This is a genomic window from Marispirochaeta aestuarii (assembly GCF_002087085.1).
Taxonomy (GTDB): domain Bacteria; phylum Spirochaetota; class Spirochaetia; order JC444; family Marispirochaetaceae; genus Marispirochaeta; species Marispirochaeta aestuarii.
In genome coordinates, this window is record NZ_MWQY01000009.1 from 1 (window position 1) to 57,671 (window position 57,671).

Here is a 57,671-nt window from a genome sequence, read left to right on the forward strand (position 1 = left end):
CCCTCCAGAGCTCATCACCCCGTCGCTTCAGCGTGATCGCAGTTATATCACTACAGCCTCTTTATGTCAAGCCGGTTTTTACCGGATTTCCTTGAAAAAGCTGTTGATGATTCCGCTGCAACAGCAGAACCGTATCAGTGTCAGGTTCGAAAAATCTTGAAGAAAATCGACTCTGTTGACTGGTTCTGAAGATGTTCCCTTTTGGCGGGAACGAAGGTAAATATAGTTAAAACCTGTATTATTGTCAAGCACTAATTCAGGCTCTTTTTGAAACTGACAGGATAATTCCGGCGGCTTCTGCAAATCCCTCTCCATGTGATTTGTTGGTAACAAAGGAGGGCGGGTTTTTCATCAGGGTCAGGAAAGGTTCAATATTCCTGACCCCGCAGGCCAGAGGAAAAAATGAGAACATTGGCTCATCATTGGGAGAATCTCCGCAAAAAAAGACACGTTCCTTCTGATCCTGCTCCGTCAATTTGTAATGAGTAGCCAGCAGCTCCCTGGCCATATCCAGCTTGCTGTAGTCGCCGAACCAGGTGTTCACGTGAATGGAGCTGATTTTTGCTGTCGCACCCTTCGATTCACACAACTCCTTTATCCTGACCGCCGTCTCCATGCCGAAGCGTGGAGGATCCTCCGCAAAATCCAGGGCCAGGTCGAACCAGCGAAAAGACTGGTCTCTTGCCACCTTAAGGCCGGGAATCTCTTCCAGAACAAAATCACGGATATCCTTCAGCCTTTTTTGTACATCATCCCCGGCTACCGACCTGTGCATGATCAAATCATATCCGAATTGAGTCCGAAGCATGACAAAGGCACCGTTCTCTCCAACCACCGCATCCACAGGCCATTGCCTGATGATCATATCACACCAGCCGGCGGGTCTTCCGGTAACCGGAACAATCCTTAACCCGGCACGGTACAGGGACCACAGGGCTTCGTAAGCCTGGGGCAGCAGAAAACCGTCCCGGGTTAGGGTGTCGTCAATATCGCAGAGTATAAAGTCTATCCGGGAGGCGCTGCTCTCCGGAAGGGCCTGTATCGACTGCACCCCTTACTCCTGAAAGGAATCCCGCAATACCGGCACAGCAGCCTTTAAATAGGTAATAAAGGAAGCTACCGATGCCACCGCAGCCATAATGAATACCGCCAGGGTAACCCTTTCAAACAGATGCAGGTAGGATGAGAACAGGTTCAGCCTGAAGGCGGAAACAGTCACCAGACCCAGAACTCCGGCAATCGCGTATGTAACGGCCTTGAGTTTTCCCCAGACACTGGCTGCCATGGCAACACCTTTTCGAATAAGCACCATTCGCAAAAAAGTAATGGAGAACTCCCTGTAGAGCAGTACAGCGAGGATTACCACCGGCATGATTCCCGCAGCGGTAAAACAGATAAAATAGGTTATGCGGCTCAGAACATCCGCAAAAGGGTCCAATACCTTTCCCAGGTCCGAAACCAGGTTGTACTTTCGCGCGATATAACCGTCCAGAACATCGGAGCTCTCAATCAGCAGGTAAAGCAGCCAGACAATAATAGTGCCGGGAAGCGTCATTGCACTGATCCAGTCGGGTGCAAGAAAAAAAAGCAGGAAAAGCGGTGTAATTACAATCCGCAAAACAGTCAGTTTATTCGGCAGGTTCATACCGAAACCCTATAGCGCGGAGATTGCCTTGTCAATAAGAGCGGCATGAGACTTCCGTTTAAATCAGAGGAAGAAAATGAAGGATCTTACACTGCATGAAAATCAAATTCCTGCAACAACGCAATGTATCGTTTATTTCTCGCAAATCGATAAAGGACCTTGTAGCCCTGGGAGACCTTCTTTCGCAGAATCGACCGCAATGCGCGGTCCATTTCACGGGCCGATTCATAGAGATAGACCTTCTCTCTTCCTGCGTTCGGCTCCCTGCCCCACACTACTGTGAGAGCATATTCGGTAAAAAGGTTTCCCTGGCGATCATGAACCGAGTAGTACCAGAAACTCCCTTTTGCATCTTCTTTAAAAAAGGTAATTATCATGCAGTCCAAGTATCGGACTATTTTGCAGGAAATAATAGGGGGCTTGTCCGCTTTTTTTCAGTATCCTTCTTCTGAATGGAAAAAGACGGAATCTATGGTATAGGATTGAAGTAGATGGATATTGAAAAAACCCTTTGAGAGGTTCGCTCTGTGCCAGATGCCCAGGTCTCCCATCAAGTGAGAGAGAACCTCTGACAGGTCTAAAACAGGCCTGTCTTCCTGAAACTCAGAAAGAGAGACCTCCTCGCCCGCTTCGGTTACAAGGCCTCTCGCATACAGATACTCCCGCCGGGGCCATGGTACATACGGAGTCAGGCTGATCGATTCTCCCTCAATGGAAAAACTTTCTCCTTCAATTTCGATCAGTTGCGCCTTACCCCGATGACTCAGTTCCAGCACGCTTCCGGTATCGGTAAACCTGAGAACCGAGATCCGCAGGGGATACTCATGCACAGGTATTCCCGGTTCATTCTGTATCTGAAGGTATACCAGCAGATAAAGAGCTCCGAAAACCAGCAGAACCGGAGGAAATGATGCAAAAGGAAAACGTCCGATGAGAAATCCGATTACAGCAGCACCGGTAAAGGGCAGCAGGAGAAGAACAGGAGCGGAAAGAAAATCCGGCGATACAACTATTCCTGAGCTGAAGGCCGTCAGTGCTACACTGAGAAAAAGAGCGAAACCGGTACCGCCGCTTTTGTCTTTAGAGAGTCTTTTAAAAAGGTACCCCAGGGAACAGCCCGCCGCCAGGCCTGAAAGATAGACCCAGAAAAAGGGGTTCCTCAGCAATTCCACCTCTGGTCCTCCAGATCTGAATCAGAATCCGTAAATCCCCCGATACTTGTTCTCCAGATAGTCCTGAAGAAAATCAGGCTTCAAGTCTTCTCCGCTTACTTCCCTGCACAGTTCCCCGGCAGTTTTTGATGCGCCATGACGATGTATTGAATCCCGGAGCCAGTTTCGAAGAACCGGGAAATCACCGTTCCTGATTAAAGTATCGGTATCATGTACCGTATTCTCAAAGGCGGCCCAGAACTGGGCACCGTACAGATTTCCCAGAGCATAGGTGGGAAAATATCCGATAGCTCCCATGGACCAGTGTATGTCCTGGAGTTCTCCCTCTGCACTTGTCTCCGGTTCTATCCCGAGAAGATCTCTGGAGGCCTCCCGCCAGGCGCCGGTAAGATCATCCACCTTCAAGTCTCCCCTTACCAGGGCCAGTTCGAGCCTGAAACGCAGGATAATATGGAGGCCGTAGGTTACCTCATCCGCATCTATTCGGATATGGGTGGGAGAAACCCTGTTGATTCCCCGATAAAACGTATCCAGCCCGACATCTTTAAACTGGGAGGGAAAATACTCCCTGGCGAGGGGCAGGTAGTGTTCCCAGAAGGCCCGGCTGCGCCCGACCACGTTCTCCCAGGTACGGGACTGGCTTTCATGAATCCCCAGGGACGTTCCGGTGGCCAGGATATTTCCCGTTATTTCTTCATCAAAACCCTGCTCATACAGAGCATGTCCCGTTTCGTGAATAAGACCGAACAGCCCGGTCCCGAAGTATTCCTCCCGAAAGCGGCCGGTTATGCGCACGTCCCGGGCACCCAGGGTTGTGGTAAAGGGATGAGCGGTTTCGTCGATTCGGCCCCCGGAAAAATCAAATCCCAGCTCTTTTACAATCTGACGGGCAAATTTCCGCTGTTTTTCCAGGCTGAAGGACTGATAGAGGAATGCGTCGTCAACCTGGGGTCTTTCTGATATCCGGGAAGCGAGACCCTTTAAAGAGGATTCCAGACCGGAAAAAACCCGGGAGATCTCCGATGTGGTCATCCATGGTTCGTACTCATCCAGGAGCGCATCATAGGGATGATCCTGGTACCCCACGGCCTGGGCCTTCTCCACTACCAGGGAGAGAACTTTTTCCAGATACGGCTTAAAGAGGGCAAAATCGTTTTTTCCCCTCGCCTCAGCCCAGGCAGCCTGCCCCGCACTGGTGGCCCGGGCAATGGCTTCTACAAGGGTCGAGGGAATCCGGATCTGCCGTGTATATGCACGATAGAGCTCCCGCAGATAGGCTCCGTCCCGGGTATCCGCCCCGGCTGAACCCCAGGGTGCGTCATCACTGCAACCGCAGGCTGCAAGAAGTTCTCCAACCCTTGGGGAGGTAAGTTTTTTATGTGCCAGGGATTGCAGCAGAGCCAGCTGTTCTCCCCTCTCCGGCAGGGCCGCCGGGGGAATATAGGTTTCCTGGTCCCAGGCAAGGATCGCCGAGGATTCGTTCAAAAGCTGATACTCCCGGGTCATGCCTTTCAGTTCGCCGATATAATCCCTCATGCCAGGCCCCTAGAGTTCCTTTTTGTCAGAAATAACCGAGTTTGTCCTGGCTATAAAGTCATTAAGGGGTATTCCGTTCTCCTGTTTTCCGCTTCTGAAGCGTACAGATACAGCCCCGGCTTCGGCCTCTTTTTCTCCCAGAATCAGCATGTAGGGAATCTTGTCCTGCTGGGCGTTTCGAATCTTGGCATTCAGCCTGTCATCACTGTCGTCAAGATCGACCCGGAATCCTGCCTCCTTGAGTTGCCTGTAGACAGTGTCGGCATACTCTTCAAAGGCGGCGGCCACGGGGATAACCATAATCTGGGTCGGGGCAAGCCAGACCGGAAAAGCCCCGCCGTAGTGTTCTATCAGTACGCCGAAAAATCGTTCAAGAGATCCCAGCAGGGCACGGTGCACCATGTAGGGACGTTTCTCGGCACCGGACTTGTCGGTGTAGGTCATGTTAAAACGTTCAGGTTCGTTGAAATCGAACTGAACCGTTGAAAGCTGCCAGGAGCGGCCCAGGGCATCCTTGATCTTAAGGTCGATCTTGGGTCCGTAGAAGGCTCCTCCCCCTTCATCCACCTCATACTCCAGCCCCTCTGCTTCAATGGCTTTTCTGAGGGATTCTTCCGCCAGCTTCCACTGATCGGGATCTCCCACGGCCTTCTCGGGCATGGTTGAAAGGTAGGCCTGAATATCCTTGAATCCGAAGGACCTGAGCATATGGAGAGAAAAGCGCAGTACTTCGAGGATTTCGTCCTCCACCTGCTCGGGGGTACAGAAAATATGCGCATCGTCCTGGGTAAATCCACGAACCCGCAAGAGCCCGTGGAGGGTTCCCGACTTTTCATAGCGATAGACCGTTCCCAGCTCCGCCCAGCGGAAGGGCAGCTCCCGGTAGGAGTGCTTGTTGGTCTTGTAGATCATTATATGAAAAGGGCAGTTCATGGGCTTGGCATAATAGTTGGCCTTATCCATGATCATCTCGGGGTACATGCCTTCGGCGTAGAAATCCAGGTGTCCGGAGGTTTCCCAGAGCCAGGATTTACCCACATGGGGGGTAAAGAGGAACTCATAGCCGTTTTTGCGATGCTCGTCCCGCCAGAAATCTTCGATGGCCACCCGGATGCGAGCCCCTTTGGGATGCCAGTACACGAGTCCGGGCCCCGCCTCTTCATGGGTGCTGAAGAGATCCAGTTCCCGTCCGACCTTCCGGTGGTCCCGCTTTTCCAGCTCCTCCAGCTGCTGAAGATAAAGCCTCAGGTCCTTGGGATTGGTCCAGGCGGTTCCATAGATACGCTGCAGCATGGGACGCTTTTCGTCTCCCCTCCAGTAGGCACCTGCAATGGAGAGGAGCTTGAAACTTTGAGGATTCAGCTTCGAGGTGCTCTCCACATGAGGCCCCCGGCACAGGTCGGTAAAATCCCCCTGGCTGTAGATCGAGATCTCCTCGCCCTCCGGCAGTTCGTTGATAAGCTCTACCTTGTAGGGCTGGTCGGCAAATCGCTCCAGGGCGTCCTCCCTGGTTATAACCCTTCTCTCAAAGGAAAGTCCCTTCCTGATGATCTCCTGCATGCGCAGGGTAATATCTTCCAGGTCCTCCTCTTTCAGGGAACGGGGAAGATCAAAATCGTAATAAAAACCGTTCTCTATGGCCGGCCCGATGGCGACCTTTCCGTCCGGAAACATCTGCAGCACCGCCTCGGCCATTACATGGGCCATGGAGTGGCGTATCCGGTGAAGTTTCTCCTCTTTGGCGTCTGCCTTGGATTCTGCCGCTTTGATATCCTCTTTGCTCATTGAAGCACCTCGCTTTATCCTGTTGGTTCTTTTGGGCATCTCTGAAAACTATTCTTTTTCCCACATTCTGCGTCGTCAAGATTTCCCGCGGTCCTCACCACTTGTTATCACAAGAGTTTGCGGGCGCTACAAAACCTTTCCTCCCTGACTATGAAAAAAATACCACGCTTTCAGAGGTTCCCAATATACAAAAAGCCTTCAGGGCTCATCCCACCCACGACCCCTGATACGGTCGTACAGGTAAGGACGAAGGCCTGAAGGCTCTCCGCGGTTCCACCTTACTTCGCCGTTGGCAGTCTATTTTCCTTTTACGGGTACGACTGACGGCGCCCTCAATTCTTCCCTTTTCCCGCTCTTCAGAGCGGAAGGCATCACCCTACGGCGGAAGTTTCTCCGGCACAGCTTAATGGGAGACAGTCTCCGTTCAGCCTGCAGCTCGGAAGGGGTTTTCTCCCCGGACGGAACAGGCGGCTTCCAGCCATCTACCAAACGGCCGCCCTCTCTGGTGATCCGCACCCGAAGATACTCGTCTTCGTCACAGCTTTATATTATTAGATACTAAAAAGAGCCCCCCCTGTCAACCATAAACCGGTGTCCTGCCCCTGTACCCCATGCGAAGACTGATGGATCTGGCAGTTTCCATGACAAGCCGGGCATTACGCTCGGTTACATCAGCCTCCGTATAGGACAGGTCCCAGGAGGTACTTACGGCGGCAATAACCATATTCCGGTAGTCCAGGATGGGGGCGGAGACGCATTTCATCCCCAGCTCCACCTCTTCATTATCGATGGAGTACCCCCTCTCCCGGGAGATATGAATCTCCCGTATCAGGGATTCCACGTCGGTGATGGTATTGTCTGTGAACCGGCTCATGGCAGCGGGGTCGACGATCTCCCGTATCTCGTCATCAGAGCAGCCGGTTAGCAGAGATTTTCCCAGAGCCGTACAATACAGGGGGCGTCGCTGTCCTATAAAACAGTAGTCCCGTATCTCGTTGTGCTTTTCCGTCTTGTCGATATAGACCACCTCACCGTCCTGCTGTATCGCCAGAAAAACCACCTGCCCGGTCTGCTGCATCAGTTTTCGAAGGTAAACCTGAGCCTCGGTCTTAAGCTCGAGACTGTTGAGCAGGCCGCTGCACAGCTCGATAAAGGCGAGCCCCAGACGGTAGACATTCGGAGATTCGCTCTTTTCAATGTAGTTACGGTCCCTGAGCACCTTCAGCAGACGATGCACCGTGCTCTTGGGCAGATCGATCTTTTCGCTGATCTCGGTAAGAGAGAGTCCGCTTTCAAAATGCGACAGCAACTCAAGGATATCAAAGGTACGGTCGATGGATTGTACGCTCATGTTAGGTGTTACTCCTTCCGGGTCTGACAATCAACCCATCAACCATACAACTTTTTGAAATCTTTTTCATCTATCGGGCCAGCCAACCACCGTCGACTGCAATGGTATAGCCCTGAATGTAATCCGAAGCCGGCGACGCCAGAAATACAACCGGTCCCTGCAGGTCTTCCGGAAGCCCCCAGCGTCCCGCGGGTATACGTCCCAGTATTTCCGCACTCCGCTCTTTGTCTGCGCGGAGAGGTGCCGTGTTGTTTGTGGCCATATAACCGGGGGCAAGGGCATTCACATTGATATTGTACTTTGCCCATTCGTTGGCCATCAGACGGGTTATTCCCATAACCCCGCTTTTACTCGCGGTATAGGAAGGAACCCTGATACCTCCCTGAAACGAAAGCATGGATGCAATGTTTATGATCTTGCCGCCCTGTTTCTGTTTGATGAACTGCCGGGCCGCGGCCTGGCTCATGAAAAAGACCGTTTTGACGTTGATGTTCATGACATCATCCCAGTCCTTCTCGCTGAAATTTATCGAGTCCTCCCGCCGTATAATGCCTGCATTGTTGACAAGAATATCGATTCTGCCGAATTCTTTGACCGCCTTCTCAATAATTCCATCTATCGGTTCAATACTCATCAGGTCGGCTTTGATTTCCAGGTATCTCCTTCCTGATTTATCAACAAGAGCGGCGGTCTCCTGGGATTCAACATAATCCACACCTACAATATCAGCCCCTGCGGCTGCCAGCCCCAGGGCCATTCCCTGACCAAGTCCGGTGGATGCACCGGTTACGATTGCAACTTTTCCACTGAGATCAAATGACAGGCTCACCTTTCTTCTCCTTGTTCCTTATTTGAGAGCTTCCATGGCTATATGGTCCATATCCGTGAATGTCTGGTTTTCGCCAACCATGCCCCAGATAAAAGCGTAGCGTCCGGTTCCGACGCCGGAATGGATCGACCAGCTGGGCATTATAAGCGCCTCCTTGTTTTTAACGATAATGTGCCTGGTTTCGGAGGGTTCCCCGATAAAATGGAATACCCGCGTGTTTTCCTCCATACCGAAGTAGAGATACACCTCCATTCGACGATCATGGGTATGGGCGGGCATGGTGTTCCAGATGGAGCCCTCTTTAAGCAGGGTCATCCCCATTACCAGCTGACAGCTCGCCACCACATCGGGATGCACATACTGGTGAATGGTCCGCTCATTCGATTCTTCCCGGGACCCGAGATTGACCTCTTTGGCATCCTTCAGGGTGATTATCCTGGAAGGACATGATTTGTGGGCCGGAGCGCTGTTGATATAAAAATTCGCAGGATTATCGGAGGATCCGCTTTCGAAGCGGACCTCTTTCGTTCCCGCCCCAAGATAGAGCCCGTCCCGGGGGCCGAGCTTATAGGTCGTCTCTTCCGTGACGATTCTGCCCGGTCCCCCGATGTTGATGATCCCCGCCTCCCTTCGCTGGAAAAAGAAATCAGCCCCGAGTTCACTTCCCGCTTCAAGAGAAAGTGCCTCGTTGAGGGGTACCGCACTTCCGGCTATTATTCTGTCCACATGACTGTAGGTAAGGCGGATCTCTCCGGGGGCAAACAGGTCATCGATCAGAAAATGCCTGCGCAGAGCCGATGTATCAAAGGTCTTCCCGTGTTCGGGATGTACTGCATAACGAACATCCATTGTGTTCTCCTTGTAGAGTTATTATTTCATCAATAATTCCGGCAGCCACAGAGTTAACTGGGGAACAAAGCTGATGAGCAAAAGGGTTATCAAATTGGCCGCCAGAAACGGCATTGCACCATAGAAGATTTTTCCGATACGCAGCCCCGATATGGCAGAAGCAACATTGAGACACATTCCCACAGGCGGTGTAACAAGACCGACTGCCAGTCCGGAGATCAGAAGGACCCCGAACTGCACGGGATTCATTCCGAAGCTCTGCACTATGGGCAGCAGTACCGGGGTCAGCAGAAGAATTGCGGGACTCACATCGATGAAGGTCCCTGAAACAAGGATTACCAGGTTTACAGCTATTATGATCCAGACCCCCGGCATATTCAGCTGGCTGATGAACATGGACAACTGCTGGGGTACATGCTCGATGGCAAGAATCCAGATATAGAGCTTTGACAGGGCAATTATTATCATGACATTGGCGCTTGTCATGATGGCATCCTTCATGAGTTTCGGGATTTTTTTGATCTTCAGGGTTCTGAATATTACGGTCCCCACGACAAAGGCATACAGAACACCTATTCCTGCGGATTCGGTGGCGGTGGCGATACCGAAAACCACGGAGCCGATCACAAAAAGGGGCATTATCAGGGCCAGGATCGCCCTGTTAAAGGTCTCGATCTTCTTTTTCTTATCAAGACTGAACTCCTCCCTGGGGAATTTCCTGAAGGAAGAAATTCCAACGGTTATAACCAGCATCAGAATGCCGATCATGAGCCCTGGAAACAGGCTTCCCAGGAAGAGCCGTCCAACGGACTCCTCGGCGGCCAGAGCATACACGACCATCGGCACACTGGGGGGAATAATCATTCCCATGGTGGAGGAGGCAACGGTTATGCCGCTTGCAAATTCAGGAGAGTATCCCTTGTTCTCCATCTCCGGAATAAGAACGGCTCCGATGGATGCGGTATCGGATACTGAAGATCCGGAAATACCGCCGAAAATCATACTGGCCAGAACATTAACCAGTCCCAGACCACCCCTGAGGCGTCCGACAAAGAGCAGGGAAAAATCGATAAGCCTGCGGGTAATACCTCCCTCGTTCATGAGAAAACCCATCAGACAGAAAAGGGGCAGGGCTATCATTGTATAGGAGTTCATCCCCGCGAACAGGCGCTGGGGCAGTATGGCAATCAGTTCCGGATGAATGAGAATAAAATAGAGGAAGGAAGAAATTCCCAGGGAATAGGCTATGGGAACACCGATAACAAGAAGAATCAGCAGGCTGATAAGGAGAACACTCATGCTTCCTCTCCCTTTGCGGAATCATGAAACCGCCATATTTTGTATATATCGTAAGCACAGTACAGTACTGCCAGGGAACAGCCGATGGGGACGCTGATCATCGCCACCCAGGACGGCAGCCTCAGTACCGGAGAAGCCGCGTCGCCGACCTTGGCAATCCAGGGAAAACTCAGGCGTAACAGGACGACATTGATTAACAGAACAAGAAGCAGAGAAAAGGTATCAACCACGGCCCGGGAAAACGGCGGCAGCTGATCGACAAAGTAGGTCACTTTGATATGGCTCCGCTTTCCCAGGGAGACCGCAGCGCCCAGCGCAGTAGTATAGATAAAGAGAAACTCCATGAGCTCATTACCTCCGACTATGGAGGTATTGAAAAGGTATCGCAGGATCACAAGCAGAATTGTCAAAAGCAGAATCAATCCGAAAAAGGCTGTGACAACAGCCTCCAGGAAAGAACTGATCTGTTTTTCAACGGCGGTTATTCCTTTCATAGATATTCAAACCTCGAAAACGAAATCGCTTTGATATGCCGCATCCCCGGACACAGGTCCGGAGATGCAGCGGTTTTGTGATTTACTTATTTGCTATTGCAAGAACTTCGTTGATCTCGTCCCAGGTAAAAAGCCCTTCATCCACATAGCCCTGCCATACCGGCTTGACAGCTTTTACGAAGCCTTCCCGGGCAGCGGAATCGATTTCGTTTACTTCCAGTTTTTCCTGCAGAACCAGGTAATAGTCCTTTTCGGAACTCAGCCACAGTTCGTTGGAATAGTCCATGGTGGCCTCTGCAACGGAATCGAATACTGCTTTCAGATCTTCGGGCAGGGACTTATACCAGTCCGGATTCACATAGAAGGGATCGGGATGCACCTGCCAGTTGACAACTGAGAGATAGCGCTGGGGTTCATAGAACTTCATGTCCACGGTGTTGGAAAAGGGGTTTTCCTGTCCGTCGACCACACCGGTTTTCAGGGCCATATAGGTTTCGGTGTAGGCAACCTGCTGAGGGTTTGCACCAATAGCTTTAAAGGTTTTGATGGTCATATCTATGGGAGGCGTCCTCATCTTGAGGCCGCGAACATCCTCTACAGTTCTGATGGGGCGTTTGCTGTTGGTAATGTTTCTGAATCCTCCGGCTACACCGGTTGCGGGTATATAGAGCCCGTTCTCCATGGCGCTTTCGTTGACTTTGGCTCCAAAATCACTGTTCATAACCTTGAGAACCTGATCGATATTTTCGAACATAAAGGGCAGGGTATAAATCAGATACATGCCGCTGGCCCTCTCAAAAAGTCCGCCCCGGCATCCCTGAATAGTGCCGATTTTTACCTGGTCAAGAACTTCAGCTTCAGTTCCGAGGACGCCGCCGGTATACAGCTCAACCTTTATACGTCCATTACTGGCTTTTTCCAGCTTGTCCTTGAAAAAGAACATGGACTGACTTCGGGGGTGGGAATCTGATTGTGAATTGGAATATTTAAAGACATAGGTTTTTTCAGCAGCAGCGCTTTCACTCTCCTTTTGACCTTCCGCCATCAGTACGACGGAAAACACCAGACTCAGCACACAGACGAACAGAACAATTTTTTTCATCTCTTCTCTCCTTTGGATTTATGTTCCATTATGTGATACATACATTCCACATCGTGGACTTCTCATTATACTATAATGAGACTTAGTGTCAAGAAAAAAAGAGAAAATAACTGAAGTCAGGATTATAAAGAGGAGGTTCCGGTAAGATCAGGAATTATCAGGCACCTGTCTGTAAAGCGATCCTGAGCCCGTCAACCGCGGAACTCATAATGCCTCCGGCAGAACCGCTGCCTTCACCGGCGATATAGAGCCCCGGAATGCCGAGAACTTCTCCTGAATCACTGCGCAGGATTTTCAGAGCGGCGGAACTTGTCGTTTCGAGGCCCAGAATAAGACCGGTATCAAAACCCCTGATCTGCCGGGCAAAGCGGGATATCCCGTCGGAAAGATCCTGCAGAAGCCATTCGGGGTAGAGCTGCCGATAGTCCAGAGGAACTACAGGAAAAGGAAAACTCGATTGCGGCAGAGAGCTGTAGAGCCGGCCCCCGGGGAGTCCCGGCGGAAGGGTCCCGGGAACCTGATATGCCCCAAGATGCTCAAAGGCCCGGGCTTCCAGAGCTTCAAGACTGTCCAGCACCGCCATGGGAGTATCGGCTTTCGGGAAGATTTCCTCAGGCTTAACAGCTGCCAGGACCGCTGCGTTGGACCAGGGGCTGCTGCGCTCATACATGGACACCCCGTTTACGATGTTGAGCCCTTCCCTCCAGGCCGCAGGAACCACAAAACCACCGGGGCACATACAGAAGGTGTAGATTCCCCGTCCCGACTCCGCTTTCGCCGCCAAACGATACTCGGCAGCCTTGAGGCCCGGGACCGACTCCCTCCCCCACTGGGCACGGTTGATCAGTTCCCGGGGATGTTCGATCCTGAAGCCCAGGGAAAAGCCCTTGCTCTGAAACCCGGCGCCCCGGGCATAGAGTCTGCGGAAGAGGGGAAACGCCGAATGCCCCGGGGCCAGAAGGGTGTAATCCGCGGGGAACTCATCAGTATCGGTTCTTACCCCCGAACAGCGGCCCCTGTGCATGAGCAGGTCGACAACACGCTGTCGGAAGCGCACATCCACGCCCCTCTCCAGCAGATCCTGTCGCCCCTGCTGTACCAGGGTAAAGAGATTGTTGCTTCCAATGTGCGGATGAGCCATCCAGAGGATCTCCTCCGGGGCACCGTACTGCACGTAGCGGAGGCGGATATACTCCCGCTCCATGGATATATGTTTGGTACGGCTTGTCAGTTTTCCGTCAGAGAAGGTCCCCGCCCCGCCCTCTCCGAAGGCGTAATTCGATCTGTCCAGAAGGGGTCCGCCCTTCTCAAAGGAGAGGATATCTCCGCGGCGCTCCCGGGCCGGGGGGCCCTGTTCCAGCAGGGTAACGGAGAAACCTGCACGATTCAGAATATCAGCAGCAAAGAACCCGGCGGGGCCGGAGCCCACCACCACGGCCCTTCCCCGCCCCTGACGGCGCGCCACAGGAAGAAGATGCTCCGGGGAGGGAGATACAGGAAGGACACCGGTTGAAATCCGGTATTTCCAGAAGAGCTTCGGCTTCCTGCGGGCGTCCAGGCTCTGCCTGAGGATGCGGTAGGGTCCGGTTCCGAACCTTTGTCGTATTGTACGGTCGAGGTCCTCCCTGGAGGAACCTGCCGGCAGGCTTATCTCTGTTTCCATCGGGCACCCCGCCTAGAGTAAACCGCGCACCAGTCCGGCGACATTTTCCGATTGCTCCGCGTGGACCCAGTGGCTGGCACCTTCAAGGGTCTCAATCCGGAAATCGGGAAAACAGCCCTGAAGGAGAGGCAAATCCTCGTCCAGGATATAATCCGATGCACCGCCCCGAATAAAAAGGACCCTGCCATGGTAGCTTCGGGAGGATTGGGGAAAATCCAGGAGTTTTTCAAGATTATTCTGAATCCCTTCAATGTTGAGCCGCAGGGAAAAGCCGTCATCTTTTTCGGATACCATATTCTTCAGCAGGAAACGGGCGACCGCCGGATTCCCCAGCCTTTTTATCATCCACTGTTCGGCTTCGGAACGCTGTGTAAACTCCCCGAGGGGCAGCTCGGCGAGGGCCCGGACCTCCCGTTCCAGCCGGGGAGGATACCTTTTGGGAGCTATATCCTCAACCACCAGGGCTCGAAGCAGCTCAGGCCGGGAAAGAGCAAGCTCCATGGCTGTCTTGCCGCCGACGGAATGGCCGAACACCATTGCCGGAGCGATTCCGGTCTCTTCGATAAAAGCAGCCAGGTCTGCCGCCATCACCTGGTAGCTCATGTCCGGATCATGAAAGGATTCCCCATGGTTCCGCAGATCCGGCGCGTAGACAGTAAAATCGTCGGAAAGTTTACGGGAAAGCCCGTGAAAGTTCTCCTTTGAGGCAAAAAGTCCGTGGAGAAGGACCAGCGGAACCTGCCCAGTACCAGACTTTTTATATGCAAGGTTCACAAAAAGGCACCCACATTGTCGAGAATAAAGTGGGGACTGTAGGCAAACTCGGCGATTTCATCCCGGGAGGTCACCCCGGACAGAACAAGCAGGGTATCGATTTCCGACTCAATCCCCGCAATGATATCAGTATCCATCCGGTCTCCGATGATTATGGACTCTTCCCTGCGGCATCCCAGCTTTTTCAGGGCGTGGCGCATCATAAGGGGATTGGGCTTACCCACAAAGTAGGCCTTGGAACCCGTGGCGAGCTCAATGGGAGCAATCAGCGAGCCCGTACCTGGTACAATCCCGACCTCCGCCGGTCCCGAAACATCCGGATTTGTACCGATCAGACGCGCCCCGTTAAGTACCAGGTTTATGGCTTTCTGCAGGGTATCAAAGGTATAGGAATGGGATTCACCCACCACTACATAATCCGGGTTGACGTTGTTCATCGAGAAGCCCGCATCATAAAGAGCATTGATAAGTCCCGCCTCACCGATTACAAAGGCACTGCCACCGGGAGACTGGCTTTTTAGAAAAGCGGCGGTAGAGAGGGCGCTGGTATAAAAATGTTCTTCCGAAACATCTATCCCCAGGCGCGCGAGCTTCTGATCGAGCTCCTTGGGTGAGCGTTCTGATGAGTTGGTAAGAAACAGAAACTGCTTTTTCTCCTGTCTCAGCCAGGCGACGAACTCCCTGGCCCCCGGAAGCAGACGGTTTCCGTGGTAAAGAACGCCGTCCATGTCGCATATAAAACCCTGCTTGTTCCGGATCGTCTCTATGTCTCTGGTTGTCACGTTCATTACTTTTCTCCCTGCAGTTCAAGGATACGGTCCGCTGTTTGATGTATGCTTTCATCCGGAGTGGAAGCTCCTGCGCTTATGCCGACGGTCTTCAGCTCTCCCACCTCTGGCGGCACGTCACCGGGCCCTTCAACATGCCATGCGGGAATTCCCGTGGACAGGGCAAGTTCGTAGAGTCTGCGTGTATTGGCGCTGTTTTTTCCGCCGATCACCACGATGCCGTCCACCTCCTGTGCAAGCTGCCGTACCGCTTCCTGCCGTGACCGGGTAGCGGGACAGATGGAAGTCTCAACCCGGCAGTCCTCCACCCTGGAACAGATTATTTCGGCGATCTTCCCGTAGATCTCCTCATCGAAGGTGGTTTGTGCAATCAGGGTTACCTTCGTGTTGAGACTCACACTGCGGGCACCCTGGAGGTCGGCAATAACCTTTGCAGACGCAGGATTGGCAAGAGACCCCGCCACGGCAAGCATTTCACCATGCCCGGCGTCCCCCACCAGAAGGACCTGTCTCCCCTCTGCCTCTGCCTGACGGGCTTTACGGATTGAAAGAGCAACCTTGGGACAGGTTGCATCCACGATCCAGGCTCCCCGTTCTTCCAGGGAACGTCTGACCCCGCCGGGAACCCCATGGGCCCGGATGACGACCCGGTCCCCCCGCTGTGCCTCCGCAGGATCCTTTATGCTGCGGACCCCCCTGGCCTCGTAGGATGCGACCACCTGGGGATTGTGAATAAGAGGGCCGTAAGTGGCCAGAGGCCCCGATTTATCCTTGTCCAGTTCCTTCTCTATCAGAGCGACCGCCCTGCGGACACCCATGCAAAAGCCCATCTCCCGGGCAAAAATTACAGACATATTTCTTCCTTCCGGCTGTACCGGCTATACCGGCTCCTCAGGGTACCTGAAGATCCTGCCGTCGATACTGCGAATATGATACTCACCGTCATGAAGCCCGGCAATAGCTTCAGCCCCAAGACGCACCTTGCCGCCGCCTCCCGGGAGATCCACAGCGTAAGCGGGAAGGGCCAGCCCGGAAACCATTGAACTCAGTTCCCGGAAAATACTGAGCCCCCGGGAAAGGGGAACCCGCAGATGCGAGGTTCCGGGAGCCAGATCTCCCTGAAAAAGATAGTAGGGTTTTACCCCCGCGGCAACAAGTCCACGGAAAAGCTTTGCCAGAATCTCCGGATCATCATTCACACCCTTGAGAAGCACACTCTGGCTCAGCATCGGAATCCCCCGCTTCGCCAGCAGATCGACTGCCGCAAGAAACTCCGGACTGATCTCCGCGGGATGGTTTATATGGATGACCTGCCATACCCTGGGACCGGAGGAGAGAATCCCGGCGAGAGCGGCGGTAATCCGCGACGGAAGAACCACCGGGATACGGCTGGAAAGCCGAAGAGAACGAACACTGCCGGCATTGCCCAGGATCCCGATAATGGAATCAAGCTTCCTGTCCGGCAGCATCAGCGGGTCGCCCCCGGACAGGATCACCTCCCTCACTTCGGGATGGCTTTCGAGATAGTCCTTTACAGCCCGGATCTCTTCGTCCCCCAGTACACCCCGGTTCTCCCCGGTAAAACGACGCCGGAAACAGTACCGGCAGTAAAGGGCGCAGGCATCGGTAAGGAGCACGAGCACCCGGTCCCGGTAACGGTGTATGCAGCGGTGGACGACCTCGTAGGGTTCTTCGTGCAGGGGATCTGGCGTTTCGTAATCCAGGACCGTCCATTCCTCGCCCCGGGGTATGGCCATACGGCGCAGGGCCCCGGAGAGATCCTTTTTCATGAGTTTGAGGTAATGGGGGGTGATACGCAGGGGGAGCCCCGGATTCTCCTTCCCCGACCTGAGCCAGGCCTCTTCTTCGGGGCGGAGGGGGACAGACTCTCTCAGGATCTCAATATTTTCAATAGCCTTAACCGGGGTGTTACCAGAATTTCCCATACCCCCCGGAAGGTACCATGGATTGACCATCCCTTCTACTCCCTGTAGCCTGTTTCCATGAAATGGGCACTGGTTCTTTCAGGGGGCGGCGGCACCGGCCTCTCCCATATAGGAGTACTCAAAGGGCTTGAGGCCCTCAGGCTGAAACCGGACCTGATTGCCGGAACCTCCATCGGGGCTATCATCGGCGGGGCCTATGCCTGCGGGATGGAGGTTGAAGACTTTGAAGAGCTTCTGAGGGATTTCAACATCTTCCATTATCTGGAAGGACGCAGTTTTCAGCTGAACATCGGGGCGGTAACCCGTTTCCTCCAGGCCCAGGAGGCGGTCAACCGCATGCTTATGAGCCGGGGAGCCGACGGGGGTTCAAAAATCCTGAAACTCCTCCACCGCATTACAAACAATGCGACTTTCTCGGATACCCGGATTCCGTTTTACTGTAATGCCGTCGATCTGAGAAGCGGCAGGGAGATCCTGATGCACCGTGGATCGGTGGCAGAGGCGATACGCGCGTCCATGGCTTTTCCCGGGGTATTTACCCCGGTGGAGCGGGACAAGCTGCTGCTCTGCGACGGTGCGGTGGCGGATAACCTGCCGGTCTGGATTCCCCGAAGTCTTGGAATAAAACGGGTCATCGCGGTAAACGTGACCCCCAGACGGACAGCGACAAAGGAGGATATCGCCAACGGCTTCTCCATATTCCTGCGGGCCTTTACCATTGCCTGTTACGGCCAGACCAGGACCCCCAAAGACACACCCTCCCTGGAACTTGTCCCGGGCAATACTGACCGCCCCTTTGATTTTTCATCTCCCGGGGAGTTAATCCGCATAGGTTACGAAACTGTGGTGGAACAGAAAAAGAAGATCCTTGGTATCACCACGCCCTGGTATCGGAGCCTGACCCGGGGATAAAAAAAGCTCCTGCTTCGGAACTGCCTTCCGCTGCAGGAGCTTGTACACAGATGAAACCGAAAACCTATAAGGTTTTCTCCACATACACCTCGAAAATCTGGCTTCCTTCGAAGCTGGAGATGTTCTTCACGTAGGAGAGGAACTTTTCCGCCTCGGCTTTATGTCTGTACGGCCCGATGCGGACCCGGAAATACTCTGTTCCGTTAATATTTCTGGTAAAGATTACCGAGTCAAATTCCTTTTCCTTCAGACTCTCCCTGGCCCGCTCCGCGCTGGACCGCTGGGTGAAGGAACCGGCCTGTATCCAGTATTCCGTTACCCGTACCGTTTTAGGGGGAGCGGGTTTTACAGGAGCCGGAGCTGGCCGGGGGGCCCGTACGACCTCCTGGGGTTCAGGGGCGGGCTTTGTCTCCGGAACCTGAGCCGAAGCTTCCACGCTTCCTGTTTCACCTTTCGTCGGTTCTGCCGACGCGGGTTCCGGCTCTGCGTCTTCCGTTACGCCGATAACAAAGCTCGTTTCCTCCTGTGCCGGTTCCTCAGGCTCGAGGGCGAGAGGCTTATCGCCGTTTTTCAGATGCTCGGTTACATCGAATATGTCTTCATCTACCGCTGCAATACCCTGATCGGCCACAGAACTCTCTGCCGGGGGAACAAATAAGATAAACGCCGCGGCGACAACAACCAGGAAACCCGTTGCCAGGGCGAATACTATCCATAAAAGTTTCTGCTGTTCCATTATCTGTATCTCCGTATCTGCTACAACAGGTCAAGAATACGGCGCTCAAACCTGCGCCGGTTGCCATTGTTAGCTACTCTAGATATATCGACATTTTCGCCGACTTTTTGAGGATACAATTTGCGCTGGGAACGAAGTCTTCGAATGAACCCGCAGGGAGTAAGGGAATCCCGGCGCCGGGCGCGCAGAAAACGCACAGGAAGGGACGCGGTAATCCACAGGACCTTGTCGCAGAAGCTGTGCAGTCCCATGGGAAAAAGCAGCGCCGCGTTTATGACTCCGTCTTTCCCTTCCCGCCTCAGGGAATCCACCCGGCGCCCGACCTCGTCTATCATCCAGGGATGAACAATCGCTTCCAGACGCCTGAGCTGCTCCGCATCGCTGAAAACGATTCTGCCCAGTTCCCTTCGGTCCGTTGTACCAAAGGCTTCTTCAACCTCCCGCGCCATACGCTCTCGAGCGTAATGCCCCAGGGAATCCACATCGATCTCTTCATATCCCCTGCTCCGGAGGATCTCCGCCGCCAGGCTTTTTCCGGCACAGTAAAGACCCGCGACCCCGACGATCCTGCTCAATGGACGGCACCCCAGCTGTCGCCGTCCTCGATGCTCACCTTAAGGGGTACCGAAAGCTCAACAGCCGTCTGCATGGTATGAACGACAAGCTCCGAGACCCTCACGACTTCGTCCTCCGGGGCCTCCAGAATCAGTTCGTCATGGACCTGGAGCAGCAGTTTTGTCCGGTACCCGCCCTCCATCAGGGCCATGTCGAGCTTGATCATGGCTGTCTTTACAATATCCGCCGCTGATCCCTGCACCGGCGTATTCACGGCAATCCGCTCTGCGCCGCTCTTTTCCGTCCTGTTGCGGCTGGTAATTCCCGGAACAAAACGCCGGTGTCCCATGAGGGTCCGCACATAACCGCTTTTCTCGGTCTCGCTGACGGTGGCGTCTATAAACTCCCTCACCTTCGGATACTGGGCAAAATAGGCTTCTATAAAATGTGCGGCATCCGAGCGGGAAATGCGGAGCTCATTGGAAAGCCGGAAAGGGCTCATTCCGTAGATAACCCCGAAGTTGATGGTTTTAGCCACCCGGCGCTGATCCGGACTGACCTCCGCTTCATCCACACCGAAAATCAGAGCCGCGGTCTGGCGGTGGATATCCGTCCCCTTTTCAAAGGCCCTGCTCAGAGTCTCATCCCCCGAAAGATGGGCAAAAACGGCAAGCTCGATCTGAGCATAGTCGGCGCTGATAAAGCGGCACCCCTTGCGAGGAATAAAGGCGCTCCGGATGGCCCTGCCTGCCTCATCCCTGACGGGGATATTCTGCAGGTTGGGGTTCTTGCTGGCCAGACGTCCCGTGGCGGTACCGGTCTGTTGAAAACTGGTATGGATGCGTCCGGTGTGGGGGTTAATCTCCTTTGGAAGGGTATCCACGTAGGTGGACTTGAGCTTTGCCAGCCCCCGGTGCTTCAGAATAAGCTCCGGGACAGGATCCTCCTCGGCGAGCTGTTCAAGAACGGAGGTGTCCGTGGAGTATCCGGTCTTCGTCTTTTTTACAGGATTCAGTTTCCGTTCCTCGAACAGGATCTCCTGCAGCTGCTTGGTGGAGTTGATATTGAACTCCCTGCCGCAGAGGTCCCAAATCTCTTTTTGAATCCCGTCCAGGGCTTTGGCAAGCTCCTTTCCATAGCGTTCCAGGGATTTTCCGTCCAGTCCGATTCCGGCATACTCCATCTCTGCGAGGACCCGGGTCAGCGGCATTTCAAGATCTCGAAAGGTCCGGGCAAGATCTTCCTCCTCGAGCCGGGGTTTCAGGTATTCGTAGAGCCGGAAGGTAATGTCCGCATCCTCCGCGGCATAGGCAGTCGCCTCCTTGAGGGGAACATCCTTGAACTCTTTTCCCTTGGGAACCACATCGTCAAAATGGATGGTCCTGTACTGCAGCAGCCGTTCAGCGAGGGCGTCCATCCCGAAGGTATTGGCGGTGGAATCGAGGAGCCATGCTGCAACCATGGTGTCGAACAGCTTGGCCTGTATATCTTCTATTCCCCAGCGTTTGAGGACCTTGTAATCGTACTTCAGGTTCTGACCGACCCAGGTACAGTCCGGGTTCTTGAGGATCTCCGCGATCATACGCCGAACTCCCTCTTCCTCGAGGGTTTCGGTCCCCTCGCAGATCAGGGGAATATACCAGGCCTGCCCGGCCTCCAGAGCAATGGAGACTCCCACGGGACGGGCCTTCATGGGATCCAGAGAGTCGGTTTCCACATCCAGGGCAAAGAGCTTCGCCTCGAGAAGAGCTTTTTTCAGCCGATCCAGTTCATCCGCAGCAAGCAGGGAAATATATTCTGCATTTTCTCCGGAATAGCTGTCCTCTTTCTTCTCCGCCCGAACCTCCTTTGCCGTCCCCAGCTGTTCGGCAAGACTGCTTGCCCCCTCTCTCAGGAAGAGCCGAATTACCTGCTCCTTATCGTAATCTCCCAGAACGAGCTCTTCTGGGGGAGGAAGCTCCTGAACATCGGTTTTGAGGGTGATCAGCTCCCGGCTTAAAAAAGCGTTCTCCCGCTCCTGCTGCAGTTTCTCCTGCTGCCCGGGACTCAGTTGATCGAGGTTCTCATAGATTCCTTCCAGGCTTCCGAACCTGCGGATCAGGTCCACCGCGCCCTTGGGGCCGATACCCTTTACCCCCGGAACATTGTCCGACTGGTCCCCCACGAGGGAGAGGTAGTCCAGGATCTGTTCCGGGGCAACACCGAATTTTTCGGAAACTTCCTCCGGACCGACTTCGGCATAGCCGCCGCTTTTATCCGGAATCATGGCACTCACGCTCTTTCCCACCAGCTGCATCAGATCCTTGTCTCCGGTAATGATGACGCAGGGCCAGCCTTCCGAAGCTGCCCGGGACGCATAGGTGGCGATGATATCATCAGCCTCCACCCCATCCTGTCTCAGCTGAGGGAATTTCATGGCCTTGAGAATCTCCTCGATTACAGGAACCTGGGCATGGAGATCCTCGGGAGCCTTTTCCCTGGTGGCCTTGTAGGCCGGATATTTTACATGGCGAAAGGTCGGCGTCATGGAATCGAACACCACCGCCAGGGATTCCGGGGAATACTGCTGCATAATGCTCAGGAGGGTACGGAAAAAGCCGAAAACCGCAGAACTGTTCCGCCCCTGGGGATTAAACAGGGGTTTGCGGATAAAGGCAAAATAGGAACGGTAAATAAGGGCGTATCCGTCTACAAGATAGAGTTTTTTTGACATAGAGAGCTCCTCCGTGCGGATCGTGCCGCAGGGCGGTCAGCACGATATATCTAAAAAAGTAGTGTTTTCATCGTACAGGCGCCTGGGACGTGGAGGGAGGGTACCCTTTTCGAGGCGCCCCTGCAAGAGGTTTTTCTTTTGGGAGATCCGGTCCTGAAGCGTCCGCTGCCGGCGTGTTACATCCCGGATCTCCTGTTCCAGTTGTCCATCGGGAAGATTCAGGCCTGTCCAGACCTTTAAAGAGGCTGCAAAGCGCCGGAACAACTCACGCTCCAGTTTCAGGTGTTCGGCGAAAACCGCAGGAAGATCTTTCTCGAGGTCGGCGGACAGAAACGTAAGAACCCGCCGGTATTCCGATGCTGTCTGCAGCACCCGTTCCTTGAGCTCCGCCGCGTACGGGTGATTCTTACCCTGCGATATTGACGCCGCGGTAGCTGCTGGCATTTTCATCCATGGAGGTATTGGCATTGGCGGATATCTGCTGCCAGGCATTGCGTAACTCAGCCATCAGTTTCCGTACCGGTTTAAGGATCTCCGGTTTTTTGCGGATGTTGGCATCCAGAAGCTGCTGGTTAAAGTAGAAGTAGATATTATTCAGGTTCCTGGCTATATCGCCGCCCTTCTCAAAATCCAGGGATACCGTCAGTTCTGTAACCATATCCTGGGCACGGATAATGGCGTTATTGACCCTGTCAAGACGTTTATCTCCCTGCTCCATCAGCTCTATGGCAGTATCTATCTGCCGCAGGGCTTCGTCATAGAGCATTATCACAAGCTTTACGGGACTTGCGGTCTTGATATTGGTCTCTTTGTATGCATTCAGTGGGTTTGCTGAACTCAAAGCACTCCCCCCTCCCTGGTAATTATCAGTTATAGTATCGACGGAGGCAACTGTAATCTTGAGCCGTCCGTCGACCATCCAGGAGGTATCTACCTGGCATGTTCCATCAATTCGCTGACCGGAACCAGTGTATACCCCAAGGATATCAGTTCGTCAATCAAGATATCAAGGGAATTAAAGAGATAATCCTCCCTCTCCGGATGAGTTTTGCCAATCCTCACCGGAATTATTGATCCCGGCTTCTTCTGCCGCAGGATTCTCTCCAGGATATCCGCCGCAGGAGCGTAGAGTTCTGCAAGGCGCCCGGAGCTGCAGGGGGTAATCCAGTCCAGAGGATCGACATCCCTGCCCACATAAGTATAGTTCATCTCCCTGGAGGCTTCAATTATATCGCTGTTTATAAAATAATATGGAGCATGCCACAAAAGGGAGAGCTCATCCCCGGTTATTTTAAAGTAATCGTCCTCATTGCGGGCGAGTCCTCGCTTGATGAACTCCTTGTCCACGTCAAAACGGCTGTCAGTCATATCGAAGTAGGCATAAAACAGAGACCCCACTTCGTGACCGGAGGCGGAAATTTCGCGTACCGCGTCGGGATGCCGGCGCATGAACTCCCCGTTAACAAAAAAGGTTCCCCGGATACCATAGTCCTTAAGGGTATGCAGAACCCGGGTAAGCCCTTCAATAGAGTCTATGGCATTGAAGACAAGAGAGACCTCACGGCGCCGGATCCGGGACCCATGGGTAAAGTTGGTGAAATCGACCGGGTCCTCCCTGTTCGGGAAGACATCGTAGCGCTTTTCAGGATACCGGAAGAGGGTTTCCGTAACCAGACCCCGCAGATCCCGCACCATTACAGTGTTACGATAAGCCCCGCCTGTTCTGTCTTCCACATAAACACGGTAGTTGTCCGTCGCCACATTGACCGGGACCAGTTCGTCATCACCGGCGCTTATCCAGGTATCGCCAACCCGGTCCAGGGAGCTGCCGTCATGGCTAAGAACGCGAATGGCGCCCTCGGGAGAAAAACCGGCGGCATCATGCTGGGAGAGGGAAATGAGAGAGGAACTTCTTTCCTCGAGATCGTACAGTCTGGTTTCATATGCACCGGCTATAATCAGCTGGGAGTCGCTGCGCCACAGAACATGGAGGGGGCGATTATAGCTTACCGACTGGATTATGTTGAAGGAGTAGTAGTTCCGGATTTCAACCCGGTCCGCAAGAATCAGGGAACACATCTCCCCTCTTGGAGAAAGAACCAGGTTCTCCACTCCATCGATATCGACCCGGCTGAAGCGGGTCTCACCCGCCGGGAGATTGAGCCGGAACAGCTGTGACTGATCACTGCCTTTTACCAGGCCATCGGTTAGCAGGGTGACGATATCGCCGGAGGACCAGAGAACCTTCCTGACCATGGAGTTCCGGGGCAGATAAAGATACGGCAGGGTAGTGGCATCCCCTGTACTGATATAGTCATCGGGGGAGAGGGGATACAGGAAGATATTCTGTCCCCCCTTGTTCAGAAGAATCCTGGAACCATCGGGAGATATCCAGAAAGCGTCGAAGACCGGGTCAAACTCAAAGGGAATTTTTCCGGCAATGTGGCCGACTTCAAAAAGACCGGTATAAATGGAACGGGTAAAGAATTCGGGGCTCAAAACCTGATATACAAGGTTTCCCGTAACATAGTACAGATCGCTCTGCCCGGCCCAGCGGATACTGGACAGGCCTCCCTTTCCCAGGGCCCGAAAGCTCTCATCTATAACCCGGTCTCCCATCAGCTGGTCCATGGAAAAATAATAGAGATATCCCCCCTTCTGATACACAAAAAAACGGGAATTCGGGGCCCAGGAGGCGTTGGGACTGTCCAGGACCATCTCCACCGCCGGAGAGATCAGGAACTCCTTTTCCTGGCCCACATGATACAGCATCAGATCCGCATACCCATGGCTTGTCGCAGAAAGATAGAGAAGATAACGGCCGTCCGGGGAAGCACTGAGGGTATTGATCTTGCCCGTCTGTATTTCCGTACCATTTACAAAGGCGTTGAAGGTACTGAGGGGACGCATAGTATTCAGGGAGTCGTCGCTGCGGAACACCCCGAAACGGTTTTGGATCTGCAGTTTCTCTCCTCCGTTTATCAGGGCTGTCTGTTCCGGAAAAAAGGTGAGTTGTCCCATGTTCCCGGAGGAAAGATCGGCCTGAAAAAGGGTGGAATAACTGCCGAAACTCGGAGAAGCGGCATTTGCCTTGAACAGCAGAATGTCATCTGAGGAGAGCCGGAGATCCGAGAAACGTACTTGTCCTGACAAGGGTGCCGTGAGGACCGACAGGATAAGCAGAATAAAGGAATACCTGTACTTCATATCCTTTTCATTGTCGGCATACGCATGCCAAATCGTTACAGCAGTTCCGCCGCCAGTTCCGCCAGGGCGCTGCGCTCCGATTTATCCAGGGTTACATGGCCAAAGAGTGCCTGCCCCTTCAGGGTCTCCACCAGGTAGGTCAGTCCGTTGGAGCTTGAATCCAGGTAGGGACTGTCAATCTGGTAAGGATCCCCCGTCAACACCACCTTGGTCCCCTCCCCGGCCCGGCTGACGATGGTCTTGATCTCATGGGGCGAGAGGTTCTGGGCCTCGTCGATGATGATATACTGATCCGGCAGAGACCTTCCGCGGATATAGGTAAGGGCCTCCAGTTCCAGCAGGTTGTTATTGAGAAGAGAATCCACGCTTTTGATGTTCTGTTTTTTATAAACCGAAAGAATATACTCCAGGTTATCGAAAAGCGGCTGCATCCAGTGGGACAGCTTCTCGTTTTTGGCCCCCGGCAGGTACCCGATGTCTTTTCCCATGGGTATCACCGGCCGGCTTACCAGGACCCGTTTATAGGCATTCTGCTCCAGCACCTGAGAAAGCCCGGCGGCGATGGCAAGCAGGGTTTTACCCGTTCCCGCCTTGCCGACCAGACTTACGAGACGGATTTCCGGGTCCTGCAGCAGTTCAAGGGCCATCCGCTGCTTCTCGTTCAGCGGAACTACACCGCTGACGGCTTCCATCTCACCAAGAATAGCCTGTACCATGCCGTCCCGATACCGGCCGAGAACCCGGGTCTCCGTTTTGGGATGCCCCGCCAGAACAAACTCGTTGGTAAAGAGTTTCTGTTCCAGGGAAACGGCTTCACCCCGCTGCAGCTGGTCGAGAATCTCCACGGAGGTCTCGAGCTCCCGCCATCCCGGGTAGAGTTCCATGATATTGACCTTCTGGCGCTCATAATCCACGGCCTTGAGCCCCAGGGCAGTAGCCTTTACCCTGGCGTTTATGTCCTTGGAAACGAAAAAGACCTTTTTCCCTTCACTCTTCAGGGACATTGCGGTGAGAAGGATTTTATTGTCCACCTTTTCCCGGCTCAGGTCGGCGGGGATTTTACTCGCCTGGGCAAAGGAGACCCTCAGCAGTATCCCGTCCCCGACTTTGGCTCCCTTGTTCAGATCTCCGTGCTTTCCCACCTCATCCAGAAAGCGGATGGCCTGACGGGCGTTGCGCCCTTTTTCATCACTGAAGGTTTTCAGCTTGTCCAGCTCTTCCAGGACCCAGAGGGGAACAACCACTTCGTTATCGCGAAACGAGAGAATGCAGTCCGGTTTATGGATGAACACGTTGGTATCAAGTACAAAGGTCTTCATTTCGTCCCTGGCCATGGGAACTCCTTCACTGTTGTCTTTACAGCCCCTGAGCTGCCGTACGCACCCACTCTTCAATCGCCGTATAATGCATATCGAAGGCCTCAAGTTTACCGGCGATTTCAACGAGACACAGATCCTTTCCGTCAGGAATGATCGCCAGAGCGTAGACATACTCCTCCTGCCCGTAGGGAAGCAGCCAGCGCAGCATAAAACCCCGCTTTCCGCTGTTCCCAAGCCGTATGCCGTCTCCCCGCTGCTCATAGCCCGATTCCACCAGATACTTTGTGACTGCCGACTGCCAGAAGCTGAGATCCATGGAGGGTTCGGGCCTCACCTCCCTTACCCGTATCCGGACCCCGTCGGGGGATACCGCACGAAAAAGCCGGGAATCCCGGTAGACGGAAAAACCTTCGGGTCCCTCATTAACCGGGGCAAAACGGGGCAGCCAGGTAAATCGCCGTTTCTGCGGCTCGTCCTCCATAAAGCTGTAAAAATCGAGGCTGTTTATCCAGGTAAAACTGGAAAACTTTCCGTTGTCAGGAAAATGCCCCTGACTCCGCAGATTCAGACGGACAGCGGCAAAGCGGATGTTGTTCTTCAGCTGGGAAATTCTTGCTCGCAGACTTTCGATTTCACTGATCAGATCGCGAATCTCCCGCTCTATGGCCAGGGTACCGGAAAAATCAGCTCCGCCAAGAAGCTCAAGATTCCGGGACAGAACCTCCTCCCGGGATGAAAGGGAAGCTTCAGTCCTCTGCAGTTCTTCGCTGAGGTCGGAGGCGATCAGCGTATATTCCTGAAGCTCTTCACCGAATCCTTTGAGCCTCTCCTGTATTCCCTCAAGCAGGCCGAAGGGCAGACGCCCCTCCACGTATTCTCCGTGACGGGCGGTAAAGTATCCGCCGGAGGACTCAAACCATTCCACGATACGGTCCCCCGCAGCATCAGAATCATAGACCACCAGACGTGCTTCCACATGGTATGAAACGGAAGCCGTGTCCTCACTCTCGGCGAAGGATACAGTGGACAGGATACCGCACAGAACGAAAAGGATGCCCCACAGTCGTGTTCTTACCGTCACGGCAGCACCTCCATAAGCGCGGCATGGAAGCTTTCCATCAGGGAAGGAGAGTCGCTTTCAGGAAAAACCCCTTCCGCAATATAGAGCTCACCTTTACGGGGAACCGCGTAAACCTCGTACCGGAACCCCGGACTGCCGGGGATACGGCAGCTTACGCCGTAGATCGGCTCATTTCCGGCCAGTTCCATGGGGACAAGCTCCGCAAACAGGGGTGTCAGGTAGTAGAGCATGCTCTTCTGCCAGAACATGGCATCCCCGTCGGGTTCATTCGGGATGCTCCCGAGTCGAACGATGGAGCCCCCGGCGCCCTCGGCATAGAAGGCCTCCCCCTGAGGCGGATCCTTAAAGACCGCGAAATCGGCCCCCAGATCGAGGGGAAGCCTTTTGGCCAGCCGCGGCAGGGTGACAGCAAAGGGATCCAGCTCCCTCATCCAGGAAAAAGGAATCCGTTCCCGGGCCTCCCCCTGAGAGGCGGTACGGGATTTCAGGGCAATACTGACCCTGGAGAAGGCAATTCTGGACCGGAGAGTCATCAGCTGTGCCTCCTGGGCTTCGATGGTTTCGGTCAGACGCCTGATTTCCCGGAGAATCTTAAGACGCTCCTCCGTATCTTCCGCCCTTTCCAGAAGCAGATACAGTCTCTCCCTGGCCTCTGTGGCCAGACGAAGCCGGGTCTCCGTATCAGCGAGGCGATCGGTTACGTCGAAGGCATCGATTCGTTTGTCCAGAACCTTGCCCACGGATTCCAGATCCCGGAGGAATCCGAGAAATCCCGCCGCCGGGACCCTGACGATGATACTGTCCGGGTAGATACCGTCGATCCGACCATCAAGCTCCTTTGCCATGGACTCAATTCTCTTTAAAGCCTCATCAGTTCTGGTAACCTCCAGCTCGACGGAAGCAGAGTATATTCTCTGACGTGAGGCTGGTGTGGGTTCAGGGGCTTGTGCGGCATTGGAAAAGGAGACCGCCATAGAGTCAGAGGCGGCTTCAGGCATCGGGGCGCTTCGGCCTGCGGCCTTTTCCATGAGGGGGGCTTCAAACTCCGCCTGGAACGTATCCTGAGGGGGTGAAGCCACGCAGGAAGCAAACAGCAGCACAGAAAGGATAAAACATGCGGACAGGAATATCCGCATGTTCAGGGGATTCGCTTTTATCATGTTTCAACTATATCTCATAATACCTGATATTTGAACAGTCTCCTCAGGCGTTCTTTTCGAGGCGGGACCTCTCCTTCATGGCTTCCTTGACCGCTTCGGCTGTAATAAATCCCTTACGCACCGCAATGCGTCCGAAGGCTTCATAATCGTCCTCGTCCAGGTTTTTCTGTTCTTCCGCCACAGCCCGCTCTTCTTCCACTGAGAGCAGTCCTCTGGCAACCAGAAACTTTCCTATGGGTACTCTTTTTTTCTTCATACTAACCGCTCCTTTACGCATTCCGCGTATTTTTTCAACCTTTATGGTTTGATTGTCGTCAGCTTGCCGGTTCCGGTTGATACCACCCCTTGAGGTGTGCCGGAGTTACCATCTATAGTACAGCAATGCAAATGCTTTCTGTCCGTGCAATCCCCCTGCCCCATTGCGAAGATCTCCTTTCTGCAGAGATCAGCCGGATGGGAATCACCGTTACCGCTTCCGGACCCCGGGGTGTGGAGTTCTCCGCGGCATTCGAACCAGTCTACCGACTCCTAATGGAGAATCGTAGCGCAACTCGCATTATAATTCCAGTTTCGTCCTTTACTATAGATACTGCCGATGAGCTCTACGGGCAAATTCGGAATATCCCCTGGGAGGATCATATCTCCCTGGATTCAAGCTTCCGCATTGACGGAAACGTAAAAAGCAGCCTTTTCCGGCATACAAATTTTCCGGTTCTGAAGATCAAGGACGCCATAGTCGACCGCCTGAGAGAAATCTTCGGGAGCCGCCCGGACGTGGATACCGACAAACCCGGCACCATCCTGGCTGTCCGTATCCATCATCAGGAGGTGGATATATCCGTTGACATCGGCGGCGGGAGCCTTCATCGACGGGGTTACCGCGGGAAAGGAATCCCCGCCCCCTTACGGGAGAACCTGGCAGCGGCCGTTCTCTACCGGGCGGGCTGGCCTGAAACAGCGGCATCGGGAGGCGGATTCTACGATCCCTTCTGCGGAAGCGGCACCCTCTGCATAGAAGCGGCCATGATGGCGGGGGGAATCGTTCCCGGTCCCCTGCGTCCCGATCAGGGAGGACTGGGCTGGCGTCAGCACGACCGGGAGCTTCTGGAAAGACTCCGAAAAGAATACCTTCTGTCAAACAGGGAGGCCTGCAACAGGCTGGCAAAGTCCCCTGTCTCCATTGAAGGCAGCGACATAGACCCGGCAGCCGTCAGCATCGCCCGAAAAAGCGTCCTGCGTGCCGGGCTCGAGGGAATCGTGCATATTCACGAATGTCCGGTTCACAAAGCCTCTCCCCGACGGGGAACCGTGCCGGGACTGATCGCGACCAATCCCCCCTACGGCGAACGACTGGAGACGAGTACCCAGGCGGAGATCATCTATACGGATCTGGGACTCAGCGCCCGCCGCGCTTTTCCGGGCTGGAGGATATCCTTCCTCTCTCCGGACAAGGAGCTGGGCCTCGCCACAGGCATACAGGCTGAAAAGGTGCACAAGCTTGCCAACGGACCGATCCCGGTACAGCTTGTCCACGCGAAAATTGAAGAGTACAGCCCCTCCCAGGGCACACAGATGTTCATGAACCGGCTCAGGAAGAACCGTAAGGCCCTGAAACGCTATATAGCTGATGGCCCGGTCAGCTGCTACCGCCTCTACGACAAGGACATGCCGGAATACGCCTTTGCCGTGGATATCTATGAAGAAAAGTGGTGCCATCTGCAGGAATACGCCGCCCCGGCCCAGATTGAAGACCGGGCAGTCCGACGCCGTCGCAGGGAGGCAGTTGAAGGGCTTATACAGTATCTGGACATCGGTTCGGAGGGGATATTCCTGAAGGAACGTCGGAAACTCGGCGTCAGCGATCGTTACGGACGGCAGAATCCCTCGGACACTGGGAGCGGACGCCTGATCTGCCGTGAAGGGGATCTTCGTTTCTTCGTCAATTTTTCCGAATACCTGGATACCGGTCTCTTTCTCGACAGCCGGGAGCTGCGACGGATTATCCGCGACCTTTCGAAGGGGAAACGTTTTTTGAACCTATTCGCCTACACCTGCAGCGCCACTGTAGCAGCCGCCGCGGGAGGGGCTGAATCCAGCCTGAGCGTGGATGCCTCTTCCCGTTACCTCCAATGGGGACAGGACAACCTTCGTCTCAACCGCATGGATACGGGAAAACACCGCATACGGCAGGCGGACAGCATCGATTTCCTCCGTTCCGCCGCCAGAGGGAAAGAACGCTTCGATCTGGCCTATATCGATCCTCCCACCTACTCGAATTCCAAGGACCGGCGGCGGGACTTTGATGTGCAGAGAGATCACAGGGAACTCATTGATCTGACGTCGAAAATCATGCGCCCCGGGGGAACGATTATCTTCTGTACCAACTTCAGCCGCTTTGAACCGGATGCGGAACTTTTTGACCGGTATAAGGTGGAAGAACTCAGCTCAAAAAGCATACCCCCGGATTTTTCCCGGCGCAGCAGGATTCATCGGTCCTTCCGAATCGACATTTCTGCATAAGACTGGCGTTCAGAATCCTTGCACAGATTCTGCATGGAGAGTAGGATAAGGAAAGTATGAAAGAGAACAACTTGGAAAAGCTCGCGGTGCTTATCGATGCCGACAATGCTCAGGCTTCGATTATCGACGGGCTCCTGGCGGAGATTGCCAAATACGGGACCGCCAGCGTAAAAAGGATATACGGCGACTGGACAAGCCAGAAACTGCGAAGCTGGAAGGAGACCCTTCTGGATTATTCCATTCAACCTATACAGCAGTTTAGCTACACCACCGGCAAAAACGCTACGGATTCGGCCATGATCATCGACGCCATGGATCTGCTGTACACCGGAGACATTGACGGTTTCTGTATAGTCTCCTCGGATTCGGACTATACCAAGCTCTGCGCCCGATTACGGGAAGCAGGTAAAACGGTATACGGCTTTGGAGAAAAGAAGACTCCCAAGCCTTTCGTTGCCGCGGTCGACAAATTTATCTACACAGAGATACTCCGGGAATACTCCGAGGAGGAAGAGGATGACGAGGAGACCAGCAACAAGCGGCGGATGACCATAAACGAACTGCGCCAGGACTCCAAACTTGTCCATATTCTGCGAACGGCAGTGGAAGCCTCGGCCGACGATTCCGGATGGGCCTACCTGGGGAACATCGGCCAGAACATAGCCAAGAAAACCCCGGACTTTGACCCCAGAAACTACGGTTTCAAGAAACTGAGTGATCTTATAACAGCCACCAATCTTTTTGAAATAGAAGAGAAGGTTCAGAACAACGCCCCGGGTAAACAGATTTACTTCAGAAGGGCTCCGCGGAAAAAGCGTAAATAGGATCTTGATGGTCTGAAAAAAATAAGCCGGTCGAACGACCGGCTCAGGCTCCTTCTTTCTGATCCTCCAGGGGATCTTTCTCTTCGCTGTTCCATCTGAAGAGTCCAAGGAAAATACATCCGAAAATACTTCCAAATAAAATCATGTATCCCACAGAAAACGCTGCATCGAGCATTAACATTTCTCCCTGGTCTTTTTCGCTGAATAGAGCATATCACACTTTATGGAAATTACAAAAGATGTTCATGTGGATATATTGTGAATAATGTGTTGATACCTGAACGGGCGTGTAGTTTTCGTTGTTTCCACTTGCCCATGAATAGAAGGAGGGGTAGACTGTTTCCTGACAAAGACTCTGCTGTAAAGTGAGGAATTTTCATGAAAATCGTCTTTGCTACCGACACCTATTGGCCACGATGCAACGGGGCGACCGTCTCCATAGACGCATTTAAACGGGAATTCGAAAAGATGGGCCATGAAGTTCACATCATCGCCCCGGAATATCCAAACATGAAAAACACCTCCGATCCAGGCATTCATCGGTTCAAATCCTTCCAGTTTATCTTCAGCCCGGAGGACCGTCTGGTCTGGAAAACTGAGCGATGGAAGATTTTCCGGCTCCTTAAAAGTATTCAGCCCGATATCATTCATTGCCAGACCGAGTTTGACCTTTCCATGATGGTCCTGAAATACGGACATAAACGGAATATTCCGGTGGTCTTTACCTGTCATACCTACTGGGAAGAGTATATCAACCTCTACCTCCCTTTCCCCGACAAGATCGGGCGCCAGGTGGCCCGGAGCATGCAGCGCACAGCCCTGAAGTCCGTGGACCGGGTTATAACCCCTACCGAACCGATGAAGCAGGTACTGCTCTCCTACGGGATAAAAAAGCAGATTGACGTGCTTCCCACGGGAGTTCCGGAAGAGGAGTTCGGGAATGTGGACCGGGAAGAGACCAGAAAAAACTCCTTTCTTTTTGCGGATTATCCCTTTTTGAAGGACCATCCGATTCTGCTGTACGTAGGGAGGGTCACCAGGGAAAAGAATATGGATTTTATTCTGGATCATTTCAGGATAATCCAGGAAACCCATCCCGAAACACGCCTCGTGATTACCGGAGGAGGCCCATATCTGGCGGATCTGAAGAAGCGGGCGGTCAGAGAAAACCTGAGCGACAGGATAGCCTTTACCGGCTATGTGCCAAGGGACCGGGTAAAAGAACTCTACGCTCTGGCAAATGTTTTCGTTTTTGCTTCGAAAACGGAGACCCAGGGTCTGGTAACAATAGAAGCCATGATGAGCGGAACACCTGTGGTGGCCATCGGAGAAATGGGAACCAGGATTGTGATGAACGGCGACAACGGCGGTTTTATGGTGCCCGAGGATCTCCAGCTCTTTTCCGCCAGGGTTCGGGAGCTGCTGGACGATCCGGATTTATGGAAGCGAAAATCCCTGGAAGCCAGGGAGTATTCCAGAAACTGGAGCAGCCGCAGCATGGCAGAAACCCTGAACGCAATTTATCTTGAGCTGATCGAAAAGAAACGTGAAGAGCAGGCTCGAACACCTTGACAGACCGGAGGTAAGGCCGGAGAGTAGGAGTATGGACAAGCTTCGTAAATGGCTGGATACCTCCCTGCCTGATGTTGTCAGCCAGATCGAGAAGAGTATCAACTCGGAATACCATCTGGAAGACGACGATTCCCTGTCGATTACCGCCCGGGACGAGATATACCGAATTCTGGATACCCTTCATTCCGTACTTTTTCCAGGTCGCTATGGGGTCCGCTGTCCCGCCACCGGCGAAGACCTCCACTTTTTCCTGCACACCTCCCTTCTGGAGGCAGCTGCCCTCCTGAAGCAGCATCTGAACAGGATTTTCTCCAGGGAGACCAAGGACGAGGACCAGCGGGAAGAGCGGGTAACCCGGGTTATATCCACCCTCTTTCAGGATCTTCCGTCGATTCGGGGACAGCTTATCGACGACATCCGCTCCGCCTACGACGGAGACCCGGCGGCGGCTTCCTTTGATGAGATTGTCCTGAGTTACCCCTTTATCGAGGCCATAGCGACACACCGCGTGGCACACTGTCTCTACCGACAGAAGGTCCCGATTATTCCGAGAATCATGAGCGAACGGGCTCATTCAAAAACCGGGATAGATATTCATCCCGGAGCCCGGATCGAACCCGGGTTTTTTATCGACCACGGCACGGGTGTTGTAATCGGAGAAACCTGTACCATCGGCCGGAATGTAAAAATCTACCAGGGGGTTACCCTGGGGGCCCTTTCTCCCTTCGACAAGGACGGCACGCCTAAAAGAGGTCTGAAGCGTCATCCGGATATTGAGGACGACGTCATTATCTACGCCAACGCTACCATTCTGGGCGGTAAAACCGTCATCGGCAAGGGCTCGGTTATTGGGGGAAACACATGGATTGTAAGCTCCGTAGCTCCAGGTTCAGTTATCTACAATAAGGAATGACACAATCTTTATACCTACATTTATGTATATATAAACATAATTACCTACATTTTTGTAGCTAAAGAAAATAACAGATACATTCCTGAGGGCCGGATAAGCTTAGTCTTCATAAACCGTCTCCTGTTAATTATTTGTGCAGCAAAGACTTATTTGTTGACACCCAATCCAGGCAAAACTTGGCATGTCTCCTGCATTAACAAAGATGAATTGAACACATCCTTTGTGGAGGAGTCTATGAAACGAATCTTCGTAATTGTTGTCCTGCTTGCCCTGGCTTCCATATCCGTGGTTGCCGATGAGCTAAGCGACACCCTCGCCCTGTACAGCGATGCCTTTGACATGATCTGGCTGATACTGTCCGCGGCTCTTGTATTTTTCATGCAGGCAGGTTTTGCCATGGTCGAAACAGGATTGACCCGGGCAAAAAACGCCTCGAACATTCTCATGAAAAACCTGATGGATTTTTCAGCCGGTGCTGTTGTCTTCTGGGCCCTCGGCTGGGGACTCATGTACGGCGCCGACGCCCTGGGCGGATTTCTGGGGAGTGACGGCTTCTTCCTCGCCTACACCGCCGAGTCAATGGAAGGCTACGGTGTATCCGACATGTCCGCCATATTCAGGGACTGGATGTTCCAGGTCGTCTTTGCCGCCACTGCCGCGACAATCGTCTCCGGGGCCATGGCGGAGCGGACCAAGTTTTCCGCTTACCTTGTCTATTCGGTATTTATCTCGGGCCTGCTCTATCCCATCTCCGGACACTGGATATGGGGCGGCGGCTGGCTCGCGGAGCTCGGGTTCCACGATTTTGCAGGGTCCACCGTAGTACACTCGGTAGGCGCCTGGGCCGCCCTCGCCGGGGCCATTGTTCTCGGTCCCCGGATCGGAAAATACGTCAAGGTCGGCGACAAGGTGAATGTCAGGGCCATTCCCGGGCACAATATGCCCCTGGCTGCCCTGGGTGTATTCATACTCTGGTTTGGATGGTACGGCTTTAACGCCGGTTCCACCCTCTCCGGGACGGACCTGTCCATAGCAGCGGTCGCAACAACCACGACCCTGGCGGCTTCTGCGGGAGCCATTCTGGCCATGACAACTTCCTGGATCTGGTTCGGTAAACCCGATCCCTCCATGTCACTGAACGGCGCCCTGGCGGGACTGGTTGGAATAACCGCTCCCACGGGGGTAACGACTCCCGGAGCAGCCATTCTGATCGGCGCGATTGCGGGTATACTGGTTGTCGCCAGCGTGGAGTTTATCGACAAGGTGCTGCATATTGATGATCCGGTGGGTGCCATTTCCGTCCACGGGGTCTGCGGAGCCTGGGGCACCATGGCGGTGGGGCTCTTCTCCAGTAACCCCGACGTTGGTCTGGGCCTGTTTTACGGCGGAGGGTTCTCCCTTCTCGGCGTACAGCTGCTTGGAATCGCGGCCGTTTTCGCCTGGGCCTTTCTGGGTGCCCTGCTGCTGTTCACGATAATCAGGGTGAGCATTGGCCTAAGGGTAAGCGAAAAGGAAGAGATGCAGGGCCTGGATATCGGCGAGCATGGAACTGAGTCCTATTCGGGCTTCCAGATTTTTCAGAACATGTAAGGAGGTTGGGGATGAAGTTAATTATTGCGTACATTCAGCCCGACAAACTGAACGAAGTAAAGCAGGAGCTCTATCGTGCGGAAGTCTACAAGATGTCCGTAACCAACGCCCTGGGATGCGGGCAGCAGATGGGTTTTACCGAAACATACCGCGGAGTGGCGATAGAGGTAAACCTGCTCAAGAAGGTCCGGATCGAGATTGCCGTCAATGATGATTTTGTGAAGAAAACCGTCGACGCCATCATCAAGGGGGCCAAAACAGGGAACATTGGAGACGGTAAGATCTTTATTGTACCCCTGGAAGAGACAATACGCATCAGAAGCGGAGAGACCGGTTCTGATGCCATAGGATAAAGAAAGAGTATTTAAAAAACCATGCCATGCCCGCCTCTTGCAGGCGGGCTTTTCTTACTGTGCCCTTCCGTAAGAACAGTATTTTCGGTAATGTGAAGAAATGAACTTCCTTGAACGAATAGAAAAGGGCCCTGTCATCTTCGACGGAGCTATGGGGACACAGATACAGAACCTGAACTTGAGTGATACAGACTGGGACAACAAACCCGGCTGCAGCGAAATCCTGAACCTGACGCTTCCTGATACCATAGAAGAGATACACCGCCGTTATCTCGAGGCCGGGGCGGATGTTATAGAAACCAATTCCTTCGGCGGGAACAGGATTGTCCTGGCGGAATACGGTCTCGAGGATCGGATTGTCGAGATAAACCGCGCCGCTGCCCGGATTGCACGAAGGGCGGCGGATGCATATTCAGACCAGGAGAAACCGCGCTACGTTGCAGGTTCCATGGGCCCGGGAACAAGGCTCCCCTCCCTGGGGCAGATCAGCTTTGATGAGCTCTATGATTCCTACCGGCTCCAGGTCCAGGGCCTCATAGAGGGGGGCGTGGACCTTCTCATAATCGAAACCTGCCAGGACCTGCTCCAGATCAAGGCCGCCCTCATCGCGGCCCTTGACCAGCGCACCGATATGGGGGTCTCCACCCCCGTGGGAGTCTCTGTTACCATCGAGACCACCGGCACACTGCTGATCGGCTCCAGTATCGGAGCGGTCATTACAGCCCTCTCCCCCTTCCCTCTGGCCTTTCTGGGACTCAACTGCGCCACCGGCCCTGACAGAATGCGAAGCTATATTCACGAAGCCTCGAGGCTCTTCCCGGGACCGGTATTCGTCATGCCCAACGCCGGCATGCCGGAAAACCGGGGCGGACAGACGGTCTATACCCTGGAACCTGCGGACTTTGCCCGTCCTCTGGCGGAAATGGTCGGTTCCGAGGGAGCAGCAATCATCGGCGGCTGCTGCGGGACGGATCCTTCCTACATTGCCCAGCTCTCCCGGCAGATCGCCTCCATTACACCTGCAGCCAGAACAATCCAGCCCATGGAAGCAGTCAGCTCCCTCTTTACAGAAAAGGAGCTTACCCAGGAACCGGCACCCTTCCTCATTGGAGAGCGCACCAACACAAACGGCTCGAGGCTGTTCCGGAACAAACTTCTAAAAGAAGACTGGGACGGGATTCTCGACGTCGCCCGGGAACAGGCCGCCTCGGGAGCCCATGCTCTGGACCTGTGTGTCGCCTACACCGGACGTGATGAGATCCGGGACATGAAAGAAGCCCTGTCAAGGATAGTAACCCAGGTCGATCTGCCCCTGGTCATAGACTCCACCTCTCCTCAGGTTATTGAAGAGGCCCTCAAGATGATCGGGGGCAAGTCCATCATCAACTCCATTAACCTGGAGGACGGCGAGGAGCGGGCCAGGAAGATTTGCCGCCTTGCCAAACGCTACGGTTCGGCCCTGATTGCCCTGACCATTGACGAAAAGGGAATGGCCAAAGAGGCTTCCAGAAAAGAGGAGATAGCGAAGCGCATCTACAGAATGGCTGTTGAAGAGGAGGGAATTCCCGCCAGGGATCTGCTCTTCGATACCCTCACCTTCACCCTCGGCAGCGGAGACGAGAGCCTGCGTACTGCCGGAACAGAGACCATGGAAGGAATCCGCAGGGTAAAGAAAAGCTGCCCCGGGTCGCGCACCGTACTGGGAGTCAGCAATATCTCCTTCGGACTCTCCCCCTACTCCCGGGAGGTTTTGAACTCGCTCTTCCTGGACGAGGCAATACAGGCGGGTCTGGATGCCGCCATTGTAAATGTGCGTAAGATCATGCCCTTGAGCTCCATTCCGGAGGATGAGAAAAGGCAGGCCCTGGACCTTATATATAACCGGGGCAAAGATCCGCTTTTCGGATTCATCCGTTTCTTTGAAGGCAAAGAGGGCAAGGTACGAGAGGAACTCGACGACTCCCAGGGAACCCCGGAGGAACGGCTCTCCCGAAGGCTTATCGGCGGAAGCAAATCCGGTATCGAAGAGCTTCTTCAGGAACTCATGAAGCAGATGTCCCCGACGGATATCATAAACACCCTTCTTATTCCCGCCATGAAGGAGGTCGGCCAGCTCTTCGGTTCCGGGAAAATGCAGCTCCCCTTCGTACTGCAGTCCGCTGAAGTCATGAAGAAGGCAGTATCATACCTGGAACCCTTTATGGAGAAGACCGAAGCCCAGGCCTCCCTGCAGATAGTACTTGCAACCGTCAGGGGAGATGTCCACGACATAGGCAAAAACCTGGTGGACATTATCCTCAGCAACAACGGCTACGTGGTCCATAACCTGGGGATAAAATGCGAAATCGAGACCATCATCCGGAAGGTGGAAGAAACCGGTGCCCAGGCCGTGGGCTTGAGCGGGCTTCTTGTCAAATCAACGGCCATTATGAAGGAGTATCTGGAAGAGATGGAACGCCGGGGAATCCACGTTCCCGTTCTGCTGGGAGGAGCGGCCCTTACCCGGGACTATGTAGCCAATGACTGCGTACCCGCTCTTTCTGCCCCGGTTGTCTACTGTCCGGATGCCTTCGCCGGTCTGGCAGCCATGAACAGTCTCAAGGAGGGCAGCCTGCTCTCCACAAAGGCAGCAAAAAGGGCCGCACCTCTGAAACGGACAGCTTCGCCGGAGGCAAAAGACGCCCCGCTCCAAAAGGTGGCCATACCGAAAGCCCCCTTTTACGGTTCCCGGACGGTTACGGAGATTCCCCTCGAGGAGATCTACCCACTCCTGACGGAACAGGTCCTTTTCCGGGGACGCTGGGGGTACCGAAGAGGTACTTTATCGGCGGAAGAATACGAGGAACTTCTTCGAGGGGAGGTACGCCCGCTGTTTGAACAGCTGAAGGAGAAGGGAATCAGGGAAGGCCTTTTCGAACCCAAAGTGGTGTACGGTTACTACCCTTGCTACAGCCACGGCAACGACGTCGTTATACTCAATCCGGAAACAGAAAAGGAGGTGGGACGCTTCAGCTTTCCGCGGCAGACCGAGCCTCCCCACCAGTGTGTGGCGGACTATTTCCGATCCCGTGAGGAGGGGCCGGACATCATAGCCCTGCAGGTGGTAACCATCGGGGAGAAGGCTCACCGGAAGTCGCAGGAACTGTACGACGCGGACGCATATAAAGAGTATCTGCTGTTTCACGGCTTGTCCGTGGAACTGGCGGAAGCCCTTGCGGAATACTGGCACCGCCAGGTCCGTCTTGAACTGGGTATCGCCGGGGAAGACGGATCCGGAATCGATGCCTTTGTCGTTCAGGAATACCGGGGATCCCGCTACTCCTTCGGATATCCGGCATGTCCGGACATGAAGGGCAACGAACTGATCTTTGATCTCCTTACTCCCGAAAAAATCGGCGTAAGCTTGAGCGGAGAGGGACAGATGGTTCCGGAACAGACGACCTCGGCGTTTATTGTCCATCATCCGCAGGCAAAGTATTTCAAGATATAAGGGAGGAAAAGATGACCAGGTACATCTGCACCAACTGCGGTTACATTTATGACCCGGAACTCGGCGACGACACCCAGGGAATCCCTCCGGGAACTCCCTTTGAGGATCTGCCGGAGGACTGGACCTGCCCCATCTGCTACGTGGGAAAAGAACTTTTTGATCCGGTATAGAGGGAAGATATAAAAATACCCCTGGGCCGACGGACCAGGGGCTGTCTGATACGATTCAGAGGAATCTACTCCTCGGGAGAAAAATCTTCCTTGCCTACTCCGCAAACAGGACAGGTCCAGTCATCGGGGAGGTCTTCGAAAGCCGTTCCGGGTTTGATTCCATTATCGGGGTCACCTTCTGCGGGATCGTAGATATAACCGCAGGCATCACATACATATCGCTTCACATCAGACTCCTTATTCTCAGGATTTCCATAATCCGTGAACATTGCAGTGCTCACGGGCACTTACATTATCGGCGCTAATGCAGAAATTTGCAACCGGTTCATCACCTGGTTTCAGGTACTGAATATAGGAAACACCGTCTGCAATGAGCTCAATCCACTGGATATGATGCTCTTCGGTCATCGGGTGTATTGTACTGCCTACGGTTACCTTGAAACCGTCGGCGGTCTTTTCAATTACCGGAACATGCTTCTCCGTCGTCTTGTCGGCGGTCTTTTCCTCCAGCAGGGTCATAGGCTCCCCGCAGCAGACCAGCTCGCCTACACTGCCATAGAGTACTTCCACGATGTTTCCGCATTGCTCACATTTGTACACTTCCATTCTTTTAGCCATAGGAATCCTCCGTTCTATTATATCTCTGCTCCGGCCTTGTCTGAACCGGAGCTGAAAACCAGAGTTACGTTATTTATCCTCAGCAGAGCATTCAGCGCAGACACCTTCCAGTACAAGAGTTCCGCCATTTATGTTCACGCTTTTAAGAGACTCGGAATCTATAATTTCCGTCCATGCCGGAGAAGTCCCGTTCTTCCACTTCAAATCCGAAACCTGACGGCAATGGGTGCAGAAAAAATGGGGATGTATTGCCGGATTCGGGTCGAAATGGGCATGATCACCACCGACCTCCAGACGCTGAATGATCCCCTTGTTTGCCAGTACATCAAGGTTCCGGTATACAGTTCCGAGACTTATGCGGGGAAGAATCTGCCGTACTTCCGAGTAAATAGTGTCAGCACCCGGATGATCGGTATGAGTATGCAGCTGTTCCAGTATTACCTTTCGTTGTATGGTAGTTCTCATGATTAATCAGCGCCTTAACAGGTAGGAATTGTTATTGACAATATAGGAAGAAACAGCGGATCTGTCAAATCTATTTTTACTTTTTCAGCGGATTATCAGATTATTTTACCGAATACTCCACAGAGATGATCCCCGACAGATCAAGCTCCCGTTCCGATTCAGTACCGTCATTGAGAAGGCTTATGCCGACCAGTATCCCCGGAAGGTCTCTGTTCATACGTATGTCCCTTATCAGGCAGTTTACGGAAAGCGTTTTTTCTCCGTTGAAGAAATCAACCTGCACTGGACGGGAACTGAGCCAGGCCTCACCTATTCGCTCCAGCTGTTCCCAGTATGCAGGATTAACCTCCTTGTCCTCCGCGTCGAGGCAATCGGAGGCGCTGTCGAGTTGCTTTCCCAGGGCGGGAGAAAATGTTTTGACGAAAGAGGAGAGTTTTCTGATTGCCGCAGCCCCTTCGGGGAAGCGATAGAGAGAGTTTTCAGCAAAGTATCTGAGGCCAAGATAAAAGCTTAAACCTTCAAGGAGTCCTATATGTCCCAGTCGGGTGGATTGGGAAGACTTGATTCCTACCCGAAAATCCTGTTCCCACAGGGGAATACGGGCGCTCAACTCGTCGATATAACGTCCAGCCGTAGCCCGGTGCACGCCAAGCCGTCTGGCGATTTCCGCCCTCCTCAGTCCCTCGGGATGAGAAAGCAGAAGAAGTTCCAGCTGGTTCAGTCGTTCACTTTTGTTGCCTGCATATTTCATCTCCAAGTCCTTGTCATGTAGCTGAAAGTTCTCCTCACACAAGTGTCTTTATAACAGTTCAGTGTTGCAGCCACCGCAACAAAGACAAATAAATTACAATTTTTTAGTATTTTGAGTTATTTGATAAGTATAACAGTATTACAGCAACTAGTAAAGATAACTATTCCCCGTAGCCCGGGGAATAGTCAGAACATAAAAGGTAAAGAAAGGAGATAAAAAGAGATCAGGCTTCCTCGCGAGAGACCTCGAGAACTTCAACCAGCGCTTCTGGATCGAGCCGGAAGGCAAAGCCTTTTCCCTCGTAAAAACCATGCTCCCGGATAAGATGGATATGCAGATCAGAGTACGAGATCTCCCTGCCGTGCTTTTCATTACGCACCGTCGTGGTGGTCTTCTCAAAAAGCCCTTGATCCTCGAAAGGGCATGGCAGTTTTCCCCTGACCGAATCGACCCGCACAAGAATTCCGGGTTCTACGGTTACAAATTCTCCCAGACCCTTTGCACCACCGTCCCGAAGGAACTGCATCCTGTTGGCTATAGCCTCATGGCTGACGTCCAGACGCTGGACTGCAGCTTCATCTTCTATGATTATATCCAGCAGGTGTCTCTGGTCCCTGCCCAGGAAACCTTCAAGAGTCAGTACCCCGGGAGCCATGTTTGCCTGGGCCCGCTTCATTTGCTGGGTTTGCTTCATGTTTTCGCTCCTCCTTAAATTCCGAATAGTAAAACAGCAAATCAGCCGAACTTGTCAAAATAGATAAGATCTTCGGGAACACCGTTTTTCGTGAGGACATTCACGCAGGCGTCGATCATTCCCGGGCTGCCGCAGAGGTAACCTTCCACATTTTCCCCGCTCTCCATATGGCGGTCCAGCACGTCCGTGATGAGTCCGACCTCACCTTCCCATTCGTCTTCCGGTTCAGGCTCCGAGAGGGCGGGAATGAACTGAAAGTTGGGCAGTTTCTTTTCAAGTTCCCGCATTTCATCTATCAGGAACAGGTCCTTTTTGGTTCGGGCGCCGAAAAAGTAGCGCACCCTGCGGTTTATCCCCTTGTCGAGCATATCCAGCAGAATTGCCTTTATGGGGGCCATACCCGAACCGCCGGCGATGCAGACGACCTCGCGCTCTGTATCCCGCAGGAAGAAATCCCCGTAGGGACCATTGATGGTTACCTGGTCCCCCTCTTTCAGATACTTATGCACATAGGTGGTACAGATCCCGTTGGGGACCAGACGGATCTCGAGTTCAATCTCTCCGGTACTCGAAGGCGGAGAGGACATTGAATAGGCCCGGTAGACAGGTTCATCGGTGAGTTCGTACTCCGGCACCTGAAACTGGATAAACTGACCGGCGACCATGTCTATGGTGTCCGGATCATTCAGGGTAAGGGTAACTTCCTTGATATCGTGAGTAAGATCCCGGATGCGCTTGACGGTTGTTGCATACTCCTTGACGTTGAAGAGTTCTTCCGGAATCCGGATCCGCATATCCTGCTTTACCTTGAGCTGGCAGGAAAGACGGACGTTCTTTTCCCGTTCCTCTTCGCTTATCCAGGGCAGCTCGGTGGGAAGATACTGCCCGGCTCCCTCTTCTACAACGACCTTGCACAGTCCACAGGATCCCCGCCCGCCGCAGGCGGAGGGAATAAAGACCTCCTGTTCCATAAGAGTGCCCAGAAGGGGTTTTCCGCCGCGGACGGTGTATTCGTGATCGTCGTTGATAGTCAGTTTTACCTCGCCGTAATTCGCGATTGTCGCATCGGCAATAACCATCAACAGGGCAAGGAAAGCGGAAATGGCAGAGACGGCTCCAATACTGATCAAAAATGCCGACAGGGGAAACATAGGGCCTCCTTTAGTTGATGTTGATCATGCCGGTAAAGCCCATGAAGGCCAGAGCCATCATGCCGGTGATAATCAGGGTGATTCCGGCCCCCTCCATTCCCCGGGGGACCTTTGCCTTGGCCAGCTTCTGCCGGATTCCGGCCATTGCCATTATGGCGAGCCACCAGCCGAGCCCCGACCCGAGCCCGTAGAAGAAGCTGGACAGCAGGGTGTACTCCCGGATCACCATGAAGAGACTTACTCCCAGAATCGCGCAGTTAACGGTAATGAGGGGAAGAAAGATACCCAGCGCAGCGTACAGGGGCTCCGAGACCCGCTCGATTATCATCTCCACCAGCTGTACAAAGGCCGCGATGACGATGATGAATACGATAAAACGCAGATAGGTGAGTCCCAGGGGATCCAGAATGAAGTAATAGACCAGATAATTCAGCAGACTGGTAGAGGCCATGACAAAGGTCACCGCCGTCCCCAGCCCCAGGGAGGTCTTTATTTCCCGGGAAACGCTCAGGAATGAGCACATTCCCAGATAATTTGTAAGAAGTATATTATTGGTAAAAATGGCGCCAAAGAATATTGCCATTGCCATACCCCAGTCCATCATGCTTTGGCCTCCTCTTTTTCTTTCAGAAATACCCCTTTAACGACCCAGATAAAGATCGCCAGCATAAAAAAGGCACCAGGGGGCATAACCATGATCGCCCAGTTTGTCCACCAGTCTCCCATTACCTGAAAACCGAAAATGGTACCCGAACCCATGAGCTCCCGGAAAAAGGCAATGACCAGGAGTACATAGGAGTAGCCGATACCCGATGCCACTCCGTCAATCAGGGAGATTCCCGGGGGATTGTTCAGGGCAAAAGCTTCGGCGCGGCCCATGATAATACAGTTGGTTATGATCAGGCCGACATAGGGCCCGAGCTGACGGGAGATATCCGGCAGATAGGCCTTCAGCACAATATCCACAATAATCACATAGGAAGCGATAATCAGGGTCTCCGCCATCATGCGTACCCGGCCTGGTATTTTCTTCCGCAGCAGGGATACGGTAAATCCCGAAAGGGTGGTAGTAAACAGCACTCCCAGGCTCATTACCAGGGTATTTCGGAAGTTATTGGTAACCGCCAGGGTTGAACATATTCCCAGAATCTGGGCAAATACGGGGTTATCAGCGCCTATGGCGCCGACGAATACTTTCTTGGCCTGTCCTCTGGCCATCAGCGCACCTCCTTCAGCAGTGCAGCCGCTTCTTCAGGGCTGTCGTTAACCATGTCCCGGACATAATTTGAGGTATAGGTTGCTCCGGTAATGGCATTGACCTCATTGGGACCGGTATTTTCCGCATCCTCCCTGACAAGGGAAAAGGGCGGAGATTTCTGCCGGAACTGGGTCTTGAACCATTCTTCTTCGATACGGGCTCCGAGTCCGGGGGTCTCATTCTGTTTAATGAAGTCTATACCTGTCATGGTCTTGAGATCTGCATCAAAACCGATCAGGGCCTCAATCTCTCCCCAGAGACCAGGTCCGGTGACGCGAAAAGCGTAGGCCTGGCCTCCGTCGATCTCAAAAACGCCGGGTTTACCGTCCACCATGTATTCCTTTACATGCTCGGAGTAGACCTGGTTTATCTGATTGTTGCTTTCCGGGACCTGGATACCCGCACTGAAAAGCACTGCCTTCTTCAGGAATATGGTCTCGTTCTCCTCCACCAGAGAAGCGGTCTGCAGGTAGATACCCGAGATAGCCGAGATAAAAACCACGGTGAGAAATACCATAAAGAGAATGGGATAGACTCTTTCCTTGAAAAACGATACCTCCTGCATTACGCTGCTCCTTCTGCTTTGGCCTTCTTCCGCTTCCGGGTTTCAACTATTGTATAGTTTAGAAGGGGGGCAAACATGTTGGCAAGAAGAATGGCGAAGGTGATTCCCTCCGGCCAGATGGAAAAGGTACGTATAAGAACTGTGAGAATCCCGATAAAAGCCCCGTAAATCCAACGGCCCAGGTTGGTTGTCTGCGCCGACGAAACGGGGTCGGTCGCCATGTACATCATTCCATAGAGAATACTGCCGGCGAACAGCGCGTAGTGGGGAGGAATGGCCCCCTCGACCCCGGAGAAGAAGAGGATGCTCTGCATGCCAAGAAAACCGAGAATCCCCGGCACCACAATATGCCAGGAGGCAGTCTTCTGTATCATCAGAATCAGACCGGTTATTATGATCAGCACAGCGGAGGTTTCTCCCAGAGACCCGGCGGTGGAACCGATGAAAAGATCCATAAAGGGGACTGCTTTTCCCGCTGCAAGATCAATCAGCGGTGTAGCCTGGGATACCGTATCGACCGCAGGCTGCCAGGCGACAAAGCCTCCAAGGGCTCCTCCTACGGGCTGCACAAAGCGTGAGGAGAGGTGATATCCGAAGCTTGCGTAGATAAACGCCCTGCCGGAAATCGCGGGATTGAATACATTGCGCCCGAAACCGCCGAAAACCATCTTTCCGAAGATTACTCCGAAGGCTATGCCCACCCCGGCAATCCAGAAAGGGATTGTGGGGGGAAGGGAGAGGGCAAAAAGGAAGTTGGTCACAAAGACCGCAGAAGAGACCTTCTGCTTCCCTCCCCTGACAAAGATGTACTCCGATAGAAAACCAACAACATTTACAAACGCCAGAATCGCAAGGGATCGCCAGCCGTAAAAATAGACCGAAGCGATCACCAGCGGTATCAGGGCATAGACAACCTTGAGCATTATCGGCTGCTTCTGAATAACGCTATTTATTTTTGCCATATTCATCCCTTTACTATATAAGACTGCTGAGAAATGTCAATTTAAAGCTATCGACTGCTTCAATATAGATGTTCCTAAAGTTTAACGTCAAAGAAAAAAGAGAATTTCCCAAGGAGAATTTTTATTAGTACCTTAACGATGAAAGATGTTTGCCGGTAAGACCAATTCTTACTATTTTCATCAGGTTATATGCGGCCGGTCCGGCATCTTTCGGAAAACATGCCAGAAAACAGGAGAGTAGAATGACAAAATCGGCTTTTATGCAGGAACTTGAAAACATGCTGGATATCGCAAAGACTGCGGTCCTTGCAACGGTCAGCGCAGACGGGTCGCCGGCAATGCGCTGGATGACGCCCTCGGTAATTCGCGGTCGTGCCGGGGCCCTCTATGCGGTCACCTCCCGCACCTTCGCAAAAAGCGAACATCTGGCAAAAAACGCACAGGTTCAGTGGCTGCTGCAGAGCAAATCCCTGGACAAAATCATTACCGTCAACGGCAAGGTCAACATAATCGAAAACTCAGCCATGAAAGCGGAGGTCCTTGAAGCTATCGGGCCACGGCTCCCGGTTTTCTGGCGTGTCAATCCGGATCCCGCGAATCTGGTGGTACTGGAAACAGTTGTGACAGAGGGCACCGTATTCATTCCCATGCGGGGCGAAAAGGATACGGTAAAATTCAATTAAGCCAAGGAGGCTCCATGAGTCTGGTAAAAAAATACGGAAAAGAGACGACCCTTTCCCTGCTTCAAAGCATGCTTTTGATGCGACGCTTCGAAGAAAAAGCGGGTCAGATGTACGGTCTGCGAAAAATCGGCGGCTTCTGTCACCTGTATATCGGCCAGGAAGCAGTTGCTGCGGGGACAATCGGAGCACTGGATTTAAAAAGTGATTATATCATAGGCGGCTACCGCGACCATGGCCACGCCCTCGCAGTGGGGATGGACCCCAAGGCGATCATGGCGGAGCTCTACGGCAAGGCCACGGGCTGTTCAAAGGGCAAAGGCGGCTCCATGCACATGTATTCCGCGGAAAAGCATATGCTCGGAGGAAACGGGATTGTGGGCAGCCAGATTCCCGTCGGCACAGGGGTAGCCTGGAAAATCAAGTACATGGAAGAAAATGGAGTGGTCCTCTGCTATTTCGGCGACGGGGCCATACACCAGGGCGCGTTTCACGAAAGCCTCAACCTTGCAAAGATCCACGACCTGCCCATCATCTACATAGTGGAGAACAACCAGTACGGCATGGGCACCGATTTCAAGCGGGTCTCCGCGGTTCATGATCTGGCTCAGATGGGTTATGCCTACGATATACCCGGCAAGCAGCTTAACGGTATGCAGGTCATGGAGGTCTATGATGAGTTTGTAAACGCCGTCAAAAGCATCCGGGAAAAACCCCATCCCCTTTTCTACGAAATCAAGACCTATCGCTACCGGGGACATTCCATGAGCGATCCGGCGAAGTACCGAACACCCGAGGAACTTGAAGAATACAAACAGCAGGACCCGATATCCATACTCCTCAAACAGATGCAGGAAGAAAAACTCATCACCGAGAAGGAGTACAAGAAGATGGACAACGATATCAAGGCTATCTGCGACGAGGCGGTGGATTTTGCGGAAAAGAGTCCCGAACCCGAGCTTTCCGCGCTTTACGAAGACGTCTTCGCTGAAGCATGACCGGGAAACATCTACCACCGCATACAAGGAGGAGGCGAAAATGCCGGTAATTACATTCAGAGAAGCATTACGACAAGCCATGGACGAGGAGATGGCCCGGGACGATCGGGTCTTTCTGCTGGGAGAAGAAGTCGCCCAGTACAACGGCGCCTACAAGGTAACCCAGGGCTTGTGGGAAAAATACGGAGATAAACGTGTCGTCGACACGCCGATAACCGAGGAAGGCTTTACCGGCCTCGGGGTAGGTGCAGCCATGGTGGGGCTACGGCCCATTGTTGAGTGGATGACCTTAAATTTTGCCCTGATGGCCTATGACCAGGTGGTATCCAATGCCGCCAAAACGCGATATATGTCCGGCGGTCAGTTCAAACTGCCTATGGTCATGCGGGGCCCCAATGGTCCGGCTGAATATCTGGCCGCCCAGCACTCCCAGGCGCTTCAGTCCATATTTGCCCATATTCCCGGGCTCAAGGTTGTATCTCCCTCTACCCCCTACGACGCCAAGGGCCTGTTGAAAACCTCGATCAGGGACGACAACCCGGTAATCTTTCTCGAAGGAGAACTGATGTATGCCTGGAAGGGAGAAGTGCCCGAGGAGGAGTACCTGATACCCCTGGGAAAGGCTGATGTAAAGCGGGAAGGCAGCGACGTTAGCCTCGTGAGTTACGGAAAGCCGATGCGGGTAACCCTGGAGGCGGCGGAGAAACTCGAAAAGGAAGGAATAAATGCGGAGGTAATCGATCTTCGCAGCATAAAACCCCTCGACGAGGAAGCCGTTTACGCTTCGGTACGCAAGACCCACTGCTGTGTGATTGTCGAGGAGTCCTGGCCCTTCGCGTCGGTGGGTTCCCACCTTGGATGGCTGATTTCCAGGAATGCCTTTGATTATCTGGACGCCCCGGTTGAGATGGTGGCCTCGGAGGAGGTCCCCATGCCCTACAACCATAAGCTTGAGCTCGCAGTACAACCCCAGGTACCGAAGATTGTCGCCGCCGCCAAAAAGGTCCTCTACCTGGACAACTGAATAGAAATATAGGAGAAGCTAGAGTATGGCAGAACAAATATTGATGCTGGCCCTCTCCCCCACCATGGAAGAGGGAACCATAGCAACGTGGAAAAAAAAGGAAGGCGACAAGGTATCAGAGGGAGATATAATCTGTGAGGTCGAGACCGACAAGGCGACCATGGATTACGAAAGCATACAGGAAGGGGTGCTCCTTAAAATCCTCGTCCCTGAAGGTGAAGACGCCGCTGTCGGTGTTCCCATAGCCATTATCGGGGAGGAGGGAGAAGATATCTCCGCCCTCGAAAAAGAGGCTTCTGAAACCGCCAAGGAGGCGGAAAAAGAAGAGGAAGCTGCCGGGGCCTCCGCGTCAGAAGAAAAGCCTGAAGCGAAGAAAGATAAACAGGAGAAGCCTGAAACTGCAGAAGACAAGACAGAAAAGGAGAGAGCAGACAAGCCCGCCGCAAAAAAGGAAGCGGTCACCACCGACGGATGGGTAAAAGCATCTCCCCTGGCCAGGGAGATAGCCCGGCAGAGGGGAATCGATATTGCTGCAATCGAGGGAAGCGGTCCCGGGGGCCGGGTCGTTAAAAAGGACGTCGAGTCTGCCCCGACCAGAGCCGGACGACCGGCAGCCTCTGGATTTGCACCGGCCCGGGCGGCAGGAGAGGACCGCACGGTCAAGGTCTCCAAAATGCGCAAGGCCATTGCCGGCCGTCTGGCGGAATCAAAGTTCACCGCACCCCACTTCTACCTGAATGTCTCGGTCAGGGGCGAAGCCCTTATGGAGGCCAGAAACAGGATCAATAAATCCCTCCAGGAAAAGATATCCGTAAACGCCTTTATCATGAAGCTGGCTGCGGAAGCGCTCAGGCGTCACCCCCGGGTTAACGCGGCCTGGGAGGGCGATACCATCAGGGAGTTCGGATCCGTTGACATAGGATTGGCGGTGGCCCTGGATGACGGGCTGATAACCCCTGTGGTACGAAACTGCGGAAACAAGGGAATCGTCGAAATCGACGGCGAACTGAAGGAACTGATCCCCAGGGCTCAGGAAGGAAAACTCGCACCCGAAGAATACAGCGGAGCGGGATTCTCTGTCAGCAACCTGGGTTCCTTCGGTATCGAGGAGTTTACCGCGATCATCAACCCCCCGGGATCGGCAATCCTTGCCGTGGGCACCCTGAACAAGGTTCCGGTGGTCCAGGAAGACGGGAGTCTCGGAACGGGGCTTGTCATGAAGTTTACCCTCTCCTGCGACCACAGGGTAGTCGACGGGGCGGAGGGTGCACGCTTTATGGCGACCCTCAAAAACAACTTTGAAAACCCCATGTCGGCTCTTCTCTAGGGAGTGAAGAGATGAAAAAGCGAAAGAACGGGTCCCCGGGCTTTCGCGCCAGGCAGAGCGGAGCCGGAGGCAGCATGCCGATGGCGACCGTAAGAAAGGAGTACTGAATGAGCGAAATAAGCACTGATCTTGCGATTCTCGGTGCGGGCCCCGGCGGTTATGTGGCCGCCATACGGGCCGCCCAGCTGGGTCTCAAGGTAACGATAATAGAAAAGGAAAAGCTCGGAGGGGTCTGCCTTAACATAGGCTGCATTCCTTCCAAGGCTCTGATTCATCAGGCGGAGATCTTCAGACATGCCAGAGAAGCGGAAGCCCTGGGCATAAAGCTGGACCTCTCGGGCTTTGATTACGGCAGGGTCTTCAAGAAATCCAGGTCCGCCGCGGACCGGCTCTCCAAGGGCGTCGGTTTCCTGATGAAAAAGAACGAAATTCAGGTAGTTAACGGTACGGGGACTATACTGGAGCCGGGCCTTATTGAGGTTACCGGAGCTGAGAACAAGAAAACACAGGTAAAGGCAAAAAACATAATCATAGCCACCGGCTCCCGACCACGCTCCATTCCGGGCTTCGATTTTAATGAGAAAACAGTTCTCTCATCCACCGGCGCCCTGATGCTGGAGGAGTTGCCGAAGCGGCTGGTTATTCTTGGTGCCGGTGCCATAGGCTGCGAGTTCGCCCATATAATGAGCAGCTTCGGTACGGAGGTTACCCTGGTGGAGATGCTGGACCAGATTCTCCCTGCAGAGGACCCGGATGCATCCAAAGTCCTGGCGGCGGACTTCAAGAAACGGAAGATAGCTATCCACGTAAAAACAAGGGCCCTGGGATATAAAGAGACGAAAGAGGGACTCAGCATAGAGCTTGAAGGACCGGAGGGTAAGAAAAACACCATCACGGCTGATAAATTGCTTGTGGTAACTGGCAGAGTGCCCAACACCGGAGAGATCGGGCTTGAAAACCTTGGAATAGCTTCGGAGAAGGGATTCATTCCCGTTGGCGATTTCTACCAGACCACCGTACCCCATGTTTATGCCATCGGGGATGTCGTATCGACTCCCCTGCTTGCCCACGTGGCCAGCAAGGAGGGAGAAATCGCCGTGGAACATATTGCAGGGCACTCTCCCGCTCCCGGGATCGATCCGAACCTCATTCCATCCGCCGTCTATACGGAACCGGAGATCGCCAGCTTCGGACTTACCAAAGACAAGGCCATACTGAAAGGTTTTTCCGCAGCTGAAACCAGCTTTCCCTACCGGGGAGCGGGAAAAGCGGTGGCCACCGAAGCGGCAGAAGGGATGGTGAAGATAGTCTACGATACGGGATCAAAGGAGATTCTTGGAGCCCATATCACCGGCAGCAGGGCAACGGAGATACTGCATGAGGTACTTCTGGCTAAATCATCTGAACTGCTGCCGGAGGACGTTGCTTCCATGATCCATGCCCACCCGACTCTGTCGGAAACGGTAATGGAATCAATGAAGATGATAGAAGGGGCTGCCATACATATTTAGTGGTCCCCGGGGAACTACTTTAGTATATTGATAAGGATTATAAATCAGTATAAGGAGATAATTATGGAACGATCTGTTTCAACCATGCACGGAAACGCAATAACCCTGGTAGGTCAGGAACTGAAAGTCGGAGACAAGGCGCCGGATTTTACTGTCCTGGATAATGAACTGATGCCGAAATCCCTGAGTGACTACGCCGGGAAAAAGAAGCTCATCAGCGTCGTGCCCTCCCTGGACACAGGCGTGTGCGATGCCCAGACCCGCAGATTCAACGAGGAGGCGTCGAAACTTGGCGCTGATGTTGTAATTCTCACCATCAGTATGGACCTGCCTTTTGCCCAGAAGCGCTGGTGCGGTGCAGCCGGGGTGGATCAGGTAATAACCCTTTCGGACCATCGGGACGCGGATTTCGGACAGCGCTACGGTATGCTGATCAAGGAACTCAGGCTGTTGAACCGCGGTATTTTCGTTGTTGATGAAAACGACGTCATACGCTACATTGAAACAGTAAAAGAGAATACAAATCACCCCGACTATGATGCCGCGCTGAAGGCTCTTAAAGCATTATAGGTCTCTCCCTGGAAGGAGAGTTCCGGGGAAAAGAGGGATCAATGATTGCGACGAGCTTACGTGATAATGTCTATGCAATAACAGTTAACGATCGGACCACAGACCTTTTCGAAGGTCTGTGGCCCATCAGTCAGGAGGGGGTTTCCTACAACTCCTATCTGATTCAGGACGAAAAGACGGCCCTGATCGATCTGACCAAGGAGTTCAAAACCGATGAGCTCTTTGACAATGTGGGGATGATCAAGTCCCTGAAAGAGATTGATTACCTTGTGGTCAATCATATGGAACCGGACCACACCGGAGCAATGAAAGCCCTCAACCGTCTTAATCCGGATATAACCATCCTCTGCACCCCCAAGGCACGTCCCATGATAGAAAACTATTACGGGATTACCGAGAACGTGCGGGAGGTATCCGACGGAGAGGAGATCTCCCTGGGTAAAAAGACCCTGAAGTTCTTCCATACCCCCTTTGTTCACTGGCCGGAAACCATGATGACCTATCTGGTGGAGGAGAAAATCCTCTTCTCCTGCGACGGTTTCGGCGGTTACGGAGCTCTTACAGGGGCGATATTCGATGACCAGATACGGGACCTGGATTTCTATATCAAGGAGTCCCTGCGCTACTATACGAATATTGTCGCCAAGTTTACAAAGCCTGTCCTCAATGCCATAGAAAAACTGGCTGACTATCCCATCGAGATTATAGCCCCTTCCCACGGCCTGATATGGCGGGGGAATCCCGGTAAAATCGTGGAACTCTATCAGAAGTGGTCCGAATACGGAAAGGGGGATAACGAAAAAGGCGTTACCCTGCTGTACGGGACCATGTATGGAAATACCGAGACCATGATGAACCACGTAGCCAGGGGACTCGGTTCCGAGGGTGTCCCGGTCGATATCTTCGATGTCGCCCGTACCCATATGAGCTATATCCTTCCCTCCCTCTGGGTGAACCGGGGAGTCATTATCGGGGCCCCGACCTACGAGGGAAGCCTTTACCCCGCCATGTCCCTGGCTCTGGAGGAGGCATCGATTAAACGCGTATTAAACAAAAAAGCGGCCTATTTCGGCAGCTTCGGCTGGTCCGGCGGGGCCCTGCGGCAAATACAGAAGATGGTTGAACCCCTGAAATGGGAAATCCTGGACACCCTGGAGTTTCCCGGCGGTCCCACCGACAAGGAGCTGGAAAAAGCCTTTGAGTTCGGCGCCGCCTTTGGCCGCAGCATCAAGGCCTGATCAGATCAGTCTGAAGAATATAAAACTGCCGGGATAATAATTCCGGCAGTCTTTTTTATAGGGCTCCCTTATGTACCCCCGCTGTGGCGATACAGGAGAACCTCCAGGTTCTCCAGGGTTACCATTCCGTTATCGACCATCGAGTCGATAAGCGGCAAAAAGGCTTCGATCTTTTCGGGGGTGTCCACAATTTCGACAATAACCGGAAGATCTTCCGAGAGTCTCAGGATTTTAGCCGTATGAATGCGGCTCTTTTTTCCAAACCCCATCAGCCCCTTGACAACAGTTGCACCGGCAAGGCCCTGCCGCCGCGCCTCACGGACGATTGCCTCGTAGAGGGGGCGATGATCGTGACGGTCAGCTTCACCAATATAGATTCGAAGCATCTTTGCATCCCCGGATAATTCCATTGAAGCTCCTCCTTATATTAATCGTCCTATCATCAGACCAAGAAAAAAAGCGGCTATTCCGCTTGTTACCTGAAACAGAACATTGCCGAAGCCTGCAAGCAGCTGCGAGTCGGCAAACAAAAGACCGGTTTCCGAAATGAAGGTGGAGAAGGTCGTAAAGGCTCCCATGAAGCCACCGAGAATGATGATACGCAGTTCAGGGCTGACAAGATTGCGTTCCCCCGACGCCGACCAGATAATCCCGAAAAGCAGGCTTCCGAGGATATTTACCACCGCGGTTCCCCAGGGAAAGGAACTGCCCAGCCACCTGTAGACCAGTCCGCTGAGGCCGTATCGTGCCAGTGTGCCGCAGGCGCCCGCGGCGGCCAGCCAGAATAGTTTTTCAATCATTATACCGTCCTGTTTCCCCTCAGCGACTATAGCATGGGGGAGGATATAAAAAAACCGCCCCGCGGAACGGGGCGGCATGTGGACTGTTCTTTTCTATTTTCGGTAGAGCGGACGGGGGGTGTAATTCGTGTGGAGCAGTTCGTGGGCCTTCTTGCTGAGAGGCTTGCCGAGGAACTCCTTGTAGATCTGCTTAATCTCCGGGTTCTGGTGGGAACAGCGGATAACGGATTTTTCGTCATCGGCATACATACCGGCAATCCTTTTCTCACGTACATCGTCGGTTGTGTTGTAGGGCTGTCCGCCACCGGCGATACATCCGCCCCGGCAGGCCATTACCTCGATAAAATGGTAGGGAGGCTCTTTTCCCTTCTCCCGGGCATCCTGAATCTCCCGCATAACATCCCGCACATTGGCCATTCCGTGGGCGACAGCCACACGGACCTTTGTACCGTCGATGTCCACTTCACCGCGACGGACACCTTCCATACCGCGTACGGCATTGACCTTAACATCCTCCAGCTCTTTCCCGGTAACCAGGTTGTAGGCGGTTCGGATGGCTGCTTCCATAACGCCACCGGTGTTTCCAAAGATGGTACCGGCACCGGAGTAGCGTCCGATGGGAGAATCGGCTGCTTCATCGGGAAGGGAGTTAAAGTCGATGCCCAGGGCTTTAATAAGACGTGCAAGTTCCCGGGTGGTAAGTACAAGGTCCACGTCCTGCTGGCCCGAGGAGTACATCTTTTCGCAGCGGGTAATCTCGAACTTCTTGGCGGTGCAGGGCATGATCGCTGCAGAGAAGATATTCTCAGGCTTGATGCCCGCCCGGTCAGCGTAATAGGTCTTGGTTATTGCTCCCTGCATCATCATGGGACTCTTGGCGGTTGAGAAGTGGGGAATCATATCCGGGAAATACTTCTCCATATAGTCGGTCCAGGCAGGGCAGCAGCTGGTTATCTGGGGCAGAGTTCCCCCCTCGGTCAGGCGCTTTACGAGCTCGGTACCCTCTTCCATGATGGTCAGGTCTGCGGAAAAGTTGGTATCAAAAACCGCATCCACACCCATCATACGCAGGGCTGCATAAATCTTGCCGGTACTGATGGTACCGGGCGCCATGCCAAAAGCCTCTCCGATGGCAACCCGCACTGCCGGGGCAATCTGGACCGCGACATGTTTTTCCGGATCCCGTATTGCCCTCATAAGGGTGCGGGTCTCATCTTTTTCGTAAATGGCGCCTACGGGACAATGAGCTGAACACTGGCCGCACTTGATACAGGGTGTTTCATTCAGCAGAACATCCCCCGCTCCAGCCATACGGGTTCCATCCCCGCGGCCGATGAACTCCAGAGCCCATACGTCCTGCATCTGCTGGCATACGTTTACACAGCGTCCGCATTTGATGCATTTTTCGGGGTTAAGAATTATCGACGGGGTTGAATCGTCCAGGGGAATCTCGGGAACCCGGTGTTCAAAGGGAACATCCCGGATACCGAAGTCCGCAGCCAGGGTCTGGAGTTCACAGTTGCCGTTTCTCGGACAACTCAGGCAGTCGTTGGGATGGGTGGACATGATCAGCTGGATCACGGTGCGCCGGATCTCGTAGAGCTCCGGATCATGGGTTATTATCTTCATTCCATCCTGGACCTGGGTGGCACAGGCTCTGAAGAGTTTCGGGGATCCCTCAACCTTGACAACACATATTCCACAGGCTGCCCAGGCGGGGAGGTCGGCATGATAGCAGAGGGTTGGAATCTTGATTCCCACCAATTTAGCCGCTTTAAGAAGGGTCGTTCCTTTTGCAACCTCAAGGGGCAAGCCGTTAACCGTTATATTTACCATAGTACTGTTCTTCTCCTTATTCTCACCGGGTTCCTAGACCTTCAGCACCGCATCGAATTTACAAACCGTGTAACATTCGCCGCATTTTATGCACTGACTCTGATCAATTTCGTGGGGCGCACGCTTTTCTCCACTGATACAGTTAACCGGACAGCGTCGGGCGCACAGACCACAGCCGATACACTTCTCGGGATTAATCTCGAAACGCATCAGCTGCTTACACTTCCCGGCGGGACATTTTTTGTCTTCGATGTGGGCCTTGTATTCATCGATAAAATACTTGATGGTCGACAGGGTCGGGTTTGGAGCCGTCTGACCCAGTCCGCAGAGGGATGCCCGCTTCATGGCGGCCCCGATTGTTTCCAGCTTTTCGAGGTCCTCCATCTCTCCCTGTCCCTTGGTTATCTTGTCGAGGATGTCATACATGGTCTTGCCGCCGACCCGGCAGGGAGCGCACTTACCGCAGGACTCATCCACACAGAAACCGAGGTAGAACTTGGCGACGTCCACCATACAGTCGTCCTCATCCATGACGATGAGACCGCCGGACCCCATCATGGAACCAAGTTTGATCAGGTTGTCGTAATCGATGGGAGTGTCCAGGAAATCATCCTTGAGCACACCCCCGGAGGGTCCGCCGGTCTGGGCGGCCTTGAACTTCTTGCCGTCCTTTATACCACCGCCGATATCGAAGATGATCTCCCGCAGGGTGGTACCCATTGGTACTTCCACCAGACCGGAGTTGTTGATTTTTCCCGTAAGGGCAAAAACCTTGGTTCCGGTGGAACCTTCGGTACCTATTTTGGAGAACCACTCACCTCCCCTGGTTATTATAACCGGGATATTGGCCCAGGTCTCAACATTGTTGATTACCG

General features: G+C 53.5%; 57 protein-coding genes (1 of these 57 running past the window's edge). 16 read left to right on the forward strand and 41 right to left on the reverse strand.

Features of this window, described 5'->3' with window-relative positions:
* Positions 1–256: 256 nt before the first annotated feature.
* The 17 genes from B4O97_RS08915 to B4O97_RS08990 all read right to left on the reverse strand — a co-directional run bounded on the left by B4O97_RS08915 (position 257) and on the right by B4O97_RS08990 (position 17,263).
* Positions 257–1,051 (reverse strand): HAD family hydrolase, encoded by a 795-nt coding sequence (locus B4O97_RS08915; RefSeq protein ID WP_083050161.1) that lies wholly within the window; start codon positions 1,049–1,051, stop codon positions 257–259.
* A 3-nt stretch (positions 1,052–1,054) separates the two neighbouring features.
* The gene (pgsA, locus tag B4O97_RS08920; protein WP_083050162.1) at positions 1,055–1,645 is read right to left on the reverse strand and encodes a CDP-diacylglycerol--glycerol-3-phosphate 3-phosphatidyltransferase; all 591 of its coding nucleotides are present in this window, start codon (positions 1,643–1,645) and stop codon (positions 1,055–1,057) included.
* Positions 1,646–1,731: 86 nt separating this feature from the next.
* Positions 1,732–2,022 (reverse strand): WGR domain-containing protein, encoded by a 291-nt coding sequence (locus B4O97_RS08925; protein ID WP_083050164.1) that lies wholly within the window; start codon positions 2,020–2,022, stop codon positions 1,732–1,734.
* Positions 2,023–2,079: 57 nt separating this feature from the next.
* Entirely contained in the window at positions 2,080–2,817 is a 738-nt protein-coding gene (locus B4O97_RS08930; protein WP_083050166.1) for a hypothetical protein, read from the reverse strand.
* Between the two features lie 21 nt (positions 2,818–2,838).
* On the reverse strand, positions 2,839–4,353 hold the full coding sequence (locus B4O97_RS08935; protein WP_083050168.1) for a carboxypeptidase M32: 1,515 nt from the start codon (positions 4,351–4,353) through the stop codon (positions 2,839–2,841).
* Positions 4,354–4,362: 9 nt separating this feature from the next.
* Positions 4,363–6,138 carry a threonine--tRNA ligase gene (gene thrS, locus B4O97_RS08940; RefSeq protein WP_083050176.1) on the reverse strand — a complete coding sequence of 592 codons (1,776 nt, stop codon included), beginning with the start codon at positions 6,136–6,138 and terminating at the stop codon, positions 4,363–4,365.
* A gap of 577 nt (positions 6,139–6,715) precedes the next feature.
* Positions 6,716–7,489, reverse strand: coding sequence for an IclR family transcriptional regulator (locus tag B4O97_RS08945; RefSeq protein WP_083050177.1), 774 nt, complete (start codon positions 7,487–7,489; stop codon positions 6,716–6,718).
* 70 nt (positions 7,490–7,559) lie between these two features.
* The gene (gene kduD / locus B4O97_RS19240; protein WP_096348868.1) at positions 7,560–8,318 is read right to left on the reverse strand and encodes a 2-dehydro-3-deoxy-D-gluconate 5-dehydrogenase KduD; all 759 of its coding nucleotides are present in this window, start codon (positions 8,316–8,318) and stop codon (positions 7,560–7,562) included.
* 18 nt (positions 8,319–8,336) lie between these two features.
* Positions 8,337–9,167, reverse strand: a complete 831-nt coding sequence (kduI, locus tag B4O97_RS19245) for a 5-dehydro-4-deoxy-D-glucuronate isomerase (RefSeq protein ID WP_096348869.1) — start codon at positions 9,165–9,167, stop codon at positions 8,337–8,339.
* Between the two features lie 21 nt (positions 9,168–9,188).
* Positions 9,189–10,466, reverse strand: a complete 1,278-nt coding sequence (locus tag B4O97_RS08955) for a TRAP transporter large permease (protein ID WP_083050179.1) — start codon at positions 10,464–10,466, stop codon at positions 9,189–9,191.
* Positions 10,463–10,960: a TRAP transporter small permease gene (locus tag B4O97_RS08960; protein WP_083050183.1), complete on the reverse strand. Its 498-nt coding sequence runs from the start codon at positions 10,958–10,960 to the stop codon at positions 10,463–10,465. The genes B4O97_RS08955 and B4O97_RS08960 overlap by 4 nt, the downstream gene beginning before the upstream one ends.
* Before the next feature lie 82 nt (positions 10,961–11,042).
* The gene (locus B4O97_RS08965; RefSeq protein ID WP_083050185.1) at positions 11,043–12,062 is read right to left on the reverse strand and encodes a TRAP transporter substrate-binding protein; all 1,020 of its coding nucleotides are present in this window, start codon (positions 12,060–12,062) and stop codon (positions 11,043–11,045) included.
* 157 nt (positions 12,063–12,219) lie between these two features.
* Positions 12,220–13,725 carry an NAD(P)/FAD-dependent oxidoreductase gene (locus tag B4O97_RS08970; RefSeq protein ID WP_083050186.1) on the reverse strand — a complete coding sequence of 502 codons (1,506 nt, stop codon included), beginning with the start codon at positions 13,723–13,725 and terminating at the stop codon, positions 12,220–12,222.
* A 12-nt stretch (positions 13,726–13,737) separates the two neighbouring features.
* Entirely contained in the window at positions 13,738–14,499 is a 762-nt protein-coding gene (locus tag B4O97_RS08975; RefSeq protein ID WP_083050188.1) for an alpha/beta fold hydrolase, read from the reverse strand.
* On the reverse strand, positions 14,496–15,287 hold the full coding sequence (locus B4O97_RS08980) for an HAD-IIA family hydrolase (protein WP_083050190.1): 792 nt from the start codon (positions 15,285–15,287) through the stop codon (positions 14,496–14,498). Before B4O97_RS08980 ends, B4O97_RS08975 begins: the two co-directional genes overlap by 4 nt.
* Positions 15,287–16,141 carry a 4-hydroxy-3-methylbut-2-enyl diphosphate reductase gene (gene ispH / locus B4O97_RS08985; protein WP_083050191.1) on the reverse strand — a complete coding sequence of 285 codons (855 nt, stop codon included), beginning with the start codon at positions 16,139–16,141 and terminating at the stop codon, positions 15,287–15,289. Before ispH ends, B4O97_RS08980 begins: the two co-directional genes overlap by 1 nt.
* 24 nt (positions 16,142–16,165) lie before the next feature.
* Positions 16,166–17,263: a KamA family radical SAM protein gene (locus tag B4O97_RS08990; protein WP_096348870.1), complete on the reverse strand. Its 1,098-nt coding sequence runs from the start codon at positions 17,261–17,263 to the stop codon at positions 16,166–16,168.
* Between the two features lie 27 nt (positions 17,264–17,290).
* Between B4O97_RS08990 and B4O97_RS08995 the strand changes: the two genes are divergently transcribed.
* Positions 17,291–18,145 carry a patatin-like phospholipase family protein gene (locus B4O97_RS08995; protein ID WP_083050193.1) on the forward strand — a complete coding sequence of 285 codons (855 nt, stop codon included), beginning with the start codon at positions 17,291–17,293 and terminating at the stop codon, positions 18,143–18,145.
* A 64-nt stretch (positions 18,146–18,209) separates the two neighbouring features.
* Here the strand turns inward: B4O97_RS08995 and B4O97_RS09000 are convergent, their stop codons facing one another.
* The 10 genes from B4O97_RS09000 to B4O97_RS09045 form a co-directional block, all read right to left on the reverse strand.
* On the reverse strand, positions 18,210–18,881 hold the full coding sequence (locus B4O97_RS09000) for an SPOR domain-containing protein (protein ID WP_083050194.1): 672 nt from the start codon (positions 18,879–18,881) through the stop codon (positions 18,210–18,212).
* Positions 18,882–18,901: 20 nt separating this feature from the next.
* Positions 18,902–19,456 carry a dephospho-CoA kinase gene (gene coaE, locus B4O97_RS09005; RefSeq protein WP_158084227.1) on the reverse strand — a complete coding sequence of 185 codons (555 nt, stop codon included), beginning with the start codon at positions 19,454–19,456 and terminating at the stop codon, positions 18,902–18,904.
* A complete protein-coding gene (gene polA, locus B4O97_RS09010) occupies positions 19,453–22,149 on the reverse strand; it encodes a DNA polymerase I (protein ID WP_083050198.1) in 2,697 nt (898 codons plus the stop codon). Before polA ends, coaE begins: the two co-directional genes overlap by 4 nt.
* Positions 22,150–22,185: 36 nt before the next feature.
* Positions 22,186–22,593: a hypothetical protein gene (locus B4O97_RS09015; RefSeq protein ID WP_143305620.1), complete on the reverse strand. Its 408-nt coding sequence runs from the start codon at positions 22,591–22,593 to the stop codon at positions 22,186–22,188.
* Positions 22,556–22,990, reverse strand: coding sequence for a flagellar export chaperone FliS (gene fliS / locus B4O97_RS09020; RefSeq protein WP_233143000.1), 435 nt, complete (start codon positions 22,988–22,990; stop codon positions 22,556–22,558). The genes B4O97_RS09015 and fliS overlap by 38 nt, the downstream gene beginning before the upstream one ends.
* Positions 22,991–23,079: 89 nt before the next feature.
* Positions 23,080–25,356 (reverse strand): polysaccharide deacetylase family protein, encoded by a 2,277-nt coding sequence (locus B4O97_RS09025; RefSeq protein WP_083050204.1) that lies wholly within the window; start codon positions 25,354–25,356, stop codon positions 23,080–23,082.
* Between the two features lie 35 nt (positions 25,357–25,391).
* On the reverse strand, positions 25,392–26,690 hold the full coding sequence (locus tag B4O97_RS09030; RefSeq protein WP_233143002.1) for a PhoH family protein: 1,299 nt from the start codon (positions 26,688–26,690) through the stop codon (positions 25,392–25,394).
* A gap of 22 nt (positions 26,691–26,712) precedes the next feature.
* Positions 26,713–27,756 carry a DUF4349 domain-containing protein gene (locus B4O97_RS09035; protein WP_083050205.1) on the reverse strand — a complete coding sequence of 348 codons (1,044 nt, stop codon included), beginning with the start codon at positions 27,754–27,756 and terminating at the stop codon, positions 26,713–26,715.
* Positions 27,753–28,916, reverse strand: coding sequence for a DUF4349 domain-containing protein (locus tag B4O97_RS09040; RefSeq protein WP_083050207.1), 1,164 nt, complete (start codon positions 28,914–28,916; stop codon positions 27,753–27,755). Before B4O97_RS09040 ends, B4O97_RS09035 begins: the two co-directional genes overlap by 4 nt.
* Before the next feature lie 43 nt (positions 28,917–28,959).
* Positions 28,960–29,172 (reverse strand): hypothetical protein, encoded by a 213-nt coding sequence (locus B4O97_RS09045; protein WP_083050208.1) that lies wholly within the window; start codon positions 29,170–29,172, stop codon positions 28,960–28,962.
* 131 nt (positions 29,173–29,303) lie between these two features.
* Between B4O97_RS09045 and rlmKL the strand changes: the two genes are divergently transcribed.
* The 8 genes from rlmKL (at position 29,304) to B4O97_RS09085 (ending at position 40,348) form a co-directional block, all read left to right on the forward strand.
* Positions 29,304–31,436, forward strand: a complete 2,133-nt coding sequence (rlmKL, locus tag B4O97_RS09050) for a bifunctional 23S rRNA (guanine(2069)-N(7))-methyltransferase RlmK/23S rRNA (guanine(2445)-N(2))-methyltransferase RlmL (RefSeq protein ID WP_158084228.1) — start codon at positions 29,304–29,306, stop codon at positions 31,434–31,436.
* Positions 31,437–31,492: 56 nt separating this feature from the next.
* On the forward strand, positions 31,493–32,260 hold the full coding sequence (locus B4O97_RS09055) for an NYN domain-containing protein (protein ID WP_083050212.1): 768 nt from the start codon (positions 31,493–31,495) through the stop codon (positions 32,258–32,260).
* Between the two features lie 378 nt (positions 32,261–32,638).
* Positions 32,639–33,832: a glycosyltransferase gene (locus tag B4O97_RS09060; RefSeq protein ID WP_083050213.1), complete on the forward strand. Its 1,194-nt coding sequence runs from the start codon at positions 32,639–32,641 to the stop codon at positions 33,830–33,832.
* Positions 33,833–33,863: 31 nt separating this feature from the next.
* A complete protein-coding gene (gene epsC, locus B4O97_RS09065) occupies positions 33,864–34,745 on the forward strand; it encodes a serine O-acetyltransferase EpsC (protein ID WP_083050215.1) in 882 nt (293 codons plus the stop codon).
* A gap of 234 nt (positions 34,746–34,979) precedes the next feature.
* A complete protein-coding gene (locus B4O97_RS09070; protein WP_083050217.1) occupies positions 34,980–36,335 on the forward strand; it encodes an ammonium transporter in 1,356 nt (451 codons plus the stop codon).
* An 11-nt stretch (positions 36,336–36,346) separates the two neighbouring features.
* Positions 36,347–36,688 carry a P-II family nitrogen regulator gene (locus B4O97_RS09075; protein WP_083050219.1) on the forward strand — a complete coding sequence of 114 codons (342 nt, stop codon included), beginning with the start codon at positions 36,347–36,349 and terminating at the stop codon, positions 36,686–36,688.
* Positions 36,689–36,788: 100 nt separating this feature from the next.
* Entirely contained in the window at positions 36,789–40,178 is a 3,390-nt protein-coding gene (gene metH / locus B4O97_RS09080) for a methionine synthase (protein ID WP_083050220.1), read from the forward strand.
* A gap of 11 nt (positions 40,179–40,189) precedes the next feature.
* On the forward strand, positions 40,190–40,348 hold the full coding sequence (locus B4O97_RS09085) for a rubredoxin (RefSeq protein WP_083050222.1): 159 nt from the start codon (positions 40,190–40,192) through the stop codon (positions 40,346–40,348).
* 65 nt (positions 40,349–40,413) lie between these two features.
* Here the strand turns inward: B4O97_RS09085 and rd are convergent, their stop codons facing one another.
* The 10 genes from rd to B4O97_RS09135 all read right to left on the reverse strand — a co-directional run bounded on the left by rd (position 40,414) and on the right by B4O97_RS09135 (position 46,812).
* A complete protein-coding gene (gene rd / locus B4O97_RS09090; RefSeq protein ID WP_083050224.1) occupies positions 40,414–40,575 on the reverse strand; it encodes a rubredoxin in 162 nt (53 codons plus the stop codon).
* A 16-nt stretch (positions 40,576–40,591) separates the two neighbouring features.
* Positions 40,592–40,966 carry a desulfoferrodoxin gene (locus B4O97_RS09095; RefSeq protein WP_083050226.1) on the reverse strand — a complete coding sequence of 125 codons (375 nt, stop codon included), beginning with the start codon at positions 40,964–40,966 and terminating at the stop codon, positions 40,592–40,594.
* Between the two features lie 69 nt (positions 40,967–41,035).
* The gene (locus tag B4O97_RS09100; RefSeq protein ID WP_083050227.1) at positions 41,036–41,431 is read right to left on the reverse strand and encodes a Fur family transcriptional regulator; all 396 of its coding nucleotides are present in this window, start codon (positions 41,429–41,431) and stop codon (positions 41,036–41,038) included.
* Positions 41,432–41,531: 100 nt separating this feature from the next.
* A complete protein-coding gene (locus B4O97_RS09105) occupies positions 41,532–42,182 on the reverse strand; it encodes a sugar-binding transcriptional regulator (protein ID WP_083050229.1) in 651 nt (216 codons plus the stop codon).
* A gap of 223 nt (positions 42,183–42,405) precedes the next feature.
* On the reverse strand, positions 42,406–42,876 hold the full coding sequence (locus tag B4O97_RS09110; protein WP_083050230.1) for a hypothetical protein: 471 nt from the start codon (positions 42,874–42,876) through the stop codon (positions 42,406–42,408).
* Positions 42,877–42,917: 41 nt separating this feature from the next.
* Positions 42,918–44,027, reverse strand: a complete 1,110-nt coding sequence (locus B4O97_RS09115) for an NADH:ubiquinone reductase (Na(+)-transporting) subunit F (protein ID WP_083050232.1) — start codon at positions 44,025–44,027, stop codon at positions 42,918–42,920.
* A gap of 10 nt (positions 44,028–44,037) precedes the next feature.
* Positions 44,038–44,631 (reverse strand): electron transport complex protein RnfA, encoded by a 594-nt coding sequence (locus B4O97_RS09120; RefSeq protein WP_096348871.1) that lies wholly within the window; start codon positions 44,629–44,631, stop codon positions 44,038–44,040.
* A complete protein-coding gene (locus tag B4O97_RS09125) occupies positions 44,628–45,245 on the reverse strand; it encodes an NADH:ubiquinone reductase (Na(+)-transporting) subunit D (protein ID WP_083050234.1) in 618 nt (205 codons plus the stop codon). Before B4O97_RS09125 ends, B4O97_RS09120 begins: the two co-directional genes overlap by 4 nt.
* On the reverse strand, positions 45,245–45,850 hold the full coding sequence (locus B4O97_RS09130; RefSeq protein ID WP_083050236.1) for an FMN-binding protein: 606 nt from the start codon (positions 45,848–45,850) through the stop codon (positions 45,245–45,247). The genes B4O97_RS09125 and B4O97_RS09130 overlap by 1 nt, the downstream gene beginning before the upstream one ends.
* Positions 45,850–46,812 carry an RnfABCDGE type electron transport complex subunit D gene (locus tag B4O97_RS09135; RefSeq protein ID WP_083050237.1) on the reverse strand — a complete coding sequence of 321 codons (963 nt, stop codon included), beginning with the start codon at positions 46,810–46,812 and terminating at the stop codon, positions 45,850–45,852. Before B4O97_RS09135 ends, B4O97_RS09130 begins: the two co-directional genes overlap by 1 nt.
* Before the next feature lie 242 nt (positions 46,813–47,054).
* Between B4O97_RS09135 and B4O97_RS09140 the strand changes: the two genes are divergently transcribed.
* The 7 genes from B4O97_RS09140 to B4O97_RS09170 all read left to right on the forward strand — a co-directional run bounded on the left by B4O97_RS09140 (position 47,055) and on the right by B4O97_RS09170 (position 54,160).
* The gene (locus tag B4O97_RS09140) at positions 47,055–47,495 is read left to right on the forward strand and encodes a pyridoxamine 5'-phosphate oxidase family protein (protein WP_083050239.1); all 441 of its coding nucleotides are present in this window, start codon (positions 47,055–47,057) and stop codon (positions 47,493–47,495) included.
* Between the two features lie 14 nt (positions 47,496–47,509).
* Complete coding sequence (pdhA, locus tag B4O97_RS09145; protein ID WP_083050240.1) at positions 47,510–48,490, forward strand: pyruvate dehydrogenase (acetyl-transferring) E1 component subunit alpha; 981 nt, start codon at positions 47,510–47,512, stop codon at positions 48,488–48,490.
* Between the two features lie 40 nt (positions 48,491–48,530).
* Positions 48,531–49,514, forward strand: a complete 984-nt coding sequence (locus B4O97_RS09150) for a pyruvate dehydrogenase complex E1 component subunit beta (RefSeq protein WP_083050242.1) — start codon at positions 48,531–48,533, stop codon at positions 49,512–49,514.
* 25 nt (positions 49,515–49,539) lie between these two features.
* Positions 49,540–50,841 carry a pyruvate dehydrogenase complex dihydrolipoamide acetyltransferase gene (locus B4O97_RS09155; protein WP_083050244.1) on the forward strand — a complete coding sequence of 434 codons (1,302 nt, stop codon included), beginning with the start codon at positions 49,540–49,542 and terminating at the stop codon, positions 50,839–50,841.
* Between the two features lie 107 nt (positions 50,842–50,948).
* The gene (lpdA, locus tag B4O97_RS09160) at positions 50,949–52,352 is read left to right on the forward strand and encodes a dihydrolipoyl dehydrogenase (protein ID WP_083050246.1); all 1,404 of its coding nucleotides are present in this window, start codon (positions 50,949–50,951) and stop codon (positions 52,350–52,352) included.
* A gap of 63 nt (positions 52,353–52,415) precedes the next feature.
* Positions 52,416–52,922 (forward strand): thiol peroxidase, encoded by a 507-nt coding sequence (tpx, locus tag B4O97_RS09165; protein ID WP_083050247.1) that lies wholly within the window; start codon positions 52,416–52,418, stop codon positions 52,920–52,922.
* A gap of 41 nt (positions 52,923–52,963) precedes the next feature.
* Positions 52,964–54,160 (forward strand): FprA family A-type flavoprotein, encoded by a 1,197-nt coding sequence (locus B4O97_RS09170; protein ID WP_083050249.1) that lies wholly within the window; start codon positions 52,964–52,966, stop codon positions 54,158–54,160.
* Positions 54,161–54,228: 68 nt separating this feature from the next.
* Here the strand turns inward: B4O97_RS09170 and B4O97_RS09175 are convergent, their stop codons facing one another.
* From B4O97_RS09175 to B4O97_RS09190, 4 genes are all read right to left on the reverse strand, one after another.
* Complete coding sequence (locus B4O97_RS09175) at positions 54,229–54,570, reverse strand: DUF190 domain-containing protein (protein WP_083050251.1); 342 nt, start codon at positions 54,568–54,570, stop codon at positions 54,229–54,231.
* 12 nt (positions 54,571–54,582) lie between these two features.
* A complete protein-coding gene (locus B4O97_RS09180; protein ID WP_083050452.1) occupies positions 54,583–54,960 on the reverse strand; it encodes a fluoride efflux transporter FluC in 378 nt (125 codons plus the stop codon).
* A 93-nt stretch (positions 54,961–55,053) separates the two neighbouring features.
* Complete coding sequence (locus B4O97_RS09185; protein WP_083050252.1) at positions 55,054–56,796, reverse strand: NADH-dependent [FeFe] hydrogenase, group A6; 1,743 nt, start codon at positions 56,794–56,796, stop codon at positions 55,054–55,056.
* A 33-nt stretch (positions 56,797–56,829) separates the two neighbouring features.
* Positions 56,830–57,671 carry the 3' end of an NADH-quinone oxidoreductase subunit NuoF gene (locus B4O97_RS09190; RefSeq protein ID WP_083050254.1) on the reverse strand. The gene runs 946 nt beyond the window's last position, so 842 of the gene's 1,788 nt are visible here — the last part of the coding sequence; its start codon lies beyond the right edge, outside the window — the gene reads right to left on this strand; its stop codon occupies positions 56,830–56,832.

Coding starts and splice junctions, on each gene's coding strand:
- thrS (WP_083050176.1), bottom strand. CDS start 6,138: ATGAGCAAAGAGGATATCAAAGCGGCAGAATCCAAGGCAGACGCCAAA.
- B4O97_RS09100 (WP_083050227.1), bottom strand. CDS start 41,431: ATGAGAACTACCATACAACGAAAGGTAATACTGGAACAGCTGCATACT.
- B4O97_RS08970 (WP_083050186.1), bottom strand. CDS start 13,725: ATGGAAACAGAGATAAGCCTGCCGGCAGGTTCCTCCAGGGAGGACCTC.
- B4O97_RS09030 (WP_233143002.1), bottom strand. CDS start 26,690: ATGGCCAGGGACGAAATGAAGACCTTTGTACTTGATACCAACGTGTTC.
- B4O97_RS09150 (WP_083050242.1), top strand. CDS start 48,531: ATGCCGGTAATTACATTCAGAGAAGCATTACGACAAGCCATGGACGAG.
- B4O97_RS09125 (WP_083050234.1), bottom strand. CDS start 45,245: ATGGCCAGAGGACAGGCCAAGAAAGTATTCGTCGGCGCCATAGGCGCT.
- B4O97_RS09000 (WP_083050194.1), bottom strand. CDS start 18,881: ATGGAACAGCAGAAACTTTTATGGATAGTATTCGCCCTGGCAACGGGT.
- kduI (WP_096348869.1), bottom strand. CDS start 9,167: ATGGATGTTCGTTATGCAGTACATCCCGAACACGGGAAGACCTTTGAT.
- B4O97_RS09175 (WP_083050251.1), bottom strand. CDS start 54,570: ATGGAATTATCCGGGGATGCAAAGATGCTTCGAATCTATATTGGTGAA.
- B4O97_RS09155 (WP_083050244.1), top strand. CDS start 49,540: ATGGCAGAACAAATATTGATGCTGGCCCTCTCCCCCACCATGGAAGAG.
- B4O97_RS09110 (WP_083050230.1), bottom strand. CDS start 42,876: ATGAAGCAAACCCAGCAAATGAAGCGGGCCCAGGCAAACATGGCTCCC.
- B4O97_RS09040 (WP_083050207.1), bottom strand. CDS start 28,916: ATGATAAAAGCGAATCCCCTGAACATGCGGATATTCCTGTCCGCATGT.
- metH (WP_083050220.1), top strand. CDS start 36,789: ATGAACTTCCTTGAACGAATAGAAAAGGGCCCTGTCATCTTCGACGGA.
- B4O97_RS08955 (WP_083050179.1), bottom strand. CDS start 10,466: ATGAGTGTTCTCCTTATCAGCCTGCTGATTCTTCTTGTTATCGGTGTT.
- B4O97_RS09055 (WP_083050212.1), top strand. CDS start 31,493: ATGAAAGAGAACAACTTGGAAAAGCTCGCGGTGCTTATCGATGCCGAC.
- B4O97_RS09095 (WP_083050226.1), bottom strand. CDS start 40,966: ATGGCTAAAAGAATGGAAGTGTACAAATGTGAGCAATGCGGAAACATC.
- rlmKL (WP_158084228.1), top strand. CDS start 29,304: ATGCTTTCTGTCCGTGCAATCCCCCTGCCCCATTGCGAAGATCTCCTT.
- B4O97_RS09105 (WP_083050229.1), bottom strand. CDS start 42,182: ATGAAATATGCAGGCAACAAAAGTGAACGACTGAACCAGCTGGAACTT.
- B4O97_RS09045 (WP_083050208.1), bottom strand. CDS start 29,172: ATGAAGAAAAAAAGAGTACCCATAGGAAAGTTTCTGGTTGCCAGAGGA.
- B4O97_RS09115 (WP_083050232.1), bottom strand. CDS start 44,027: ATGTTTCCCCTGTCGGCATTTTTGATCAGTATTGGAGCCGTCTCTGCC.
- B4O97_RS08960 (WP_083050183.1), bottom strand. CDS start 10,960: ATGAAAGGAATAACCGCCGTTGAAAAACAGATCAGTTCTTTCCTGGAG.
- pgsA (WP_083050162.1), bottom strand. CDS start 1,645: ATGAACCTGCCGAATAAACTGACTGTTTTGCGGATTGTAATTACACCG.
- B4O97_RS09085 (WP_083050222.1), top strand. CDS start 40,190: ATGACCAGGTACATCTGCACCAACTGCGGTTACATTTATGACCCGGAA.
- B4O97_RS09135 (WP_083050237.1), bottom strand. CDS start 46,812: ATGGCAAAAATAAATAGCGTTATTCAGAAGCAGCCGATAATGCTCAAG.
- B4O97_RS09180 (WP_083050452.1), bottom strand. CDS start 54,960: ATGATTGAAAAACTATTCTGGCTGGCCGCCGCGGGCGCCTGCGGCACA.
- tpx (WP_083050247.1), top strand. CDS start 52,416: ATGGAACGATCTGTTTCAACCATGCACGGAAACGCAATAACCCTGGTA.
- B4O97_RS08965 (WP_083050185.1), bottom strand. CDS start 12,062: ATGAAAAAAATTGTTCTGTTCGTCTGTGTGCTGAGTCTGGTGTTTTCC.
- epsC (WP_083050215.1), top strand. CDS start 33,864: ATGGACAAGCTTCGTAAATGGCTGGATACCTCCCTGCCTGATGTTGTC.
- pdhA (WP_083050240.1), top strand. CDS start 47,510: ATGAGTCTGGTAAAAAAATACGGAAAAGAGACGACCCTTTCCCTGCTT.
- B4O97_RS08995 (WP_083050193.1), top strand. CDS start 17,291: ATGAAATGGGCACTGGTTCTTTCAGGGGGCGGCGGCACCGGCCTCTCC.
- lpdA (WP_083050246.1), top strand. CDS start 50,949: ATGAGCGAAATAAGCACTGATCTTGCGATTCTCGGTGCGGGCCCCGGC.
- B4O97_RS09140 (WP_083050239.1), top strand. CDS start 47,055: ATGACAAAATCGGCTTTTATGCAGGAACTTGAAAACATGCTGGATATC.
- B4O97_RS08945 (WP_083050177.1), bottom strand. CDS start 7,489: ATGAGCGTACAATCCATCGACCGTACCTTTGATATCCTTGAGTTGCTG.
- polA (WP_083050198.1), bottom strand. CDS start 22,149: ATGTCAAAAAAACTCTATCTTGTAGACGGATACGCCCTTATTTACCGT.
- B4O97_RS09015 (WP_143305620.1), bottom strand. CDS start 22,593: ATGCCAGCAGCTACCGCGGCGTCAATATCGCAGGGTAAGAATCACCCG.
- B4O97_RS09120 (WP_096348871.1), bottom strand. CDS start 44,631: ATGATGGACTGGGGTATGGCAATGGCAATATTCTTTGGCGCCATTTTT.
- B4O97_RS09075 (WP_083050219.1), top strand. CDS start 36,347: ATGAAGTTAATTATTGCGTACATTCAGCCCGACAAACTGAACGAAGTA.
- B4O97_RS09185 (WP_083050252.1), bottom strand. CDS start 56,796: ATGGTAAATATAACGGTTAACGGCTTGCCCCTTGAGGTTGCAAAAGGA.
- B4O97_RS08980 (WP_083050190.1), bottom strand. CDS start 15,287: ATGAACGTGACAACCAGAGACATAGAGACGATCCGGAACAAGCAGGGT.
- B4O97_RS08935 (WP_083050168.1), bottom strand. CDS start 4,353: ATGAGGGATTATATCGGCGAACTGAAAGGCATGACCCGGGAGTATCAG.
- B4O97_RS09070 (WP_083050217.1), top strand. CDS start 34,980: ATGAAACGAATCTTCGTAATTGTTGTCCTGCTTGCCCTGGCTTCCATA.
- ispH (WP_083050191.1), bottom strand. CDS start 16,141: ATGTCTGTAATTTTTGCCCGGGAGATGGGCTTTTGCATGGGTGTCCGC.
- B4O97_RS08990 (WP_096348870.1), bottom strand. CDS start 17,263: ATGGTCAATCCATGGTACCTTCCGGGGGGTATGGGAAATTCTGGTAAC.
- B4O97_RS09170 (WP_083050249.1), top strand. CDS start 52,964: ATGATTGCGACGAGCTTACGTGATAATGTCTATGCAATAACAGTTAAC.
- B4O97_RS08925 (WP_083050164.1), bottom strand. CDS start 2,022: ATGATAATTACCTTTTTTAAAGAAGATGCAAAAGGGAGTTTCTGGTAC.
- B4O97_RS09025 (WP_083050204.1), bottom strand. CDS start 25,356: ATGAAGTACAGGTATTCCTTTATTCTGCTTATCCTGTCGGTCCTCACG.
- B4O97_RS09060 (WP_083050213.1), top strand. CDS start 32,639: ATGAAAATCGTCTTTGCTACCGACACCTATTGGCCACGATGCAACGGG.
- B4O97_RS09130 (WP_083050236.1), bottom strand. CDS start 45,850: ATGCAGGAGGTATCGTTTTTCAAGGAAAGAGTCTATCCCATTCTCTTT.